Below are 57,671 nucleotides of genomic sequence, written 5' to 3'. Positions count from 1 at the left end.
TAAGCTCAACAATTTCCTTAGTCCAACATAAACCAGCTCGCACATGTTGATATTTATTAGCAGTCATGGCAACACCATTGGCACTACCACATATTAAAATACCAAAATCTGCCTTTTTATTTTCTATATCCTGTGCCACAGGGTGTACAAAGTCTGGATAATCTACACTATCATTTGCATCTGTACCATAGTTGTTAACAGTATAATCTTTAGCTTCTAAATATGCTTTAATAGCGAATTTATAATCTGTTCCAGCGTGATCGTTTCCTATAGAAATTGTCATGATTTTATTGTCTTGTTGTTATAGGCTATAAAGGTACTAACTATATATTAAAAAACATTCATGTCATATAAAAGAGATCAGACCACTTCATTATCAGAACCAAGAAAAAAGACTTAATTTTAATCAATTGACAAACAGAATTACCAAGATATCGTTAAAGCATATTAAAAGTATCTCACTATAAAAGCTTTAAAAATATAATTATAGTTCAAACTAAAACACTATTTAGTAAATTAACCATAACTAATAATGTGTGTTATTATATTCATTACTTGTTAATAAGTGTTGATTACTTTCTAAAAGAAAAATATTGATAATCCATTTATTTTTTCAATGAAAAATCAACATCACTTTACCAAAAATTTAATCCATTTTTTTTAGCAATGTTATGAGACTTAAAAATGATAGATGTGAACACAAAAAATAAATATAGTTATTACTGAAAGTTGTTAGTTTGAGTTGTTAACAAGTGTGGATATAAAATTTAAAATCATTAAAAATGAACCTATTAAAATAAATTCAATTGTTAATTAACTATTAATAGAACGTAAATTAATTATTATCAAAATAAAATCTGAAAAAGTTATCCTTGCTATTAACATGCTATAATAACCACCATTTATTTTTTAAATTTTAAAAAGAAAATAGTATTATACTATATAATGTGGATAACTCTAAAATTAAATAATTTTACTTTTGTTTTTTAAACTTCTAATAAAGATTTATCTTTTAACGGACTCTAATTAATCTTTGTTTTTGCTTAGTATATTTAGTTCTTTAAATGGTATTAGGCTTGCTATAGGTGCTTCTTTTTTTATAGTGGTATAATTCCATTACTTTTTAAATTGATGCTCTGTAATATCTTTAAATGCTTTTAGCTGAGTGTGTAGCTTAAATTTAACTAAAGTTGTTTTCTAATGGCCTAATCTTTTGCAATTTTGAATGCAATCGAGACCTATTTGAAAAATATGACTTTCTTTAATTCTCTACTGTGATCATCCTAACATTATTTATTAAAGCATTGATAATAAATAAAAATTGATCTTACTCTAAATATTTTAAATTCAGTTAGTCGTAAAAAGTTATTTGGATCCATAAAATTTAGAACTCTTTAAATATTTTCCTCTATTATTTTTTTAGTCGATTTAAAAACCTTCTCAAAGATCTTTTGTACTTGGGAGCTACCTACAGAACGTTATTATCTAAAAGTTTTTATCAATAGATAAAATGAGTAGTGGTATAATTGATTTTTATAAGAAAAAACTTACTTATTTTATGTTAATTAATTTTAATTGGTCGAAATGAACTTTTAGATTCTTCAGTCGTGCCTGCCTGTTTACCGACAGGCAGGCTTCTGAATGACATGGCGACTTTGTATTGTATAGATGGGTGTCATCCCGAGGCAACGAGGGATCACATTGATTATCAACAGATTCTTCACTTCGTTCAGAATGACAAAAATATCTTTATGCATGATTACGGACATTCAGTAACGAAATATATTTTTAAAGTTAAGTCTTATAAATCACTTCTCACTTTATTTATTAAAAATAAAAAATCCCAGCCAAAGCCAGGATTTAATAAGTTATATATTTAGTTAAACCTATTTTTTATAAGCTTCGTTTAAAGCATCTAAAATAGTTTGTGTTAAATCATTCTCTTCTGTTCCATAAAGAACAGAAGCTGCACCATCGCTAGTTCCTAAAATATAAGTATAGCCATTGGCTTTTCCATAATCTTTAACAAAATCTTTCACTTTAACAATTAATGAATCTATTTCAGTTTGGAAGTTTTGAGTTAACTGTTGTTGTTCAAATTGCATTTGTTGTTGAAGTACCTGTTGTTTTTGTTGCAAACCTCCCATTAATTCCTGTTGTTTTCTTTGTGAAGATTTTTTAGCGGTAATTTGTGCTTGCTGAACTTCCAATTGAAAAGCTTGACCTATACTATCTGCTTTCTTTTTAAAGGCTTCATCCTTTGTTTTGAATTTTGCTTCTAAATCTTTTTTCTCTAGATAATCATTTATTACAACACCGTTGTCTATGAATCCGATTTTTTTTTCTTTTTGACAAGAAGTAAAAACCAAGCTTACTAATAATACATAAAGTATATTTTTCATTTTATTGTTTTTTAAAATCTGAACAAAAATAACAAAGTAGCTCAATATTTAAATCAATTCTGTATTGAATTTAATATATAATAAAACTTTATAATAAAAAGTATTATAAATAGTTAATATCTATTACGAATTAAGCGATTTAAAGCGATTTAAGCGATCTTAAATAATCTTACTGGTATTTATTTGTTTTATATAGTAATAATTAAATGAGGTTTCTTAAAATGAATTTTAGTTATTTTTTATAATATAAATTAAAGAAGAGCCCTCTTTCGACTTGATAGCTTTTAAATTTGATAGCAATCCAATCCAAAATCCTTTAATAGGATTCATTTTTCCATGCTTATATTTTTCTGAAAGCAAACTCACATAAAAGGCATCAAAAAGCATTGGTTTTATTTTTATGACTTCCATAGTAACTTTAGAAACTAATTTAGAAATAGACTTTTTATTAAAATGCCAAAGATGTCTTGGTACATCATAAGCGGCCCAAAATTCTTTATAATATTTTGCATCGTAGCTTTTATAATTAGGAACAGCAATTATTAAAGTACCATTTGGTTTTAATAATTTTTTAAAAATAGTTATATGATCTTCTAAATTTGGTAAATGTTCCAATACATGCCAAAGAGTAATAACATCAAAACTTGCTGGGTCAAATTTTAAAAGTTGTTCAATTTTAAAAACAGCATCATTGGTTTTTTTATTTGCAATATTTCGAGCTTGCTTATTAGGTTCAATTCCATAAACTTTCCAATTGTTTTGTTTTGCGGTTTGTAAAAAATCGCCTGTACCGCATCCAATATCTAAAAGATTTTTTTCTTTATAAGAAAAAGAATTGATTAACTTCAGTTTCTTTTTTAAAGAGATCCTCCTAATGAAATGATACACTTTTTCAAATAAATTTCTTTGGGTATCTGTATGTGAAATATAATCTTCACTTTTATAATAATCCGGTAATTTTTCTAAAGATGGTTGTGGTGTTGTTTCTAGAAAACCATACTTGTTATTTTTAATTAATTCAAATTTTTCACCAGAAACCGAATGATCTTTTAGAGTTAAATATGGAGTTTTTTTTTTCATGGAAATAGATTATGAAGTTAAAAGCGAATAGCAAAAATTAAATTTTTTATTAAACGTTCCACGTGGAACACTTAAAAATTACCTACCCATATAAACCAATAATACAGAAATATCGTTAGGAGAAACACCACTAATTCTTGATGCTTGCGATACCGTAGTTGGTTGTATTTTTTTTAATTTTTCACGTGCTTCAAAGCTCATGGACTTTATTTGGGAATAGTCAAAATTCTCAGGAATTTTTACATATTCTAACCTACTTAATTTATCAGCATTGTTTTTTTCTTTTGCTATATACCCAGAATATTTTACTTGAATTTCTGTCTGTTCTATCACTTCATTATCTAGATTGTTATCCTGTATATATTTTTCAACATCCTTAAATTTTCGAACATCATCAATCGTGATATTTGGTCTGGAAAAGATCTTAAACATCTTATCAGATTGTTTAACCAAAGCAGATCCTTTAGATTCTAAAACTGGATTTGCTTCTTCTGGTTTTACACTTGTTTTAGAAAAGAATTCTACGAATTTCTCAGCATCATTGTGTTTTTGTTCCATCCTTTTTAAACGTTTTTCGCTAGCTAATCCAATTTTAAAACCTTTAGGAGTTAATCTTAAATCCGCATTATCCTGACGCAATAAGGTTCTGTATTCTGCTCTCGATGTAAACATTCTATAAGGCTCTTCTGTGCCTTTTGTAATTAAATCGTCTATTAAAACACCTATGTAAGCCTCATCTCTTTTAAGAGTAAATGCTTCTTTTTCCTGAACCTTTAGACATGCATTTATACCAGCTATCAATCCTTGAGAGGCTGCTTCTTCATAACCTGTAGTTCCATTAATCTGACCTGCAAAATATAAACCTTCAACAAGCTTGGTTTCTAAAGTATGTTTTAATTGTGTAGGTGGAAAATAATCGTATTCGATAGCATAGCCTGGTCTAAAGAATTTTACATTTTCAAAACCAACTACAGATCGCAATGCTTTAAATTGGACGTCTTCCGGGAGTGATGTTGAGAAGCCATTTACATAAACTTCGCAAGTGTTCCAACCTTCGGGTTCTATAAATAATTGATGCCTGTCCTTATCTGCAAAACGATTAATCTTATCTTCAATAGAGGGACAATAACGCGGTCCCAAACTTTTAATCCTACCATTAAACATTGGAGATCTGTCAAAGCCTTCACGAAGTAGATCATGTACCTCAAGACTGGTGTAAGTCATATGGCAAGAACGTTGGTTTTGTAATGGCTTTGTTATGTCTAAATATGAAAACTTTTCTGGATTATTATCTCCGGGCTGTTCTATCATTTTAGAATAATCTAAACTTCGTCCATCCACTCTTGGTGGGGTTCCTGTTTTCATTCTACCAGAATCAAAACCTAAATCCACCAATTGTTCCGTAATACCAGTTGCTGCTTTTTCCCCTGCTCTACCGCCACCAAAATTCTTATCTCCTATATGAATTAATCCATTTAAAAAAGTACCATTTGTTAAGATAACGGACTTTGCTTTTATTTCTATTCCTAATGATGTTTTTACGCCTGTTACTTTCCCTTTTTTTACTATTAAACCAGATACCATTTCTTGATAAAAATCAAGATTTGGTGTTCCCTCCAAAAGCAGTCGCCAATCTTCAGCAAAACGCATACGGTCACTTTGTACCCTTGGGCTCCACATAGCGGGACCTTTAGATTTGTTAAGCATTTTAAACTGTATGGCAGAGGTATCGGAAACGATGCCACTATAACCACCAAGCGCATCAATCTCCCTTACAATTTGTCCTTTTGCAATACCACCCATGGCAGGATTGCAAGACATCTGAGCAATGTTTTGAAGGCTCATGGTAACAAGCAATGTTTTGCTACCAATATTTGCAGCCGCGGCAGCTGCTTCACTTCCTGCATGCCCTGCTCCAACAACTATAACATCATACACTTCGTTAAACATAATTTTTGGTTTTAAAAATACGTATGTTCCACGTGGAACATATAAATAATTTGAATTTGCAAATATACGTTGTTTCTTGAAAATTAAAGTTTTTGTATTCCTACTTTACCTGTAGTTTTACCATAGGTTAATAGGTTCCTATCCTTTAATTTTTAATTTAGAAGTAGTTTAAACCACTTCCTAGAAAGAAAGATGGGTTCTAAACCAATTGCTTTAAATAATGGTTTTCTTTGTCTCGCATGACTTTAGCATCAGAATCTGTTTTGTCTTTATAACCACAGTAATGAAGTATACCATGTATGATAACACGGTTTAGTTCTTCTTCAAAAGAAACAGAGAAATCCTTGGCATTGTCCTTGACCCTTTCTATAGAAATAAAAATATCTCCCTGTATTAATTTCCCCATAGAATAATCGAAGCTAATAATGTCTGTTAATGTATCATGATCTAAAAATTCTACATTCAATTTATGAAGGTATTCATCATCACAAAACACATAATTTATTTCTTCTAATTTATATCCTTCTTCAGAAATTGTACTTATCACCCAGTTGGAAATAGCGTCTTCATTTTTTAAAGAAAAATTGGTTTCGTAATTGAAGTTAATCATTATTCTGCTTAAAATATTCTTGCACTTTCTTTTTATAAACTTGTTGCAAAGGTAAAGCTTGTCTGTTTAATATTTCGGTAGTTTTAAAATATTGTTTTGCAGTAGGGATTTGATTATTGGTATTATTGTTAAAATGGTTTTTATTCGTTTCAGATTCTCTTTTATTATCCTCACCTTGCTGAAAAGTAGCATTTTCCAATTTTAATAATTGATGTTTTAAATGCATCATTTTTTGAAGTGTTTGATTCGTGAATCCTTTGTTTAATAAATCCAATTCTATGTCTTCCATCTTTCTTAACAAAGCATCTCCGTTCCCCCCTTTACCCTTTCCTTCTTTGGCCAATCTTTCTTCTAATGCTTTTCGTAATTGTTGTTGTTGTTGGTATATTTCATATAATAAACCATTCATGTCTTCATTGGTTCCTTCTCCTTCATTTTGTTGATTCCCATTTTTTTCTTCACCTTGCTTACCTCCTTTGTTTTCCTTTTCACCTTTGTTTCCTTTTTTGTCTTCTCCATTTTCACCTGCTTTCTCCCCCTTGCCCTCTTGTTCTTTAGGACTTCCTTTTTCGCCTTTTTTCATACCTTCCTCCATCATTTTATTGAGTTCTTCCTGACTCATAATAATATCCGGTAATTGCATGTCTCCTTGTCCGCCTTTACCAGGGGACATACTCAAATTCTCTTGCATGTTATCTAAAACATCACTTAAAAAATTAGCCAAATTATTTGCTGCTGTAACAGCGAACTGTTGATTTGAAACGCCTTGATATAATTGGTTTTCGGCTAATAGATTTAAGGCTTTATCAATATTGTAATAGACCTCTGTAATTTCTTTATTGACTTTTTCCGAGAGTTTAGGCTGACGAAGCGATAATGAAAATAGGCTGTCATCTATATGCTCAAAATGTTCTTTTAAATTGTTTTGCTTACGTAAATAAGATGCAAATTTATTGTGATTTACATCGATACTTTTAAATTGGTTCATGACCGCTTCCTGATCAAAAGAAAACAATACCAGATTGTCTAAAATCTGTCTAAGCATATCAACATCTTCCTGCATTTGCTCACCACCACCTGCTTGCATCACACTTTGCATTTGTTGACTCATTTTTTTCATTTTTTGAGCTGCTTTCTTTTGACTCTTCTGGGCGTTCTTTAAATTCTGATTTTGTTGTTCTTCTGGTTTACCTTCTTCTTCTTTTTCACCTGTTTGCTCCTGTTCTTTTTTATCTAATTCCTTAGAAGCATTTTCCTGTTCCTTTTTAATGGCATCTTCTTCTAATTTATCCTGTGGTATATCAATGGGTTTTTTTAAAGCTTTGCTATCCTTCTTTAAATCTTCCAATTGTTTAGAGAATTTATCAAATTCCTTATTAAGCGTTTCTTGTTTGTCTTTAGTGTTTTTTTCTTCAGATGTGTTGGATAATTTTTCTTGTTCGTCTGCAAGTTTTTTTAAGTCATCCCCGAGTTTTTTTAATTTGTTTTCAACATAAAAACGCTTGGTTAGTTCCAATAACTGCTCTAAACTTCGTTTTTTGTTTTTATTTTGTTTAGCGAGCTGCTCGAGCTTTTCGGTTATTGCATCTTCTTGGTTGATTTTTTCCAGAAGTTTTTTTAACTCATCCAGCACCTTTTCATCTTTTTTGAGCTGTTCTTCGTTTTCTTTTAAACGTTCTTTTAAATCTTCTTTAAAGGAGTCTTCCTTTAAATCCTCCTTTTTAAATTCTTCTAAGTTATTTTTTAGTTTTTTGTTAAAGTTTTTCATCATGTCGTCTTGTTGTTTCTGACGTTTGAAAAATGATTCTAACTTTTTCTTATCGTTAAAATTTAAATTCGTTTTTTCTTTTTGGGTCTTAGTTAGCTCTTGTAACTTTTTATCCTGCTCATCAAACTTCTCTAAAGATTTATTTAAATTTTTAATGGTTTCACTTTGTTCTTCTAAATTCTTTAGTGTCTCTTCTTCTTTAGTACGTTTTCTATAAGTAAACACATGACTTTTTACAGCTTTATATTTGTTAATTACATCATTATCAAAAACTTGAAAGTATAATTCATAGGGTATCCCAGCTTTTATTTTTAAATTATTAGGGAAAGCACTTATAAATTCTGCAATATTGGAATTAGAAATGGGAATGGTTTCAAATTGCTTATTTTTTTCATCATCAGATGGATAGTATACGAGTTGTAGCTTACTAAAACCATAATCGTCACTTACCTGTCCGTAAAAGTATAAGGTTTGCAAATCCAAACTATCGGTTTCTACTTTTAAGTCGATCTCTGGATATTCATCTTTAACAACACCAATGTTAAATGCTAAATTTTCGTAATTCTGAAGGTTTTTATTGCTGGTACTCAAGCTATAATCTAAATGATTATAAACGTGCTTAGACGCTTCAAAAACATTCGGTTTGTTAGAAGAAAAATCAATAGTATCATGAGCATATAAATAAACATGATCTGTCGCTTTTGTTTTTAACTTCCAAATCACATGGGTGCCTTCTGGAACCAATGCATTCCCCGTACTTTTAATAGTTTCATCTTTCTTTTTGGTATAGCTGGGATAATCCAGAACCATTTCGAAACTCAATAGGGACGGGACTTCAACAATTTTAATTTCATAAGGTTTAGACCTTACTTCGTTAGCCGACAATTCAAAATTAGTATCTGTTTTGAGTTGGGAAAACACATATTCAAATTCCCCCGCTCCTTTTTGCTGCAAAAAATATGTTTCGTTATTGTAAGTTATTTGGGCACTTTCCGGAGTGAGTTCCCCTGCTGTTTTTACAATAAGTTTAAAGTCTTTATTCTCAATAGCATTTAAATCATCATTTACTACAAAAAACTGAAATGGCGCTGGTGGCTCGTAAGCCGTTTTGTAATGAACAACGCGCTCATAACTATCACTAAACCAACTAAAATTACCTGTTAAAAAAGTAAGCAATAGGATTAAAACCGGAATAGCGGCATATTTTAAATATCCTACATTTTTTTTAAGGTTAACAGCTAATTTAAAGGGAATGGGATTAAGCTCTAATGATTTCTGTTCAATGCTCGCTAAAAGTAATTCCGACTGCGATCTGTTTTGATGTAGTTGAAGGACATTTAACAATTTATCGTTTACTTCTGGAAAATGCTGCCCTATAATTCTTGAGGCATCTTCATAATTAATGCCTTTTTGAAGCTTGAATAATTTAGCTAAAGGTGTTGCAATGAATTTAAAAATTAAAACAATTTCTACAATAATGAACAACCAAAACAAAATGGTTCTAGCCAAAGTGCTTAACCATAGAACATGCTCGATGAACAATGTGAATAAAAGGTATAATAAGCCTATGGCAAAAAACAAAATAGCGCCTTTAATCAGTTCATTTGTGTAGTAGCGTTTAATAAATGCCTCTAACTTGTTTTGTATGTTTTTAAAGTTACTGTTCATGGTCAGGATGCTTGATGTCTGGGACCTACAAATTCGATTTTTTTTTTAAATAAAGTATTTAAAAGTTAATATAACGACTTACTAAACTACGATTTTTTTAGTATAGAGTTTATAATTAAGTGTTAATTGTTAAGTTATACCGATTTCAATAGGGTCATTATTAAAAATCTTTATGTCTGGTATTTTCTATTATAGCTTATCTGTATCTTTGCAAACAAATTTATAGAATATGACCAAAAACGTTCGCGTGCGTTTTGCACCTAGCCCAACAGGCCCCTTACATATAGGAGGTGTTCGCACCGCTTTATTCAACTATTTATTTGCAAAAAAGCATCAAGGAACTTTTGTTCTTAGAATAGAAGATACCGACCAGACCAGATATGTTGAGGGTGCAGAAAAGTACATTGTTGATGCGTTTAATTGGTGCGGTATCCCTTTTGATGAAGGGCCTACTTTTACTGTGGCCGGTACCAATTCCAAAAACGAAACATTTGGTCCTTACAGGCAAAGTGAACGAAAGCATTTATATAAACAATATGCTGATGAATTGATTGCATCGGGCCATGCTTATTATGCTTTTGATACTGCCGAAACATTAGATTTTCATAGGAAAGATCATGAAGCTAAAGGCAAAACGTTTATCTATAATTGGCATAATCGTTTAAAATTGGATAATTCTTTATCGCTTGGCGCGGAAGACGTTAAATCGAGATTAGATGCCGGTGATGCGTATGTGATCCGATTTAAATCCCCGCAGGACGAAACACTTCATTTAACAGATATTATTCGTGGTGATATTAAAATAGACACCAATATTTTAGACGATAAGGTATTGTTTAAGAGCGATGGGATGCCAACCTACCATTTAGCGAATATTGTGGACGACCATTTAATGGAAATAACACATGTTATTCGCGGTGAGGAATGGTTACCATCTTTAGCATTGCACTATCAATTATACAAGGCTTTTGGCTGGGAGGTTCCAGAATTTGCACATTTGCCGTTAATTTTAAAACCAACAGGAAAAGGAAAATTAAGCAAGCGCGATGGGGATAAGTTGGGCTTTCCTGTATTTCCTTTAGAATGGAAAGACCCTAAAAGCAACGAGATTTCAAAAGGTTATAAAGAAGCTGGGTATTTTCCTGAAGCTATGGTGAATTTCTTGGCTTTTTTAGGTTGGAACCCAGGAACCGAACAGGAAATTTTTAGCTTGGATGAACTTATCGAAGCCTTCGATTTGAGCCGTGTTAATAAATCGGGAGCTCGTTTTGACCCTGAAAAGATCAAGTGGTTTAACCATCATTATATGCAAGAACAAAACAATAATGATTTAGCTAAGTGGTTTAAATCCATTGTTGATGAAAAGTTAAATGTCATTCAGAGTACTTCGACTACGCTCAGTACAGGCTATAGCGAAGAATCTAATAATAAGATGCCTCCCAATGTTCATAATGATATAGATGTGAATTATATTTCTATGGTCATTGGACTCATAAAAGAACGTGCGACGTTCATCTCAGATTTTTGGGACTTAAGTCATTTCTTTTTTCAAGCGCCAAAGGCCTATGATGAAAAAGCATCAAAAAAGGCTTTTAAGGAAGGCACAAAAGAACTTATGCAGGAATTGGTATCAATTATTGATACCATAGAGGATTTTTCAGTAGAAAACCTTCAAACTAAAATTAAAGGCTGGATTACGGACAAAGAAATTGGCTTTGGTAAAGTGATGATGCCTTTGCGTTTAGCATTAGTTGGCGCTTTACAAGGTCCGGATGTGTTTGATATTATGTATATGATTGGGAAAGTAGAAAGTGTTAAACGGATTGAAGCTGCCATAGCTTCTTTATAAGTTTTTAATTTCTGCGAAGGCAGGAATCTACTTTTATGATTTCAATTTATGAGATTCCTGCCTTCGCAGGAATGACAAATCTAAAACAAAACAATCGCCCCTAAAACCAACATGGTTTGATGTCCTTTAAAACGGGCATCGCCTCCACTGGTATCTAAATTTTGATTTTCAAGTTTTTTCAAAATATTGGTGAAACCATAAAGATATTGTGCCTTGATTTTTAAGTTTTTTATACCTACCGAAGCACCTACGGCGCCATTTAAATTAAATGGGGAAATATTGGTAATAGCTTCTGCAGATAAATTGGTGTAATTATTTATATAATAACCTTCTTGCGCTTTATTTTTAAATTCCAACCTACTATTGTATTGCAGCATGGGGCCCAAGTCTATAGTAACATAATCAGGAATTATTTTTATATGACCTAAAAGTGCTATTTGAGCAGCAAACATTTTATATTCAACAAATGCTTCTTCGGTACTGGCTATAGCAGGTCTTCCTAAAATTTCAATATTGCTTTCAGATAATTGCATACCAAAACTCATATGGTACCATCGATGAGGGAGGTTGACCGTTGCCAATAACCCCCCTAAAAACCCATCCCCTTGTTTGGTAACAAAGTTATTGGTTGTCATATCAAATTTGGTAATACCACCGTTAATTCCAAAACCATTGGAAATTCTATAATGTCCTTTTTGTGCAAAATTTGTTGTAACAAAACAGATAGCTATAGCTACTAATAAGATAAGTTGTTTTTTCATAATTATTTATAGGGATAAGTGTGTAAATATAACTTAAATTAGTCATTCGATATTTTCTAACATTTTATACAAATACCATGAGTTATTTCTTTATTCCCATTATCGTATTCGGATTAATAATATTAATCTCGTCATTCTTTATTGTAAAACAACAAACCGCGGCTATTATAGAACGCTTCGGTAGGTTTCAATCTATTCGCCAATCAGGCTTACAGTTAAAAATTCCTTTGGTGGATAGAATTGCAGGCAGATTAAGTTTAAAAATTCAACAACTAGATGTTATTGTGGAAACAAAAACTAAAGATGATGTATTTGTACGTTTAAAAGTATCTGTGCAATATAAAGTCATTAGAAACAAGGTTGAAGATGCTTTTTATAAATTGGATTACCCCCATGATCAGATTACAAGTTATGTGTTTGATGTGGTACGTGCAGAAGTACCAAAAATGATTTTAGATGATGTTTTCTTAAAAAAAGATGATATTGCTATCGCTGTAAAATCTGAATTGAATGATGCTATGCAAGATTACGGTTATGATATTATTAAAACACTTGTAACGGATATCGATCCAGATGCCCAGGTAAAAGCGGCCATGAATAGAATTAATGCTGCAGATAGAGAAAAAACAGCTGCACAATACGAAGGCGATGCTGCTCGTATTTTAATTGTTGAAAAAGCAAAAGCAGAAGCAGAAAGCAAGCGTTTGCAAGGTCAAGGTATTGCAGATCAACGTCGTGAAATTGCTCGTGGTTTAGAAGAGTCTGTTGAAGTTCTTAATAAAGTTGGTATTAACTCGCAAGAAGCATCAGCACTTATAGTAGTAACACAACATTATGATACCTTACAAGCTATAGGGCAAGAGACCAATAGTAACTTAATTTTATTACCTAATTCACCACAGGCAGGAAGCCAAATGTTAAATGATATGGTCGCAAGCTTTACCGCTAGCAATCAAATAGGAGAAGCTATGAAAAATGCTAAAAAAGATAAGAACAAAGATGAATAAAATAACTTCAACTGTTTTAATGCTGCTACTGTTTTGTAGTAGCATTTCTTTTGCCCAGTCTACAGAAGTATTAAAAGCATCGGCTTTAAGAGATGCTAAAAGTATATGTCAAGCCACTTTAAAAATGAATTTTGATAAGGCTTTAGATTATAGTCACCCAGGTTTTTTAAAAATGATGGGTGGGAAAGAAAAGGCGATTGAATTATTAAACTCAACGTTTAATACGATGAAAGAAAGCGGTTTTATTTTTGAAAAATCTGATGTTTTAGGAGTTTCCGATGTTGTTTTAGAAGATGATGAATATCGCTGTTATGTTGAAGCTTTCAATCAAGTGATTATGGATGGAAAGCGGATTAAAACTAAAAGCTACTTATTTGGAATTTATAATGCTGAAACAAAATTATGGTGTTTTATTGATATTAAGCAATTAAAAAATGAAGCTATGATGAATCAAGTACTTCCAAATTTTAAAACAAGTTTGAAGATTCCGGATGACGAAATGACTACCGAAGACCTTTGATATATAGAGGGTGTCTAAAAAGTAAGTTCGATGTCATATTGAGCTTGTCGAAATATTTTTAACTTACTGATAATCAATATCGGTTTCGACAGGCTCAACCTGACAAATCAAATTATAAAGACTTTTTAGACACCCTCATTCTTTAAAAGGATGTCGCTCTTCCCAGTCTTGTTTAGGGTTCATTAAACCAAACACTTGTTTTAAAACAGCATTTATAAAGCCGTTGGTGTGTTTCATATATACCGCCATAGCTTCAGGTTTAGCCCCTACAGAGCTTTTAATCTCCATAGCTGTTCTAGCATACACAATAGAAGAAAACGCATTATCAATGCCGTATTTAGCCATGTCATATAACATATTTAAATACAATTGATTTGAATATTGGTGTTTGGCATCATAACCTAAAAAATAAGTTTCCAAATTCTTATTGTTTAATATTAGAGAAAAGAAACCAACGAGTTCATCTTTTAGATAATACCCAAAAACGCTGAAATTTTCTTTTAAATAGAACTTTAGACTATAAAAATGATCTTCTGGTAACAAAAAGGTATTAAACTTTGCATTTTTAGAAACGTTCAAATAAAAGCCATGTAGTTTGTTCGAATTACTTTTAATAGTTTCTAAGTCTAATTCATGGCAGGTAATAACACCTAATTTCGTTTTTGCTCGCTTATATCGTGTTCGATATTTCTTGGTCATACTAGCCAGATAATCATCAATAACCTTCCACTCTGGTCGTATTTTCATAATCATGTTTGGCTGTACTAAAACTTTGTATAATTTATGTGAACTAAAAAAAGAGGCTTCAGCGTGAATAGCATCATCAAGAAAATAATCCTTAAACATAATAGCACGGATTTTCTTGTTTTGCTTTTCCTTTATGTCTTTTTTAATAATCTGTAAGGCATTAAAAACACATTCTAAATATGTAAATTGAGATATGCTCTCCTTGTTAAAAAATACACCATGCTGCCCCGTATGGGTTAAGTTTCCAACAACTAATATGTTTCCTTTAAGAATCTTTGAAATGATATTTTGAAAAAATTCCTTCAAACAGGACACCTGTGTTTTCCTAAACATATCTTTTAGGTACAATTGCACGCGCTGAATGATAGCTACACCAACCAGTAGGTCTTCTTTAAAAACGCCAACATAAAAGAGCTGTATATTGTCTGGAGATGCTTCCTCTAAAGCTTTTAAATAGTCAACTTGTAAAAAGATATCGTGTTTTACAAAAGCATCCCAACCTTTAGGGAGGGTGTTCGCAGAATGATAAATATGAGCTGTTTTATTCAATAGGAATAATAAGAGAGACTGAAAAATTACAATTTTCAGTCTCTAGATATGTTAAAACTTTACAAAATGATTATTTCCAGCCACAAATAATAGCTCCCATAACGCCTAAAGTTACAATCCAATAACCGCTATTAATAAAAATATATTTAGCGCCTTTACGTTCAAACAAAGCATTTGTGCCTATAATGGGGAGCGCAATAAAAACACCAGCTATAACACCATGAAGAGCACCATGTTTAAAGGTTCTGAAAGCATCACCATAGTCGTTCATGAAAGCTTCATAAGATGGTAATGCAACAGATGGGTCGCCACCAACTAAGCTAAAAGCTCCCATTTGATGAATAACAATACCAGGAAGTGCCATTGCCAATAAGAAAGCGAATAATAATGCTAAACCAAAAATCTTAGCCATATTTCCGCCTTTTACTTGTTCTTCTGTCATGCCTGCTGCTTGCATCCAAGCATTACCAAACACTTTTGGGTTGTACCAAATAAATCCGACAACTAATGCCGAAACTGCAGCAACAATGATTGCTGGAAAGTTTAATAAATCCATAATATTTTAGTTATAGTTATAATATAAATATATATAAAATTATAACATCAATATTGTTTTTTAATGTTTTATAAATTTCAAAACCATTAGTGTCCGATTAAAGACGTAAGACCGCTTCGCTATTAGAACCAAGAACAAAGACATGATTGTAACTAACAGACAAACAGGTACACCATTATTGTTTTACTTCCAGAAACCTAAATATTTCTTGATAGATTTAACTAGTATTAAAAGCAAGGAATCTAATCAGTAATGCTTTTACAAATACTATTATAGATGGGCTTTAAATTATAGTCTATAGTTTTAATCGGACAACAATATTTCAAAACATATTATGAATAGACTCAGCCTCAAATACTAACAGCTCATTTTTGTCCTCCAGAGCTTTAGTAATAAACTCGTTTATAGCATCGTTTTTGGTTTGTCCGTTTTTTAACAAGACCCCTAAACTAAGTATTACTGCAATTCTGGTTCCCACTTTTTTAACTGCCGTATTAAATAACGGTTGCAGCTCTTCGTAAGCCACATTTTTAGCAAGTTCCTGAATCTCTGCCTTTATTTTTTGCTGCTTTAATTCTGGTAAATTGGTATATTTTTTTCCTAGTTGCTGGATAATATCAATCGCTTTTCGTTTTGATTGTTGCGGTTTGTTATTTTGTTGATTTGAATTATTTTGCACAGGCTCCTTTTTGGCCTTGGCCCAAGAATCACGTAATCCAACTGTTTTATTAAATATGATGTTTTCTGAAGTAGCATCATTATCCACATTAAAATAGCCCAAACGTTGAAACTGAAACCGATCTCCTATCTTAGCGTTTTTTAAACTTGGCTCAACAAAAGCTTCAATAACTTTTAACGAATGAGGATTTATAAAATCCATAAAATCTTTGTCTTGGTGACTATCTGGCGCTTCGTCCATAAACAAACGATCATATTCTCTAACTTCCACTTTTATGGCGTGCTTAATAGATACCCAATGCAATGTTCCTTTTACTTTTTTAGAGGTGTCTTCTGAATAGGTACAATGAATTTCTGTAATGTTTCCGTGCGTATCTTTTTTAACATCTTCTGCCTTAATTATATAAGCATTTTTAAGACGCACCTCTCCTCCTAATTTTAACCTAAAAAACTTATGACCGGCTTCTTCTTTAAAATCGTCTTTTTCAATATACAATTCACGGGAAAAAGGTACTTTTCTAAATCCGGCATTTTCATCTTCTTGATTGTTCTCTGCTTCTAACCATTCCTCTTTATCTTCAGGATAATTTGTAATAACCAGTTTTACGGGGTCCAAAACACCCATGACCCTTGGTGCCGTTTTATTCAAATCTTCGCGAATACAGAATTCCAAAAGAGATACATCAATCACATTATCACGTTTTGCAACACCAACCGTTTCCACAAATTTTCTAATGGCATTGGGCGTATAGCCGCGACGGCGCAAACCTGAAATGGTTGGCATGCGTGGGTCGTCCCAGCCACTTACCACACCATCGTTAACCAATTGAAGCAGCTTACGCTTGCTCATAATGGTGTAACTTAAGTTTAAACGAGCAAATTCACGCTGTTTTGGCCTTACGAGCGTATGATCTATAATCTGATCTAAAAACCAATCGTAAAGTTCTCTATGGGGCTTAAACTCTAAAGAACATAACGAATGCGATATTTGTTCTATATAATCGCTTTCACCATGTGTCCAATCGTACATCGGATAAAGGCACCAGTCGTTAGCTGTTCTATGGTGATGCTTTTTCAAAATACGATACATGATGGGGTCTCGCATAAGCATGTTAGGATGCTGCATATCTATTTTAGCACGAAGTATATGCGAACCTTCTTCGAATTCGCCATTTTTCATACGTTCAAATAAATCTAAATTTTCAGTGACGCTCCTATCTCTAAAAGGGCCATCAACTCCTGGTTGTGTCGGGGTTCCCTTTTGTTCTGCCATAGCTTCACTAGACTGTGAATCTACATAGGCTTTTCCTTCTTTTATAAGAACAATGGCCCAATCGTAAAGTTGTTGAAAGTAATCTGAAGAAAATAATTCTTTATCCCATTTATAACCTAACCAGGCAACATCTTCTTTAATGGCATCTACATATTCCTGTTCTTCTTTTGCTGGATTTGTATCATCAAAACGAAGGTTAACAGGGGCCTTATATTTTTCGCCTAGACCAAAGCTGATACCGATGGCTTTTGTATGACCGATATGTAGGTAACCGTTTGGTTCTGGAGGGAATCTAAAACGCAATTTGTCTTTAGACATGCCATTAGATAAATCCTCTTCTATAATTTGCTCAATAAAATTGAGTGACTTTCTTTCTTCAGACATTTTTTCTGATTTTTTCAACTAAATAAGCCTCAAAATTACGGAAATTCGAGTTATTTTAGCCCAATACTAAAAACATTTGGATATTCTTAGTATAATATATTTAAGAAGCGTAACAAACTTTTAATGAGATAGACTTATAAATTGTCTATTATACCAAATGAATTTTAAAATGATTGGTAATAAATTTGATTTATATTTTCTTTAGATGTGATAAAAAACATATGCATAGCCTAGTTATGGATATGTTTTTTATTGAAATATAAAGGGAATAGAAACGGATTTAACCAGTTATTTTGAAGTTTATTTGGTATTATTAACTTCTTAAATATTTAAAGCATGCAAAATTTAAATTATGAGTGTCCAAAATGTCATAATAAAACTTATAAATTAGGTCAAATGAGGGCAACAGGTGGCACATTTTCTAAAATTTTTGATATACAAAATCAGAAATTTACTTCTGTAACATGCGAACGCTGTACTTACACAGAATTTTACAAAACTAAAACTAGCGGATTGAGTAACGTTTTTGATTTCTTTACAAATTAATGGGGGTTATAAAAGTTGAAAACATTAGGGTATTTGCCTATCATGGTTGTCTTAAAGAAGAAACTAAAATAGGAAGTGATTATCGTGTCGATCTGGAGGTTAAAGCCGATTTACAAACTTCGGCAAAGACAGATAAGTTATCTAATACGGTCGATTATGTATTTTTAAATAGAATTATAAAGGAAGAGATGCAAATCTCTTCTCATTTACTTGAAACAGTAGCTAGGCGTATACTTGATAGAATCTTTAATGAAGATAAATTGGTAAAAAAAGCGACGGTTTGGGTAAGCAAATTAAACCCACCTATTGGCGGGGATGTTCAAAGGGTAACGATAAAAATGACCGATAAGCGTAAAAAGTAATTTAAAGTGAGAAGAAGTTATATTTTTTTTTACATTTGTAACCTCGTTCCCAGAACATCGGGAACGACCGTTTAAAAGGCTTATCAAAATAAGTTTTTTGATAGATTTTTTTCAAATTGGCGTCGTGGCCGAGTGGCTAGGCAGAGGTCTGCAAAACCTTCTACAGCGGTTCGAATCCGCTCGACGCCTCCAGAACCTTCAAGTTTTTCTTGAAGGTTTTTTTATGATAGATCTTTAGAAAAAATTAATTGGCATGGCGCAAAACCTTCTCTCTGGGTTTGCAGTTCGAATCCGCTCGACGCCTCAAAAAAAACTTCTGGATTATTTATTCCGGGAGTTTTTCTTTTATAGGGCTTATTTGTTCTAACTTCTCTTTGTTTTTTTCGTAAGTCTCAGGAAAGAAACCTTGAACAAATAATAAAATGCCAAAACCTAAAATAACAATAGCTATTATTTTTTTGGTTTTAAAAATAAGTCGAGGCGTTAATTTTGCTTTTAATCTTTTAGCCACTAAAATTTTAAAGATATCTGTAACAAAATATGATATAATCATGGTCACTATAAAAATGATGGCGCCATTTTTTGAGGTTGTTAATGTATCTCCCAATACCATAAAACCTAGCCAACCGATTAATACACCAATATTTATAAAATTAAGTAAGAAGCCTTTTATAAAAAGTTTGCCGTAGTCTTTTTGAATTTCAACCTTGTGATATTCTTTAACAATAGCTCTAAAGGATTTAGATGTTTTTATGAAGGAAATAATGCCATAAACAATTAACAAAACACCTCCAAAAATTATAAAACTTGGGTCATTACTAACTTTTCCCCTGAGGTTATTGGTACTATAAAAAGCAATAATGATAAAAATGATATCGGCAAATACAACACCCAAATCGAATATTAAAGCGCTTCTAAAACCTTTTGTTGCACTTGTTTCCAAAAGCACAAAAAATACGGGACCAATTGTAAAGGCTAGTATGATTCCAAAAGGAATGGCGGTTAAGATATCATCAAGCATAGTAAAGTTAAGGTTTACACAAAGTAAAGAAATATTTTATAACTATTTAATAACAGATTACATAGAATTTATTGAAATGCTATGCCATAAAAAAAGAGTGTGCCTATCTCTAAACACACTCTTTTTTTATGGCATAGGTATATACCGGTTCTGATTTAAATTTATTCATTAAAACATATTTAAGATGCTAAAATATAGGCAAAAGAATCTATTACTTTAAATTAAAGAGGCGGTTTCTGTTTTTCATAATATAACGATCTGCAAATTTTAAATTTTCGTCTTTATCCCATAAGCCCCAATAGGCTCCTACATCACCTTCAACACCTGCTTTCCAAGACTCATCAAATGATGAAAAGTAAAAGATGTCTATATCGTCTGTTTTAGACCATCGTTGCGTGTTAATAAAATACTTTATAGCATTTTCAAAGGATGGTAAAGCGCCATGCAGCCCTTCTCCTAAGCTAGGCCATCCTGTTTCGGTAATGATTACTTTTTTACCATTTGCAGCTTTCATGGCCTGATGGAACATGTCTTTCATATAGATTAAAGAATACGCTATGTGGCACCCTTCCCAATACGGATAACAATTTGCCAATATAACATCGCATGCTTCGGTTATTTTTGGGCGTTGGGCAAACTCATAATAAGCATCAACATATCCTACAGGCGTATTTGGAAGCGCCTCTTTTACCTGATACATAAAATTTAACAGGGCTTCTTCTGTTAAATCGCCTCTATACATGACTTCATTACCAACAGCCGCTATATCTACCAGCCCTTCTTGAGCTAACTTAATAAGACCATCAATTTCTTTCTTGTTAATGTCTTGATTATCTCCTAACCAAGCCCCGACCAAGGTTTTAATACCATATTCTTTTGCAATACGAGGAATGTTTTCGTTACCATCTGTACATGAAAAAGAACGAATCCACTTGGTGTAAGGTCTAATAATTTTAATTCGCCTACGAATTTGCGCTTCCGTTATTTGAGAGCCTGGCTCCTGGCTTTCTTCATAGGGACTAAAACACAGCCCATGCATACCATTATTTAATATGCGACTGAATACATTTTGTAGTCCTTTGGTTGTTTTATTATCAAGATCGACTCCTGCTAATGCCATTAATTTTCCTGCTCTGCCTGACATATCTTTCTAATTTTTAATATGTTACTTATTCTTTCTTTTATTAAACTGGCTTTATGTATTGGAGTAGGTTTTCCAATGAATAAAATGGGTTAAAGTTCTCCTCGGCGTTCGATCAACGTTGTTTTTATTTCTCTTGCGCGGTCTTCATTAAGACTATATTTCCACATGACCCAAATGGCCAATGATGCCGTTACCACTGGAATTACTATGTCTGCGATACGCAAACTGGTCATCGTTTCTGCTGTTTGTACTGCTGCTTTTCCATCAAAACCTACTAGTTTTAATACAAGTCCACTTAACACCAAGGCCAATGCTTGCCCCAGTTTTACCATCCACCAATAAACAGCCCCAAACGTGCCTTCTTTTCTAGGCATCCCATTTTCTAATTCATCTAGGTCGCATACATCTGCAGTCATACTCATCATTAATGTAAATAACCCTCCTAAACCAAATGCCATAAAAGGGATTGGCATAAAGATTAGCCAGGGATTGCCAGGATCGAATCCCCACCATTTAAGAATATACCCTATAATAGAAATGGCTGTAGAAATAATAAATGCATTTCTCTTCCCCATTTTATTTGAAATCCAGGTAATAATTGGAATGACTGAAAATGCCGTAATTACTGCGGTGACCGTAGAAAACCAAGCCGGCCAGTTTCCGGCCAACTCGAAGCTCCCGTCGAACATATAATAAACAATGATAAAGAAGCTGAAAGAGGCTACCAACTGAAACCCGTTGAAAACCAAAAATGTAGCACCACAAAGCTTCATGAAGGGCTTGTTTTTAGAAACTTGTACAATGGCTTTAAAAAGGTCTTTTAAATTAGAGAACATGGTTTTAAGTGTAATTTCTTTTCTGTTCTCCATATGGGACGCATCGATACCTTTACAGAAAATAGCAGGTAATATTCCTAAAACAACACAAATGGCACCAACAATGACAGAAAGTTGACGCACTCCAATGGCTTGTGTATCGAAAATATTTTTGTCCGCAATAAGCACCCAAAACCAAGGGACTACCATCCAGGCAATTTGTGCGATTGTTTGAGAGGAAGCCATTAAACGGGTACGCTCATTATAATCGGAAGTCATTTCGTAGCCCAGTCCAACTAATGGTGTGGCAAACATGGTATTTCCAATTAAAAAGACCATTGATAAAATAAGGAAATACCAAAAATTGAACATCTGTGAATTCTCGGGATCAAGCTGCCATAATACGGCAAACAAAATACCGCTTAAAATGGCTCCTGTAAAAATATAAGGTCTCCGCCGCCCCCACTTTGATTTGGTGTTGTCTGAAATGAAGCCCATAATAGGATCGGTAATGGCATCGAAAATTCTTGGAAGCCCTCCTAACAAACCAGCCAAAAAAGGGTCCATTCCGAAAGCTGTTAGTAAGAAGAACATAAAAATGGCCAATGCACCGGGCAACAAATTAAGAACAAAATGTCCTGCACCAAAAGCGGCTTTTTGCCCTAATGGTACTATATCTTTTGGTTTGGTTTTATAGTGCGCCATGCTTTTTATGTTTTATTGGTTAATAATTTCTGCGGTATTCGCTCTTTAAGGCTTCAAATGTTAATTTCTTGTTTCTATCTATATCGACGATGCCCCAGTATTCTTCGTTTGGTGTCCCATCATAAGGAACACCACTGCTGTTTGGAGCCCATCCTCCAACATCTTGTGTGTTCGGGCTTCCTGCTTTCCACCAACCATCTGTAAATGAAAAGATGGCAAGACCGGAGCAGATCTCTCGATTATTAAAAACAGCATTTACAATATTGGTATTGGCATGAGCCTGAGCTTTCTCATTAATGCCTTGTTCGTAACCATTTTTAGGGATTGCCATATAACTGTCGCTGCCCGCTTCAGATAGGTACATAGGCTTTGAACTTATTGCTGCCCATTCGGGAAAGATATCTGAAGGGTTATCCCATCGATAGACATTTATTCCCCATACATCAATATTTGAGCACATTGAAAGGGCTAAGGGGTCGGGTAACTCACCATGTGCTGTAGTTACTGGGTGGGAAGGATCATTTCGATGAATGCGTTCGGCTGCATCGTTCAATGCGGCATACCAATTTTTAATATCGCCTTTAAACCATTCTGGATGATAATTATATTCGTTTCCTAATTCCCAAAACAATATGGCTTCATGGTTTTTGTATTTGTTAACATAATTGATAAACGTTCCATAAAGGATATCATAATTTCCATTTTGATTATATCCAAAACCAATAATAACTTTTAATCCTGCTTTGTGTATTTCATCTAAAATAGCTTTATCATCAATAGGAGCGTAAACCCTGATCGTGTTTATACCAGCTTCTACCATGAGCGCTAGATCTTTGGTTAAATTGCTAAAATCTCTTGCATCGCTGCCTTTTGGAACTGGATGGTAACAAATACCCTTAATTAAGTAAGGGGTATGGTCTATAAGAATCTGACGTTCTAAAATAGAGATCGTTTTAACATCGACATTGTTTTTACATGAAACAAAGATGATCGTTATAATTATTAATATGTTTTTATTAAATACCTGCATAGACATTAATGATTAATGTGATATCGTTTCATGCACCATTGGTGGTACTAATACCTCTTTCATGAGAGCTTCTATCTCTCCGTTATATGTTTTTGTTATTTCTTGTCCGTCTCTGGTCAAGCCATTAAAAATGCCTTTGTCTACCAAATCCCATAAGGCATATTTAGCTTGCCCCTGTAAGTTTATAAGACCAAAATGGTTTTCAGAGCCTTTCTTGTTTCTGTGATCTTTCCATTGTTCATTGAAAGCTTCAAAGTAAAAACACGAAATTTTTGCTTCGTTTGTCCATTCCCGCATAAGTTGATAATAACGTCCTGCTTTGTATTCGTCTGCGGCTCTCGAACTGTTTGCGCCGTAGTGTCCGTTTGAAACGGTTGCCCAACCTGTTTCACCTATATGAATGGGTTTGTTAACCCCCAGGCTTTTCATGTATTTTGATACCTCTTGGTATTGATTAACAGCAAATGTTTTGGCTCGAAGCATAGCAGCTTCAATTTTTTCGATATCCGATAGTGCCATGTCATTTTCCGGGACGACCCAAAATGAAGGATGGTAATAAGAGTTATGCATAGGATATGTATGCATAGAAATATAATCTACGGCCTTAATTAAATTTTCCAGATCTGGGGTATGATAACCAGGGTCGCCACCGCCCCATGATGAAAAATCGTCTGAGCTCGTAATCCATAAATCTTTTGAAAGTTCCCCCGATTTTTTTAATGCTTGTAGATGATTGACCCATTTTAGAATAATATGAGGGCGTACAAAATAGCTGGTAGCCCATCGCACCATGGCTTCGTTACCTACGGCAATAATTTTTACAATATTCGGGTAAGCTTTGGCCAAAGCAACTGCTCTATCTATCTCGGCCGTATTGGCTTTGCTTTCTGCTTCATGATTTGGCGTTTCTGTCCAGGCATTTTCACAATCAATCCAAGCGCCCAGCATCACATACATTTCGAAGTTTGAATCTTCTTTCTTTAGTTGGCTTATCGCTTTTAACAAATTTGGAGCCTGTTGTAATTGTACATTGTAAGTACGCAATATTTTTATGCCCATGGCAGCCAAAAGCTTCATGTCTTCTTTTAGCTCTGGGATGGTAGGTTGAATATCACGAGATGCTTGGCGGTAACCACCATAGGAAATGGCTAAATATTCGGCGTTACCTAAAATATCGGCAGCTTTTATAGTCATTTTTTCTTTGGGGTTTTCATTACATCCAATCATAGCAATCAAAATAGATAGTGTTAATATTGTTTTTAAGCTTGTTTTCATTATGATATCTCATATTTTTATTGAAACTACAATTTGTAACACTGCTCCCGTTCTTTGAAAAATATGTTTGCTCGTAGCTGGATCAAGGCATAGCTCTTTTAGTTTTAGATGTCTGTTGTTTTCAAAAACCACATGGATGCCGTTTTTGTCTGATATCTTATAAATAATCGGAACTTGGCAGTATGTAAAGCAAAGGGTGTTTGCTTCTAATTGAATTTCCTTAGCTCTTTTTTTAATACCTGTGTACCTGAAAACTTTCGATGTTTTTAAAAATTCTTCTTTACGTAGCAAACGTGGATTAAATGAGATACAAGCGTTATTTACAAAAACACCTAATTCTCCTAGCCTACACAGTACGTCTTCTTTTACCTGACCGGTCATGCCTGGTTGTTGTGCTCCTTTTCCTGCTGGGGTATGTGAATAGGGGTCTGTTGGGAAAGCACCATATAACTCTGGTGACTTATGTACACCGATGCCTGCTTGAATTTCATAGTAATGGTCTAACAGTTTTCCTATTAGCTCGTCATTTTCATTATTATTAATGGCCGACAAACAATTTTCCTGAACAGCTAATAATAATTTAGATACCATGTGCCAATAAATAGACCCCAGACCTTCATATCCAAAGAAGGTCCCTGAGCGTCCTGTAAAGGCTTTGTGGTTAAAAACAGTTTCAAAAGTATCCAGTAACAGTTGGCTGTCTTTTACGACTAAATCTTGATAGGTCTTGGGTAAATGAACCAGAGCTTCTTTTAAACGATTGGCATTGTTAAAATGGCTATTAAAGTGGTAGTTTCCTAAAATGTCCTTTTCAATGATTTGTGTATTATTATCTTTAACCAATTGTCTTAATAAAGCTGATTGCTCAACTTTATTGGCAGGAATGTTGTTCTTTTTATCAAATCTTGGTAATTCTTTATTTGGATATAAGATATAGCTGTATTGGTCTTTTCTAAATAATGGGCTGCTTTTTAAGCTGTCTAATAATTCTAATGCTTCAGAAGGGGATAAATAACCCGAGCTTAAAGCAGCAACCTGACCTTCGAGCATTTCTGGTAAATATGATATGGATACCTCTTGTTCGTTTTCAACGGTCATTAAATTATAGGCGTGGTATAGACCATCTAAACGTTTATTTGCTTTAATACTATGTTCTAAATACGATTTTGTAATGCTGAAAAATTCTAAGAGTTCTGTTTTATTAATGTTGGATTTTTTACCAGAGAAGCCATTTTTATAAATAGCTAGTCTATAGGTGCTTCCTGCGTTTCCTAAACCATCTAATATTGTTTTTCTATCTTGATTGGATATGGCGTCTTTTAAGATACTTTTATTAGAAAAGAGTGTTATAAATACTTGTTTGAAAAAGGTCTTTAATTCCTTTGAGATTTCAACCTCATACAAATTGGATTTTAATATGATGTCTTCGAAGAAATTTAAAAAACGTTGTAAATAATAGAGGGTTACCATAGACACGCCGTTGCCTACAAGTGCATTATTTGCATCATTCCACTCGGGTCTTTGGGTATTCAACCAAATACCGCCTTCTGGAATAAAATTAGAGACTTTAGCAAGTACTGTGGCTAATAACTTTTCAATTAAGTTTACGTTGTAAATAGTAGCGTTCTTATCTGTGATCAAAGCACCATCGGCTCCTAATTCTTCTTTCTTTTTATTAATAAGGTCATGTAATTTGTGATCGAAATCAACGGTGTCTTTAGGGTTTACTAAGAGGTCTTTGTAGCTTTTAATTTTATAGGGAACATGGGCATAAACAAAAACACTTTGATTAAAACGTTTCTCTAATTGGTTGGGATAGTGGTTCTCTATAAATTCTAAAAATTTTAAAAGGTATATGATTTGGTGATCGCCCCAATACCCAATATATGACCACGGGTCGTTTTCTTCCATGACCTCCCAATCGAAACCGTCTTTAGTAACCCGATACGGATTGTAACCTTCAAATGTCGTCGCATTTAAAAACTTATGAATCATGCTTTCAATAAACTCGGGGTATGCATGTGCCAGGGCTTCCCAGTTTTGAAAAATGTCTCGCCAGTTCCCCTCGTAGTCGAGGATTTTGGATCCGTCAATTTCATTTCTGGTATTAATAGAAAACTTATTCCAGGGCCTGCTGGGGTCCCCATGTCTTCTACTAAACTTTAATGGTAAATATTCAAAACAAAGCCTTTTAAATTCTTGGCTTTGAGTTTCTTCGGCAAAATCTTTTATATCATTTAAGGAGAATAAGTCTGGCAGTGCATTTAAAGTTGTTTGCTTTTTATTGAATAGATCTTTGTTAGCTTTTGAAATGTATGTTATAAAATCTTGTTTTTCTATGTTATAGTTGTTATCGAAAACCCCTCCTCTCATGATATTAAAAAGGGTATTTGAAAAATGCCTGTTGTTGGTCAATGGGTCTGCGGTTAGTTGTAAACCATCGGAAGTTCCTGTTAGCTTAATTAAATGTTTGGTGCCTGCATCAATGTCTTTTTGTACTATTTCATTAATATTTGGAAAGTTTTTAATGCTTTCGGTTATTTTAATAACCCCAGAAATAGTTTGGTTTACATTGGCAACAAACATCCAATTTTTATCAGATTGCGGTTTCAATTCCAAATGGGATGAAATAAAATAAGCGCCTTTTTCTGCTTTAATATCTACTTCTTGGTTAATGGGCAAGCCTTTTCTAAAGAGATCTAATTGTAATGATGATATTAAATAGGTCGGCTTTTCTATGCCGGTAGACCAGACGATGTTTGATTTTAAAGCCTCACTAGGCTCTGCTTTATCAACAATAACAGCGCTTAGTGCATAAATACCCAAACCAACATGGGGGTTTAATTCACTTTTCTTATAGGCATCGACTAAATTACTTCTGGTATTTTGTAAATCTTCGGGAACACTGCTGGGTAGTATATTTTGCAGCCCATCTAGAAATGTGAGTTTTATAACAGCATTTGAATTATTTATTAATGTCGATTTTTTTACAAAACCAAATTGGTTACTTGAATTCCATTGATATCTGAATGTGAGCGCTAAATCCTCATTAACCTCTTCAAAAATAACTTTATTCCCATAACTGTTTTTATACAGATTTCGTTGTGTTTTATAAAGCCCCATTTGCCTATTGGAGAAAGGCTCCCATATATGCGTTTTAGTATTTAAATGAACCTGGAAAATTGTTTTGCTTCCGGTAATATCTGCCGATTCTGTTATTTTATCATCTGTATAATAAGGGAACAATGAAGCATCAGAATCTTTTCTTCCTGCTGTTAAGCCCCCATTACTTGAAATAAACATCCAATGGTTAGAATCACTAACTATGCTCATAAAAAAAGGACGCATGGCATCACTGTTCGTGATTTTATAATAGGTTTCGTTATCTAAATTTATGAGTTCCCCCTTTATGTTATGAGCCTCTGTTTGAGGCTTTTTATCATCTATATAAATAGTACTGTTCATGTATCTTTTTTAAATTATACAACGATCATTTTGGTTAGCGCATTAACCCTTTTTAGGAATGACCAAGGTTTGTAATGATTGTGCATTTATGGATATTTCTTTAACCTTATTATTTAAAGAAATTGTTATATATTTTTCTTCTGTTTCTTGATTTAATATGACCACAGCGATGGAACCGTCCGGGTTTTGAGCAGCTGTTACCATGAGAGCGTTGTCCGGGTTTTCAAAGCCTATTCTTTTTGCTTCCGGTCTTATAAACTTGCTAAAATGTACTAACGTATAGTAGATGGGCGTAAAATAAATTTCATCTTTTTCTGGGTCTACTATAACTGGTGCCACACACCAATTTTTAAACCAATTTGGCCCCCCTTGTTTATCTAAAACCATATTCCAGTCTACCCAACCATCGACCCAATTGTTCAGGCATCCTATAATATCTCTAGCATAGCGATATACGGGAACATATTTGGGGTGTAAATGTTTTTGATCTTCTGGAGCCCAATCCCAGCCCCAATCTGTTGCTTCTTTGCTCCAATACCAGGCATCATCTTGCCATTTAGGAATCTCGGAATCTACACAAGCTTCTGTTTGAATTAAGTATTTATCGGGTGCTTTTTCATGAGCATATTGTAGTGCTTCGGGAAAATAATCATAAGTGCTTTCATACCAATGCACAGCTGTTCCGGCATAATATTTAGAGGATGCCTTGTCTTTATACATAACATCTACCCATTCTTTTAAACCTTCCCTGTTTTGGTCATAACCAAGAATTTTTATATTATCCTTTCCATCAGCTTCCAATTTTGGCCCTAAATAATTTTGAACAAAATGGGTCATTTCGTCGGGAGTAAAATGCATGCTTTCCCAGTTATTACCATTTCCATGGGGTTCGTTCTCAACCGTAAAACCCCATATATCAATACCTTCAGCTTTGTAGGCCTCTAAATATTTTGAAAAGAATAAGGCCCATGTCTCGTAATATTTTGGTAAAAGCTTACCGCCAACCCAATGCTTATTATCTTTCATCCAAGGCGGTGCGGTCCATGGAGATGCAAAGATTTTAAAGCCATCTTTTGAAATTGCCATAGCATCTTTAATCATAGGGATGAGGTCTTCTTTATCTTCTTGAATAGAAAAATGTTCTAAAGTGGTATCATCTTCCACAGGCGCATAGGAATAATTGCTCAAGGAAAAATCACAAGAATTCATGTGTGTTCTTGTTAGCGAATATTTAGCGCCTTCATTTCCAAAATAAGCTTCCAGAATTTTATTTCTGTTTTCTTTACTAAGCCTGTTTAACAGGTAAGCCGATGATTCTGTAAAAGCGCCGCCAAACCCTGTTATGGTTTGAAACGTTGTTTCTGGGAACAAGGTTATTACGGTTCTTTTGTCGTTAGGGGTAAATGCATTGATTTTATCCATTTTATGACCACTGGAAGAGGTTTCATAAACATCCATAAGTAATTGCCCATCATTTTTATTAAAGCTTAACATCAGTAAAAAAAGAAATATGTATAAAAAGTATGTTGATACTTTCATCTCCAAAAAAGGTATTAGCGTTCGTTTTTGTCAAATTTTAAAAATTAAAAAGAGGCTGCCAGAAAAATGAAATATATGCTATATTGAATTCTTCGATTTCTCTCAACACTGGTTCTGTCTAAATATTTATCTCTCTCAACGACAAATAATTAACATAAGTTCTGACAAAGTCAGAAGTACCGAATCCAACAAAGTGAATTACAATGATATTCTGGCAGCTTCTTTTTATTTTTAATTATATTTTATTGGTAGACCCTCACATAGTCTATTTCCATAGTATCTTCTGTAAACATCGGATCTATAGTCCCTCCTAAAGTTCCTCCCATAGCTACATTTAGTATTAAGAAGAAATCTGCATTGAATGGCAATGTTTCATTATTATCTAATTCAAAATAGGGTTCGTTGTCAATGAGTATGTATATTTTATCGGCAGACCAGTCTACTGAATATACATGGAACTCACTTGAGACATCCGAGAGGGATGTACTTTCACCAAAACTGGCATTGTTATTACCAGAGTCTAACCAATGGAGTGTTCCTAATACATTGTTTTTATCATCTCCTCTTTGCTCCATGATATCTATTTCTCCAGATTGTGGCCATCCTACCGACGGGAAGTTTGATCCAAGCATCCAAATAGCGGGCCAGGTACCTTGAGCCGATGGTAGTTTTGCCCTTACATCAACCCTACCATAAGTAAACTTTTGTAAACCTTGGGATTTTATTCTTGCAGAGGTATAACCACCTCCGCCGTCGGTTTTAGCAGTGATTTTAAGGAACCCTCCTTCTACAATAACATTTTCGGTGTCACTTGTATAGCTTTGAACTTCATTATTTCCCCAACCATTTGTTCCAGTACCAAGATCGTAAGTCCAATTAGTAGGATCGGGTGCGCCATCGGTATCAAATCCATCTTCCCAAACCAAATTGGTAAAGGTCGTCTCAAACTCATTGGTTGCGCCTTCTTCTTCTGTAGTTAAAGTAAACCACCAGTCGAATTCATTGTTTCCATCCGTAGTTCTTAATATCATTTCTGTAGCAGATCGACTAAATATTTCATATTTATGATTTCCTCCAGTATAATAGCCTACAAAGGCTGTTCCTGTTAAAGAAATGGTTTCTACACCACCTGGCGCCCCTAAACTCCATTGTTCTGAATAGTCACTAAATGGATAGTTTAGTATATCGGCGCCATCAACAGTTCCACCACCGGGGCCGCCTAATTCGTTGATCAATGGGTCGCGCCCAAAGACCGTTCCCGAAGTGTCCATTGTCGGGTCATCATTTGTACTATCTGTAATGTGGGTAAACGTACCATCGGCGTTAAACACATAGCGATCATCATACATCCCTACGGCTGCTTTATCGAAAGGCTCGGCGGAAAACCATTCTCCCGGAGTAGTACCTCCTACGGGACCTAATCCAAAATGAGGTTTAGACTCTGCTTTTATTCGCCATGTTTTTTCGGAGCCACCGTGTAGCATTTCGATTAAATCTGCTGGTGGGTCGTAAAGGGACAGGACTTCAACTTGAACTGTTTTACTTGAAGAGGCACCTCCGGTTCCGAATGCTATGATGGTTACAGAATAGGTGTTTAATCCTAGTACTGAAAAATCATAAGATTGCTTACCTCCTCGTGCGGACGTTGTATTATTGTTGTACACGTATTGATACGAAATGGCATTATCTGCAGAAGCAGTAAAATTTACAGTACCACTACCATCTCCATTTGGATTGCTTGCATCAGCTCCAACAATATCAATTGCAACTTGAATATTTGAAGGCGCAATAATGTCTCCTGCAGCAATGTCATCTTCTTGACAGCCTGTAAAAATGAGAGCCAGTATTATTAAAATTCTGTAGCTATATTTAAATTTTTTCATGTTTCTGTTTTTTAATTTATATCAATATCATCTATGTAAATGGTATAGTTTGACGATCCGTCACCTGTGGTTCCATTATCCATAATCAATACCAGATTGTACCAATCTATAGCGGTATCAATGCCTGAAAAATCGAAGGTTAAATCTTCCCATTGGTTTGCTACGGTAGTCGTAGCCGTGATTTCGGCAGTAGACGCTACGTCTGGCCACGGTACGGCATCTTCAAACTTAGCCAATAGGTTTAATCCTGTCCTTGGAGACCATACTTTTACAGTTAATGTTGTTCCGCCATCAAAAGAGAATGGTTCGGGTACTGTTATTTTAGAGCCCGCCCAAACTTGCCCGGCTCCTTTTATCATTTCTGCGACCATACTGGAAGGGTTTCCATTAGTATCTGGATTTGCTATAACTGAAATGCCACCGCCATCAAAACTACTTAAGGTAAATTTTGGCTCGAAATCTAGCATGGGATCTGTGGAAACAGCATCTAAGTAAATAGTATAGTTTGACGATCCGTCGCCTACGGTTCCATTATCCATAATCAATACCAGGTTGTACCAATCTATAGCGGTATCAATGCCTGAAAAATCGAAAGTTAAATCTTCCCATTGGTTTGCTACGGTAGTCGTAGCCGTAATTTCGGCAGTAGATGCTACATCTGGCCACGGTACGGCATCTTCAAATTTTGCCAGTAAGTTTAGGCCAGCTCTTGGCGACCAAACTTTTATGGTAACGGTTGTTGAATTATCAAAATTGAAAGGTTCGGGAACTGTTATTTTAGAGCCCGCCCAAACTTGTCCGGCACCCTTTATCATTTCTGCAACTGTAGTTGAAGGATTTCCGCTGGTATCTGGGTTTGCTATAAGGGAAATGCCACCGCCATCAAATGAACTTAGCTCGTAAGGCGTTTCAAAATTTATTGGTGTAACATGGTTACCACCGCCACTGGTTGGAGGCTTTTGTTGTTTGATGTTATCTATAAAGAAGGTCCAACCTGAACTGCCATCGCCCACCGTTCCAAAATCAAAGAACAATACTATTTTTTGATAGTCTTGAGAAAGATCGATGGCACTTACATCGAATACAACTTCTTCCCAGGCACTGTTTCCAACGGTTGTGATTTCTTTTTCAAAGAAGATATTCTGATCGGTAAGATTTTCAAGTTTTAAGGTCATTTTTCCTCCGGGTCTTGGAGACCAAACATTCATTTTAATGAATTGTTTTGTGCTTAGATCAATAGGAGTAGATGTTGTTATAACGTTCCCTGCCCACGTTTCGCCGGCACCTTTAATAATTTGTGCCACTTTTGCAGAACCGTTAACCTCGTCTATTTGTGGATTCTCTACAACCGATACGGTCGCGCCTCCAAAATCTCCTAAAACAGTGGAGTCAAAAATTTCAAAGTCAATAGGTAGTTCTGTTGGTGTTGTGATTGTAACCACTTGAGTCGTTTCTAAGGTTTCTGAACCACCACTTAAGGCTACGACTTTTATGGTATAATCGCCTACACTAGGGTATTCAAAACTTACCGTTCCGTCTATGGCCAATGGTGTGGGTTCTTCATCGACATTGGATGTATCAAAGAAGACATTGAAAGACGCTGCATAATTGGCTGTAGCAGATACATCTATTATAAATGGATTAGAAGCATTTATAGTTGCTGTAACTTCCAAGTTTTCAGGTGCTCTAAACGAAACGACCAATGGTTGGGTCACTGTACTTTTTAAACCGGTAATTCCGATAGCTTCCAGAGTTACTGTATAAGTCCCTTCTGGATAGGTATGATCGATGGTTTCTCCTTGTTTAAGGTTAACGGGTTCTGTGGTATCATCGCCCAATGTGATATTATAGGAAACGGCACCCTCTGAATTAGGTGTAATAGTAACCAACCCACTATTGTCTTGACTTATTTGAAAAAGTGCAGAAACGTTTGTTGGAGCTACCACATTATCAAGAAAGTTTAAATCATTATCATCTTCGGCACAACCAATAAGGAAGACCAAAGTAAAACTCATTATATATTTTAATGCTTTCATAATTTTCGATTTTTATTTTAGTATCCTGGGTTTTGTGCCCAAATATTTCCTGCTAACTGTATCTCTATGGAGGGAATGGGAAACACTTCGTGTTTTCCGGCAACAAAGCCATCAATTTCTTGGGCTGCTCTTCCTGTTCTTACTAAATCGAAGAAACGGTGACCTTCTCCAACAAGTTCTACGCGACGTTCATGATAAATAGCATTCGTTAAATTGGCTCCTGTTGTGTTTACATCTGGTAACATAGCTCGTGTACGTACTCTATTCAGGTAACCTTGAGCTCTTGTATCGCTTATGCCGCCCCTATTTAAGGCTTCTGCTGCCATGAGCAGTACGTCTGCGAAACGAATAGCGCGATAGTTATTAGGGTTTGTAAGATTGGCATCTCCTATATTGGAATCACCTTTGCGGGCGATGTATTTTCTATTATAATATCCTGTATGTTCATAACCAACGGCAAAGGTTGCATTCTCAGCTGTTGCCCAGGCATCAATATCCAGAATGGCTGTTTCTAGTCTATTGTCTCCTGCTTCAAATGCATCTACAACTTCTTGAGTGGGTACATTAAAGCTAAAGCCAGATTCGAACACTGGACCATTGTAATTACGAATACCATTAAACCCTACAGCAACATTTCCTTCACTACATTGTAAGCATTCAAAATCAGCGCCCTCTTTATCGGTGTATTGTACTTCGAAAACGGATTCTATATTATTTTCATTATCATTTTCAAACATGGTGCTATAATCTGCCAGCAGATCGTAAGGGCCATTATTTATAACATCTTCGAGTATGGTAGCTGCGTCTGAAAATTTATCTTGAAATAAATACACTTTACCTAAAAGTGATTGTGCGGCTCCTTTTGTAACTCTACCAGTTTGGCTTTGTGTATAAGGTAAATTAGCAGCAGCAAAAATTAAATCTTCCTCAATTAAAGCATAAACCTCTGCTTTAGGGGTTCTATCGATACTAAATTGTTCTCCGAATTGAATGCGCTTGTCAATAGCTAAAGGGATATCCCCGAACCATTTTACCAATTCAAAATTGTAATAGGCTCTTAAAAACCGAGCTTGTCCCAACACATTATTTTTATTTGGAAAATCTGTTTTGTCTTGAAATTCTAAAATAAAATTAGCTCTGTTTACGGCGCCATACATCCAATTCCAGATATCTCTAAGGTTGGCATTAACGGGGGTATGAATCATGTCATCTATTTCCTGAAAGCCAATAACATCGGTGGCACTTTCTCCGCCACAAAGTGTATTGTCTGAAGCTATTTCCCCAAGCATAACATTGACATACGTGGACTGCAACCCATCATAAGCTGCAATCAATGCATCTTGATAATCTGCTTCTGTGTTAAAGAACGTTTCTGAGTTTACATCTTGCGAATCTACATTTACAAAATCATCACTACATGATGTTATAAGTAAAAGGATGATTAGTATTTTATTGATTTTTAAATTTTTCATAACACGTAATTAAAATTTTAAGTTAACGCCTAATAAAAAGGTACTTGCAGTAGGATAAAATCCTTGATCTATACCGCCTCCAATGGGATCGCCCGTTGAAGTTGTTGGGTCGTACCCAGTATATTCTGTAAGCGTAAATAAATTGCTTGCAGAGATATATAGTCTTACCTTTTCCAGTTTAGAGTTCTCGAGTGCTTTTTGAGAAAAAGTATAACCTAATTGTACATTTTGAAGACGAATAAACGAGCCGTCCTCTACAAAATAATCAGAAAATAAACCATTGGAATTTGCTCCTGTGGTTACCCTAGGGTCTGTATTGGTACTTCCTTCTCCTGTCCATCTGTTTAAGAAATAGATACTTCTATTTGTTAGGTTTTGATTCCGTTCGTAGTTACGTACAATCTCATTCCCTACAGATGCGAATGCATAAGCTGAAAAATCGAAGTTTTTGTAATCTATGGATAGATTAAGGCCCATGGTCGCATCGGGAATTGGGTCTCCTAGATTCGTTTTATCATCATCATCGATCTTCCCATCGTCATTTGTGTCTACAAATATTAAATCACCTGGTTGTACGGCACTATTAATTGTCGGGCTTGAATCAACTTCTGCTTGGTTTTGAAAAATACCATTGGTTCTGTAACCTCTAAAATAGCCAATTGGGAAACCAGCTTCCATTCTTGAAGGGGGATCTTGGCCAACACCAAAAGAACCTCCAGTTAAAAATCCGCCATCTGAGCTAACTTCAAGTACATTATTTTCTATGGTTGTCACGTTGTATTTGATACTGAATTTAAAATGATCATTAAAATTCTCGGTATAGCCAATTGCAAATTCGAAACCTTTGTTTTCAACGGTTCCTGCGTTAATTGTTGGAGCATCAGATCCAGGGGCATATCCACCAAGAATACCGGAAACTTGTGGTTTTACTAATAAGTCTTCTGTCGTCTTTTTAAAGTAATCTGCTGTAATATCAATTTTGTTATCCCAAAAACGCATATCTAAACCGACATCCCAGGTCTTTTGCTTTTCCCATCTAATTTCAGGATTAGCGATAGCTCCTGCTCCTAATCCTGGAGCTAATTCATTATCAAAAACATACGTACCATCACCTCTGCTTAAAAGGGAAATAAATCCAAAATCGTCAATTCTATCATTACCTAAAACACCATAAGATCCTCTTAGTTTCAGGAAGTTGATTGTTTTACTGTCCTCAAGAAAACTTTCGTCTGATGCGATCCACCCAACCGATCCAGATGGAAAATACCCAAATTTATTTTTTGGCCCGAACTTAGTAGAACCATCTCGACGAATAACGGCGGAGATTAAATATTTGCCTTTAAAATTATATTGTAGCCTGGAAAAATAGGATAAAAGCCTGGCGTCAAAAATGTCATTTCTTCCCTCAAGAACAAATCGGTCTTCAACCTCTGATGCCTGATCGATATTAGCATTTATGATGCTATTGTCAATAATATTAAAGCCTTTTTTACCCGTGTACTCTCCAGTTGTTTTAAATACAGACGTACCTAGTACAAAATTAACATCGTGCACATCTTTAAAGGTGTTTTCGTATTTAATGAAAGCATCAAACGTGTAGTCCCTGAAGTAATCTAAATCTTCAACAACCTCATTTTTATCAATATTAAAGACTTTACCACTTCCGAAAAACGCAACGGGTCTAAATATTTTATTTCTTACTTCGGAATAATTAAATTGAATATTGGATTGTACCGTAAAATGTTCTAAGAAGTTATAAGATAATGTTAAGTTACCACTTAGTTTGTCGATTTTACTTCTATCGAATGTATTGGCCATTTGTGCAATGGGGTTAATAACTTCGTTGCCTAAACCCTCAGCAATAGTAAAATCGCCATTTGCATCCTTAACGGGTAAGTTTGGCGCCATGTTTAAGGCGTTAAAAAGTACCGACCCTAAAGCATTTTCACTAAGATTTCTTTTCTTAGTATGAAAATAAGTTAGACCTGCAGATAGTTTAAAGTTTTCTAAAAAATCTAAATTATAGCTACCACGTTGTGTAAAACGTGTAAAGTTGGACTGGTTACCACCAACGATACCATCTTGGGTTAAAAATGACCCACTAACGGCGTAAGATGATTTTTCTTTACCGCCTCTAAAGGTGATGGAATGATTAAAGATAGGAGCACTTTCGAACACCTCGTCTTGCCAATCTACACCAATGCCTAAAGTGCTTAGGTCTGTGAAAGGCGGTGTGCTTCCACCGGCAGCATAGGCTTCGTTTACAAGAATACCATATTCTGTGGCATTTAAAACAGGTATTTTCCTTGTTGTTTGTTGAAAACCGGCATAAGCTGAATATTCTATTGATAAAGGGGTGTTTTTTATACCTGTTTTGGTCGTAATAAGAATGACCCCATTTGCAGCTCTTACACCGTAGATACCTGCAGTAGCATCTTTTAGTACATTTAAACTGGCAATATCGTTTGGGTTAATGACGCTTAAGTCTTCTATGACGTTTCCGTCTACTAATATTAATGGACGGCTGTCACCATTTGTGGAAACCCCTCTAATACTAATTGTAGAGTCACCTCCAGGTGACCCCGAATTAGAAGAAATGTTAACACCGGCTACTTGACCTTGTAGAGCTTGTTCCACCCGCGTGGGTTTTAAAGCTTCTATGGTTTCACTGGAAACAACACTTACTGCACCCGTTAATTCTTTCTTTTTCTGAGCGCCATATCCAATAACGACAATTTCGTCTAATTTAGCGAGGTCTTCTAACAGTTGTACGGTTATTTTTTTATTGTCGGATATAATAACTTCCTGAGTGATGTAACCGATATAACTAATTGTAAGTACAGAACCAATTTTTACATCAGTTATGGCGAAGTTACCGTCAAAATCTGTTACGGTTCCTTTACTGGTATCTTTCACGATTATATTAGCCCCCGGAATAGGAAAACCAGTATCATCTTGAACAGTTCCACTAACATCTACATTCTGCGCACTTGTAAACGCGATAGAAAATAGAGTTAGAATTTTAAAGAGATTATGTCTCATTTGAGTTTAGTTTTTAAGTTTATATAAAACTAATCATAGTCTTTGTTGTATCCTTGTTTTAAACCTCAACAAAAAACATACATCATAAAATAATTTGTGGTTTATTGATAAAACCTCAATTTTTACTAGCTTTTTTTAAGAAATTCATTTTTATAAAAAAGTTTTGAAAAAGAGCTAAAACACATCAATGTTGTGGTATTGTATAGGTTAAAAAACAAAATGTTGTGTACCTATATTTCTAAAATGTAGTCCGTCAAGCTAGATTCATGCGGCAAATTCATTTTTTTGCGCAACCTATAACGTTTAACTTCTACACTTCTAATCGATATGTTAAGCAAGGGAGCAATTTCTTTTGATGATAAATTGAGTCTTAGGTAAGCACATAATCTCAAATCGTTTGAAGTAAGAGCAGGGTGTTCCTGTTTAATTTTTTTAAGAAAATCTTTATCGGCATTATTAAAAGCCTCTTCAAAGACATGCCAATCATCCGTATTATTTAAGTTTCTATCAATAATCTTAATAACATGTTTTATACTATTAACATTATCAATGTTTTGTAGTTCCTTTTTTATACTATTCAAAAATTCGTTCTTTTTAATTAAACTCATGGTTGAAATACCCAATTCACGATTTTTGTTATTAATATCCTGTCTTAATTTTTCATTATTAAAACGCATGAACTGTTGTTTGTTTTCTAACTCTTTTAGTTCCAGTTCTCGTGTGGTTTTTTGTAACAAGGCCTCTCTTTGTTTTTTGTAGTAACGCCTATAAATATGGTGCATCATAAATGAAAACAATAAAACTAAAAACGCATATGCTGATATCATTGCATTTGAAAGATGCCAAGGTCTTTCTATATTAAAGCTATAAGAGGCGACATTTTTAGTGATGACATTGCCCACTCTTGCCCTAACATTAAAAACATAATCGCCATAAGGTAAATTTTCGAACAGGGTATTAGGCTTAGGAGACCAATCACTCCAATTTGGATACATACCTTTTAATTGGTATTGATATTCTGTATCAAGATATTTGTCAAATTCTACAACACTAAATGTGAACTTTATATTGTTATCTTTATTTTTAAAGCTTTCGGTTATATTTTTGTTTACAATTTCTGGGCTTTTAGTGATACTGTACTTTGTTATCTGATTAATTGAAATATCATAAGATTTATGAGATACCTTATCCAAGTCTATAACAATAAAACCTGTTGAGGTCCCTATTAAATACCGTTGATTATCGAGATGGGATATATTTTCGTAACCTGTTAACCCTCTGGGTAATGACTTAGAAAAGGGGATTTTATTAAGCTTTGGACTATTGCTTAATTTGCCTGGTGATATGTAATTTAAATCTCTTTTGGAAAAGGACCATAAGGTATTTGTTTTTTTATTAAAACCAAGCCTGCCTGATGTATACTCATCTTTTGTAAATAAGGCGCTTAAAATGGTATCTTTTACAAATTTACCAACATCTGCACGATACTTTAACACCCCTTCTTGATAGGCATATAATAGATCATTATTATATTTAATAATGCCAGAGTTTAATTCTTTGCCAAGACCGGGGACTTTTTCAATACTTATAACTTTCGTAAAATTATGGTTCACATCAATTTTAAAAACGCCTTTATATTCATGACTAACAAAAACCTGATCATTATAAAGTTCAAAAAATTTGCTTGAGAGATCGAACCCTTCTATTTTATTTTTAAGTACCCATACATTATTGACTTTTTGAATAATGTATAGGCCATCATAATTGCCCTGTAATAATAAATCTGTTTTATTATCTATTGATTTTATATGCCAGGTACCTTGTTGTATCCCTTTAATTTTTTCTCCTTTACCATTGTTTATAATGGATGTTCCTGTATCATGACCACAAAACAAGGTATTGTCTATTGTTGTTAAGAACCAAACAGCTTCTTGAATCCCTTCAACGAGTTTAAAATCATCTTTTCTTCCCAGAGGCTTATAAAACAAGCCCTGATTGGTACCTAAATATAAGTTGCCATTGAAAATGGAAGAGGTGTATACGGTTCCTATTTTCCCTTCTTCATCCGTGTAAATGCTAAAAGGTGATTTAAGATTCACACAGTTGATTCCGTTTTCTAAAGCCAACCAGATATTATTTTCGGTATCTTCAAAAACACAGTGAACGGTATTGTTGCCTAATCCATGACTGGTATCTATATTATAATCTATATGGCCGTCTGCGGTCAAGTGCAATATTCCATCAGACCGAGTTCCTAATATAAAGCTTTTGTCTTTTAACTGAATGCTACGAAATACACTTACTTCTGATAGCTTTTGGTTTGCAGGGATATGCCATTTGGAAAGGATGCCGTTATCTAAAATATAAAAACCGTTATTTTCTGTTTCTATTAGAAGGTTGTCGTTTTTGTTAAAAACATTAACCAGCCTGTTTTCTTTAAGAACGATATGATCGGAAACCAGTTTTGAGGTACCATGCTCAATCTTGTAAATGCCATCTTTGGTCTTCTGATAATATATAGTTTCATCAACTTTAAATATTTTGTAGATAATAGTTTCAGAATCAATGATACTATAGGAGTTATTTGTTTTGTTGTAAATGTAAATTCTCTTTAAAGATTGAAATAGTATATATTCATCTATACTTATGATGTTCCAGAATTCTTCGTCTTCTAAAAAATCTACATTTAACTTTTTAGATAGCGATGTATAGTACAGCAACCCAAATTCGTTTCTTTGCCAATAGCCAAACTCTCTGTTGCTACCGGTATATATTAAACTATCTATAACGTTAACTGATCTTATAATGGTTTCATTAGGCGATAGATATAATTGCCAATTAGCACCATTAAATTCAAGTAGCCCCTTATTATTGGCTACATATATATAATTTTCTTTAGATTGGGAAATGGACCAATTTTGAGTTTCTGCACCATAGTCTTTAGGAGAAAAAATTTTAATAGGGGGGTGCTCTTGTGCATATAGAAAGCTACACACCCAAAAAAACATACTAAAAATTAAAAAATAAAATAGTCTCAAAAGATATTAGTTGTTGTATCACTAATATACTAAAATTAGGGTTTGTAAGAGTTATTGTATGGTTTTTGTATGGGTATACAAAACATAGTTTAACAAGAAACCCGCTACTGGAGCGGGTTCTTTATGTCAATTTTTTTTTTTAGTTTGTTTAATCCATACGTTTTATTCTACCGCCTAATACTTTACTCTCATCTACACGTTCCGGATTACCATAAATAAATACATTGCCTCCTGCCCTTATTTTGGCATTTACTAGGGTTTTAGCACGAACATGTGCTTCTCCTGCAATTCGCACCGAAACATCTGTGAATTCTGTTTTAAGATCTTCTCCTTCATAAACACCTCCTGTGTAAATGGATATATCTTGATGTTTAGCTATTCCTGAAGTTTGAATATTAGCACCTGTAACCGATCTGATGTTTGCATATTTTACATCTAGTTTTGCCTCTATTTTCCCGCCTTCTTGTGCGTTTAAATCTATTTCAAATTGCTTGATAGTATCCTTGGAAAAGACCCTTGCTCCTTCATTAACATCAATAATATCCAATGCCGTATAGTATAATTGCACCTTTGTTTCATTGCCATCGAAAGCTTCTTCAAGTTTCATTTTAATTTTTAACGTTCCATTTTTATTATTTACAAGAACATCTTCATTATTTTTTCCTGAAATAATGACTTTATCATGATCGGATTTAATGAGTTCAAGGTCAATTAAATCGTATACTTTTAAGTTCGTAAACTCTCCAATGGACTTTTCTATTGGTTTTTGTGCTATAGCTATTGTAGAAACTAAGATTGTTAAAAGGACTATGAGACGTTTCATCTGTTTATAATTATTTGTTTTTATCGGTTTATATGTAGCTTCCATTATAATCATTCCCTTAAGTATGGACTTTTCGTTATGGAAGTTTCATGTGTGGAATTTTTATGTCTTTATGATTTAAACGTAAAGTTATCAATAATTATTCCTTTTTTAAATTGGGATTAAATAATTTTTACTGCAGTTCCGGTAATAGATACTATAATTAAACCCGAAGTTGGATTTGTTTCTACATCAATACTAATCCCAACAACGGCATTAGCTTTTATATTAAGGGCATTTTTTTTGAGTTTTTGAAAGGCTTCTTCTTTAGCCTCGTCAACTTTTTTTTCATAAGATTCATAGTACTTATTCATATTAAAAGAAAAAGTTGCTTTGGGCATGTTTACGTTTACACCAGTAACAATACCTAAATAATCCTGTATGGTATGTCCTTCTATTGAATTTGTTGTCGTTAAAACCATAAATTATTTTTCTTTAAGTGCGTTCATTACTATTCGATTTCTTTTTTACCAACTAAATCAAAGTCCAAATGTTTTTTAACTAGATCTGCGTTTTTAACTTTTACAATAACCTCGTCTCCAAGTTGATACATCGTTTTAGTGTTTCTGCCCACTATGGCATATTGGTCTTGATCGAATGCGTAATGATCATCCTTCATATCCCGAACACTTACCATGCCTTCACATTTATTGGAAATGACTTCAACATAAATGCCCCAATCGGTTACACCAGAAATAACACCTACAAATGCTTCATTTTTATGATCTTGCATAAATTTAATCTGCATATATTTTATAGAATCTCGCTCTGCCTTAGTGGCAAGGTTTTCCATAGCACTTGAATGGTTGCATTTCTCTTCATAGGCTTCTTCGCTTACAGATTTTCCTCCATCTAGGTAATGTTGTAATAAACGATGTGCCATGACATCTGGATACCGACGAATGGGCGATGTGAAATGGCTATAATAATCGAATGCCAAGCCATAATGACCAATATTGTGGGTGGTATATTCGGCTTTGCTCATACTTCTTATGGTTAAGGTGTCCACAAGGTTTTGCTCTTTTTTACCATGAACTTCCTTGAGAAGGTTATTAAGTGATGCCGATGTTGTTTTTCTGTCCTTAAAATTAAGCTTATAACCGAATTTTGATACAATACCTTGTAAACTGGCTAGTTTACTATCGTCCGGTTCGTCGTGTACACGATACACAAACGTCTTTTTCGGGTCTTTTTTACCAATAAACTCTGATACTTTTCGATTTGCTAAGAGCATAAACTCTTCAATAAGTTTGTTGGCTTCTTTACTGGTTTTAAAAAATACGCCTACTGGATTACTTTCCTGATCTAAATGAAACTTTACTTCTACTTTATCGAAAGAAATGGCACCAGACCTCATACGTTTTTGGCGCATAATTTTAGCGAGTTTATCCATTTTTAAAATGGCAAAGGCTATCTCTTTAGGTGTTTGATATGTTTTTCCTGTAAGAGAAACTTCTTTTGGTATCGTATTGTTAATCTCGTCAATGTTGTGGATTCCTGCCTTCGCAGGAATGACAAGATCCATGTTGTTCTCTATGATAGCCTGTGCTTCTTCATAAGCATACCGTGCATCACTATAAGTGACCGTGCGACCATACCATTCGTTTTTAATTTCACATTTATCATTCATTTGAAACACCGCAGAGAAGGTATATTTTTCTTCATGTGGACGTAATGAACATGCTTTATTCGATAACACTTCGGGAAGCATAGGTACGACCCTGTCTACTAAATAAACAGAGGTAGCACGCTCATAAGCTTCATCGTCTAAAATAGTACCTTCCTGTAAATAATGGGATACATCTGCAATATGAATACCTATTTCATATAAGCCATTATCCAATATTTCAAAAGACAGTGCATCATCAAAATCTTTTGCGTCTTTAGGGTCAATAGTAAAGGTTAGGTCTTTACGCATATCCCTACGTTTGGAAATCTCCTCGGCTGTAATAGAGGTATCTAGGCCATTAGCAAAAGCTTCTACTTCTTGTGGAAATTCATGAGGCAAGCCGTATTCAGCCAGAATGGAATGAATTTCTGTATTATGATCCCCTGGCTTGCCAAGTACCTGAATTACTTTTCCATAAGGAGAATCGGCATTTTCGGGCCAATCTTCTAGCTTAACCAATACTTTATCACCATCTTGGGCTTTAAAGGTTTTATTGATGGGTACAAAAATATCTTTGTACATTTTTGTACTGTCTGCAATTACAAAAGCGTAATTACTATGTATTTGAATCACACCAACATAGTCGCTTTTTTCACGTTTTATAATGTTGGTTATTTCGCCTTCCAGTTTTCCTCTTTTTCTACGTTTGTATACATAGAATTCTACTTCGTCGCCATTTAATGCTTTATTAATATTATTGGATGCTATAAAAACATCGTCATCAAAATCGTCACAAATAATATAACCGGATCCTCTAGCTGATAAATCTAAAATACCTGTATGATACTCTGCATTGATTACGGCTTTAAATTTACCCCGATCTACTTGTATAATCTCTTGTTTAGCAGTAAGTTTTGCTAAAGTTTTTATAATTTGATTTCTGCTACTGGCATCATTAACACCAAGTTTTGCAGCAATTTGTTTGTAGTTGAATGATTGGTTTCTGTCTTTTTTTAAAATACTTAGAATAGTATTTGTTAAATTGGAAATTCCTTTTTTCGATTTCCTTTTTTTCTTTCTTGTCATTTATAATTTAATTCATGGTCATTTCCTAAAGATATATAGGAATTAGTTATTTTAAACTTAATAAGTAGTGAAGTTATTAGCATTAAGTTTTATGCAAAGTTACATTTAAAATATTTAATCGTATTTTTTTTATGTTAAGCTATGAAAAAGAAAAGGGATTCCACATAAATAACACCCTTTTTTAAATGAACTCATCTTGACTTTATGAGTTTAACCGAAATCGAAGATTCATGAACTCCGATTTATGATAATAAGAGTTAAGAGAACTAAAATGAGATAAAATTTGTCCAGATGAGGCACTTTTAGGAAGGCATAGCATTGCTACGGTTAAGAAAAGTAACTTCTATAAACGAGGTTTCATTACGAAGATTTCTTATGAAGCAAACGCGTAAGCTTGATGGACAGGTCGGTTAAGATAATTTTAGAATTACCATTACGTTCAATATGATAAATAGCATCTTGAAGCTCATCGTTAATTTCCAAAATATTGTTTCCATGTATATAAGGCGCAAAGTTTTCTAATTTAAATTTTGGCGCTTTAGTCTCTAAATAAACCAAATCTGTAGCATTGTAATTTAGAAGTAAAGCTTGTCTAAAAAAATCCAAGCAGAAATGTAAAAATTGCTTTTGTGTTTCCCGTCCTGTTTTGGCTATATCTTCACTCCACGAAATAAGATCGTGTATGGCTGCCTTATTCCCTTTCGCTTTAAAAGCACTTCGAATCCAGAAAATAAACCATTCTTCAAACTGCAAATCTTCAGAATCTTGATAAACCAAGTCACAAGCTTTATTATAATTTCCATTAGATTGATGTGCTATTTTAGTTGCAATAGGTAGCTCTATGTTATAATTTTTAACCAAAGCATCTTTTATAACATTTTCTGCCAAGGGTGGAAAATGTAGAACTTGGCAACGGGATCTAATAGTATTGATTAGCTGCTCTTCGTCTTCAGCAATAAGAATAAAAATGGTTTTGTTTGGAGGCTCTTCAATAAGTTTTAAAAGTTTGTTGGCACAAGCTGTGTTCATCTTTTCTGCCATCCATATAAGCATCACTTTATAACCGCCTTCGTAAGATTTTAAAGTTAAGGATTTTACAATATCATGTGCTTCATCTACACCTATTTGCCCTTGTTTATTATCAACACCAAGCAATTTATACCAATCAAAAAGGTTTCCGTAAGGCTGTTCTTTTAATAATTGACGCCACTCTTCAAGATAATGACTAGAAACAGGGTGACTTTTTGCTTTGTTGCTAGTCGTTACAGGAAAAGCAAAATGTAAATCGGGATGTGATATGTTTTTAAACTTTAGGTTGCAGGCTTCATTTCCAGTGGTGTTTTTCCCATCAGTATTCGAGCATAGAATATATTGAGCATAGGCTAAAGCCATTGGTAATGTACCACAGCCCTCCTTTCCAACAAATAACTGTGCATGTGGAATTCTACCATTGTCAACACTTTGTGTTAAATGATTTTTAATGTGATCCTGACCTAAAACGTCTTCAAAAAGCATAAAACAAACCTACACATTTTTTATTAGATGTTAAAGCACGGAAACGATAAGTAATACAGGTTCTGATTTAAAATTGCTCAAAAACACACACAGCCATTTTTTACATGTTTTCTATTTCATATAAGCACACTATAATTCAAATTATTTAAGGCTCATTTCACTTGCCAATTGGTATGAAACCTCTATTATGAAAAAAAAATAAAGAAAATTATTTTAGAAAGCATTAAAGAGCTTGTTTTGCTTACAAACTCTGGATTTTCAACAAAAGGGTAAAGAAATAATCGATTTATTAATAATCTTCACAAGCTATATCGTTTTCGTGAAAAAACAGGTTTTTTAGCTGTTTTTAATTAGTTACATTTGTGTGTCAAATAGTTGGGGAAACACAAAATAAATAGGAACGAAATATGTATGTTTCGTATTGAACTCATCTTGACACAAATATTACATTTGATAATAAAAAAATAATAAAAACGAACCAATGAAAACGCTCAACGATTTTAATTTTGAAAATAAAAAAGCACTAATTCGTGTAGACTTTAATGTGCCTTTAAATGAAAATTTTGAAGTAACGGATGCCACACGGATTGTATCTGCAAAACCAACGATCATTAAAATTTTAGAAGATGGCGGAAGCTGTATTTTAATGTCGCATTTAGGACGGCCAAAAGGCTTTCAAGAAGCCTTTTCTTTAGGGCATATTGCAGAAAAAGTCGAAGATATTTTAGGCGTTGAAGTGAAATTCGTAAAAGATTGTGTAGGTGCTGAAGTGGAAGCAGCAGCAGCGAGCTTAGAACCAGGGCAGGTTTTACTACTGGAAAATTTACGTTATTATGAAGAAGAAACTGCTGGAGACAAAGAGTTCGCAGAACAACTGTCCAAATTAGGGGATATTTATGTAAACGATGCTTTTGGCACAGCGCATAGGGCACATGCTTCTACAACTATTGTAGCACAGTTTTTTCCAGAGAACAAATGTTTTGGAAGTTTATTGGCACAAGAGATAGAAAGCATTGAAAAAGTTATGAAAACTGGAGAAAAACCAGTTTTAGCCATACTTGGCGGAGCAAAAGTATCATCTAAAATCACAATAATAGAAAACATTTTAGACAAAGTAGACCATTTAATTATTGGAGGTGGTATGGCTTTTACTTTTATTAAGGCACAAGGCGGGAAAATTGGTAACTCTATTTGTGAAGATGATAAAATGCCATTGGCTTTAAAGATCTTAGAACAGGCAAAAGAGAAAAACGTGCAAGTACATATTCCTGTAGATGTGATTGCTGCCGATGATTTTAGTAATGATGCCAACACACAAACCTTGGATATAAATGCCATCCCTGACGGTTGGGAAGGTGTTGATGCAGGCCCAAAATCGAGAGCCCAGTTTCATGACATCGTTATGCAATCTAAAACCATACTTTGGAACGGTCCGTTAGGTGTTTTCGAAATGGAAAGCTTTGCCGGCGGGACTATAGAACTGGGGAATTCTATTGCCGAAGCAACTAAAAAGGGCGCATTTTCATTAGTTGGAGGTGGTGATTCTGTTGCAGCAGTGAAACAATTTGGATTCGAAAACAAAGTAAGTTATGTAAGTACGGGAGGTGGTGCCATGCTTGAAAGCTTAGAAGGTAAAACATTACCAGGAATAGCTGCCATTTTAGAATAATATCAAATGGGTTTTAAAATAGTGTGTGTGCGATAGAAATGAATTATTAGTGTTATTTTAAAGTTTATTTGATATAATATATTCAATTAAGCTTTCAGGTCAATAAAAATTCTTCAAAGTAAAGCTTTGAGGTTGTCTTTGAAATGGCGCTTCCCGTAATATGGAAACCTGAAATAAAAAGCTTCTTTAATAAATATATAATATGCTTTTAATCAATTGGTTAGTGTGGTTTTTTCAAGAAATTTTTTATTTCGCTTAAAAAATACGATTTTAGCCATAATATCTTTCAATAATCAACTGAATAGATTTTATGGCTTTTCGTTTTCTTACAATTATAGTACTCCTAAATATTGGGACTTCTTTTTCACAGGATAAACAGACTGTTGCTTCACAAAAAGAAGTGATTAAAGACTCTTTAATTGATGGGAAATCCCGCTTAGTTAAACCTATTAAAGCGGAAACAGATAGTACTTCGATAAAAAACCTTAAAGATAATGAGCTAGCTGCTAAATTAGACGAAAAATGGTTTGAAGAGCTGTATAGTAATACCTTGTTCGATACCATATACAAATCTGTTACAGAGCTGGATTTTGAAGCTGTTGATTATCCCGAGCTCCCTACCGATACGTTAAAAGCACGTTTAAAAGAATTAGACGCCAGAACACCTTTTAATGTGGCATATAATCCCGCATTGGAAAGTGTTATTAAATCATATTTAAAACATAGAAGAAAGTCCATTCAAAAACTAATAACGTTGAGTGCTTTTTATTTTCCTATGTTCGAACGCGAGCTGGATAATCACGAAATCCCTTTAGAAATAAAATATTTGGCTATTGTTGAATCTGCGCTAAAACCAAGAGCCAAGTCCAGAGTTGGTGCCACCGGTCTGTGGCAGTTTATGTTTGGTACAGGGAAAATGTATGGATTGGATGTTAGTAGCTATGTTGATGAGCGTAGCGACCCTATTAAATCTACAGAGGCAGCTTCAAAATATTTATCGAAGCTTTATGAAATTTTTGGAGACTGGGATTTAGCTTTAGCAGCATATAATTCGGGACCGGGAAATGTGACAAAAGCCATAAGGCGTTCGGGCGGTTATCAGAATTATTGGAATATAAGACATAATTTACCACGTGAAACAGCAGGATACTTGCCAGCATTTTTGGCCAATATGTATATTTTTGAGTATGCAAAAGAACATGGCTTTAAACAATATAAACCAGAGGTGGCTTATTTTGAAACAGATACCATAAGAGTAAAGCATATGATTACCCTAGATCAAGTTTCGGAAGTTACAGGTACACCTATTGAAAAACTTCAGTTTTTAAATCCGTCATACAAATTAGATATCATACCCATTATTAAAGGCGAAAATTATGTTTTAAGATTACCTATAGATGTTATAGGGGATTTTGTTAATAATGAAGAGAAAATTTATGCGTTTGCCAAAGCAGAATTCGATAGACGGGAAAAACCGTTGCCTCAATTTTTTAACGCGACGGATAGAGTGCGATATAAAGTAAGATCGGGAGATTATTTAGGGAAAATTTCCAGAAGATATGGGGTTCGGGTTAGTGATATAAAAAAGTGGAATGGCTTAAGAAGTAATAATTTAAGAATAGGGCAACGTCTCACTATTTACCCCAGAAAACCTTATGTTGCTCCACCGACTTCTGTAAAAAAACCGACAAAAGTGAAGCCTATTTCTGGGGATGTCGTTACCTATGTTGTTGAAAATGGAGACTCTTTATGGAGTATTTCACAAAAATTTCCTGGAGTTTCTGTTCAAAATATTAAAGATTGGAATGGTATTAGTGGTAATAAATTGAAACCTGGAATGAAACTTAAAATATCAAAGGGGTAATTTAAATGACTTCAATTCCAAAAATCAAAAACTATTATAAAATAAGTCGTAATAAATAAAGTTGGCACCAACCAAAATAATTATTGGTGAACGACACCTGCCTATCAGTAGGTGATCGGGCCTATAAAAACAATAAATATAAACACATGAAACATATTCTTTTTTTAGCATCGTTATTATTCGTTTTTTCTTGTGGAGATAAAAAGGCTTCAAATGAAAAATTTCTTTTAGATTCTTCGGGTAATATAAACAACATTTCTGTTGTTGTGACTAACGAACTATGGAGCGGCAGTATTGGAGAAGCTATAAGAACGGTACTTGCTAAACCTATTTATGGTCTACCCCAGGACGAACCTACATTCACTATTAACCAAATACCCCCAGCTGTTTTTTCTGGCTTTGTAACTAAAAACAGAACCATTTTAAAAATAGAAATGAACAAAGAACCTGGTATTGAAGTTTTAAAAGACGTGTATGCTAAACCCCAGAAGGTTATAGTGGTCTCTGGTAAAACAAAACAAGACATTATTGATTTGATTACTCAAGATAAGGTGAGAATAATTGAAACTTTTAGGAATGAAGAGATTGCCGAAAGGCAACGTCAAATGGGCAAATCGCTTCATAGCTTTACTTCAATTAGAGAAAAATTAGGATTAACAATTCGATTTCCGTCTATTTACCATGTTGTTAAAGAGACTGATAATTTCTTCTGGTTTAGAAAAGACATTACAACAGGACATTCACATTTAATGATTTACGAATTGCCTTTTGAAGCTTTAAAAAGAAATGATAGTACAGTAATTCAAATAATAAAAATTAGAGATTCCATTGGGGAGGCTTATATTAAAGGAAGATTAGATGGGGTAGTAAATGCTAATGGAGATACAGTTAATTCTTTTATGATAACAGAAGGTGCTTATGCACCTTTTCATGGTGAAACAATTTTAGATAATAAACCTGCTTTTGAAACTAAAGGCCTTTGGGAGCTAACCAATGACTTTATGGGAGGACCATTTATTAATTATACTATTGAAGATAAAGTAAACGAACGATGGGTTGGTATTGAAGGATTTATATTTGCACCATCTGTAGAGAAACGAAACTATATGCTGGAGTTAGAGGCCATTATTAAGTCAGTTAAAATTGATTAAATAATAAGAAGTATCGATCTGGGATGCTGCTGAAAACCGGGGATTAGCTTACCACGACAAAGGCGTGGTTCAACGATCTGTTTTGAATGCTTTGCTTCGCAACTTTTCCCACGTAATAAGTGCGGACTGATTAATCTGTCGGTAGTCAAGATTTCAATCCTGTAAAAGTTTGGTGATTTTGTGCTCAAGCTTAGCCCAAGACTACGTAACCATAAGGTGGTAGATTTGTGCAAATCCGTGTAATTCGTGTCTTTTTAAGAATGTATCCACGTGGTAGCGTAATAAGGAGCTTTTTTATTTGAAAAGTAAATGACTACTCTTTTTTATCTTCTTTTTCCTCTTCTTTGCTAGCGTCTTTAAACTCTTTAATACCACTACCCAATCCACGCATTAATTCTGGAATTTTTTTTCCGCCAAACAATAGCAAAACAGCAAGTACGATCAATGCTATTTGCCAAGGTCCAATTGCTAATGGTAACATATATAAACTCATAATAATAATTTTATGGTGTAAAGTTAATAATTAATGTTTAATAATATCGTTTTAAGTGTAACTTTAGTATGAACTCATTTAGACTTTTTCAATTTGCTAAAAAATTGCTGTTTTCAAATTTGTTTTGTCTTTTTTTCCTTCCGTAGCTCTGCTATGCAACTCAAAAAAATCTTCAACAAATTTGAAAACTTCTAATTTTCGCTTAAATCCAAAAAGTCTAAATAAGTTCTAAGACAAAATAGGTCTTGTAATAATTTTATTTAATTTTGTTTTTAATGAAGTGGTTTAAACTTTTTATAATTGGCTGCAAAATGTCCTTTCCTGTCTACCGTCGGGCAGGTATCCCTTTTCACATTTTGTCTTTTTATGACTCTCTAGCGATATTTCGGCTTCGCTCAGTACAAGTGCTATGCAGTTCAAAAAAACCTTTACTTGGGAGTAGACTACTTCGTGCGAGCGGGAGTATTAAACTAAAAGGTCCTACTGGGAAAACGGGATTAGCCTGTCATGACAAAGGCACGGTTAAACTACCAAGTTTGAAAACATGGCTTTGTAACTCTTCAAAACCGAGTTTTCCTGCCACGCAACAAGCGTGGATGAGTAAAATCACTATTTTTCACTTCAGTCAAAAAACATATGCCCAGCTTGGCTGAGTAGCTTAAATCACTTCAATGGAAGAAAATAAGAAACCTAAAAAGATAAAACGAAAATTATTAGATAAGTACCGCTTGGTAGTACTTAATGAGGATACGTTCGAAGAGCGTATATCCTTTAAGCTAACACGACTCAATGTTTTTGTTTTAAGCTCCTTGATAGCGGTGTTTTTAATAACTTTAACATATATAATAATAGCGTTTACGCCACTTAGGGAATATATTCCTGGGTATTCGTCGACCGCTTTAAAAAAGCAGGCTACAGATTTAAATTACAAAACAGATTCTTTGCAACAGGTTATTGCTATGAACGAACTGTATTATACCTCTATAAAGAAAGTGTTAAAGGGCGATGTAAGTGCCAGTGATTTTAATAAAGATTCTATTATTGAAGCTGTTAGGACAGAAGCAAGTGAAGTCGATTTTGCTCCTATATTGGAAGATTCTATTTTAAGGGAGAAAGTGGATAAAGAAGATAAGTATAATTTGTTTGAGTCTGCGACCTCTTCAACTAACTTTGTGTTATTTCCACCAGCAAATGGAACGATAAGCGAACCATATAATTTAAAAGAAAAACATTATGCCGTCGATATAGTATTAGCGAAAGACACCCCTATTAAAGCGACAGCAGATGGGATTGTGATTTTTGCAGAATGGACAGCTAGTACAGGATATGTTATTATTATAGAACATAGTTATGGGTTAATTTCTGTTTATAAGCACAATGCAGCTCTCACAAAAATACAAGGTGATTTGGTTAAAGCAGGAGAAGTTATTGCGACGGCAGGAAATACGGGAGAGCTATCCACAGGCCCTCATTTACATTTCGAGCTTTGGAACGATGGTTACCCAATTAACCCAACAAATTTTATAGATTTTAAATGAAAAAGGTCCTTAGCAGTCAGTTGCAGTATTCAGTCCACAAAAGAGACTTTACAAACCTAGTGGAATATACTTTACCTTCCGTCTAAAATATAAACAAGAGCATGTTATCATTAAAATCTGTATTAGCAAAACCGTTTGCGAAGCGTGTTTATAAAAGCATTCAAAAGTGGGCTTCTGCCCCTGTTGAAACCCAGGAAGAAGTGTTTCATAATTTAATATCAAAAGCAGCTAACACGGCCTTTGGTAAAGATCACGATTTTATAAGTATAAATACCTATGCCGATTTTGTTAAAAGCGTTCCCATTAGGGATTATGAAGCGCTTAAACCGTATGTAGAAAAAGTAGTGGCAGGAGAAGAGAACATCCTTTGGCCCGGAAAACCCACTTATTTTGCTAAAACATCCGGGACGACTTCGGGGTCAAAATACATTCCTATTACCAAAGAAAGTATGCCTGCCCATGTTGAGGCCGCTAGAAATGCCATTTTAATGTATATTCATGAAACTGGAAACAGTAAGTTTGTAGATGGAAAGATGATTTTTCTTCAGGGAAGCCCTATTCTAAATGAACAAAATGGCATTCAGTTAGGTCGACTTTCGGGTATTGTAGCACATTATGTGCCTAAATATCTTCAAAAAAACAGGCTCCCTTCCTGGGAAACCAATTGTATTGAAGATTGGGAAACAAAAGTGGATGCCATCGTTGAAGAAACGTTACCTGAAAATATGACCGTTATTTCCGGTATCCCTTCTTGGGTGCAAATGTATTTTGAAAAACTTCAGCAAAAAACAGGCAAAAAAGTAGGTGATATTTTTAAGAATTTCAACCTCTTCATTTTTGGAGGTGTTAATTATGAGCCTTATAGAACTAAATTTGAAAACTTAATAGGGAGAAGTGTCGATAGTATAGAACTATATCCTGCCAGTGAAGGTTTTTTTGCATTTCAAGATACCCAAAAAGAAAAAGGAATGTTGCTACAGTTGAACTCGGGGATCTTTTATGAGTTTGTTAAGGCAGACGAATTCTTTGATGAAAACCCCGAAAGGATCACCATAAAAGATGTTGAAATTGGCATCAATTACGTAATGATTATTTCTACCAATGCAGGTCTTTGGGCATATAATATAGGAGATACGGTTGAGTTCACTTCAACAAAACCTTATCGGGTTATAGTTTCTGGGCGCATAAAACATTTTATTTCTGCTTTCGGGGAGCATGTTATAGGTAAAGAAGTGGAACAAGCGATGCAAGAAGCGCTTTTAAACTCAAGTATCAGTGTGTCGGAGTTTACGGTGGCACCTCAAATAAACCCCAAACAAGGATTGCCATATCATGAATGGTTTATAGAATTTGAGAACGACCCTGAGGATGTTTTAGGTTTAGCAAAAAAAATCGATACATCACTTCAAAAACAAAATTCATATTATTTCGATTTAATAGATGGAAAAGTATTGCAGCCCCTTAAAATAACTAAGGTTAAAAAAGGTGGTTTTCAGGATTATATGAAGTCTATTGGGAAGTTGGGCGGACAAAATAAGTTGCCAAGATTATCGAATGATAGAAAAATAGTTGAAAGGTTTTCTCATAAAAATTTAATCAAATAGTACTATCTTTGGCGAGAATAAAAAATTTCTTGAAAATCGACCCTGCCTTGCCGGCAGGCAGGTATTCCTGAGGTAAGCCATAAGAGGTGTTTAGTTAGGTTTACGAAATTTTTTATTTTACCTCACCCAGAACTCCAAAAAAGGCAGTTCTGGTCTCTCCAAAGGAGAGATGAATAGGAAACCCCGACCCAAGGATCGGAGCATTTTTAGATTAAAAACACGATGACCAATAGTAAAAAACATCATTCCAGAACAAGGGCTCAAGAAAGTTCGAATGCCATTGAGAGGATGTACATTACCATGCGTCATTTATTCAATAGAGGGTTTTATAAACCCATGGGTATTTCTGGTGAGACCTTACGACAGGCATTATTGCTTTTACGTCCGGAAATATACGGTTCTGTAGGAGAAGAAAAAGCCGAATTGGAAGGATTGCTTTATGTGATAGATAGACTTCCTGCTGGCATTGAAGAATGCACTTTTATTAATTTAACAAGTGATGAAGGTTATGCAAATTCCCATTTCAAGCCCATCATCCCAGAAAAAAGACGACGTAATTGCTATAGAATTGATGCTGAACAAATGAATATCGAGATTACTCGGGGACGATCGGAAATCTATGATATTTTAACACATCTTACATTTCTTTTTATTGAATCACATAAAATAAGCAATCGCGTTTTAATTGATGAAGATGGCGCGACCACAAGAGATTGGATAAAGCTCGAGAAAGCCGTTTTATCAAAAAAGAAACTAACGCAAGATGAGCGTGAAGTTGCCATAACGCATATAGCTAATATTTTAGGCAGAACGTTTAATGAGTTAAGAACTGTTTATAACAAGTTTGCGACGTCTTCACAACCCGAAAGATTACTTCATATAGTCTATTGGTTAGGTAAATTAGCTATAGAAGAACATATACACAATAATAAAAGAACCGTTACATTTAGTCCCGTTTTAAGAGAACGTATTGGGCATCATATACACGGAGAAATTTGGGCAGACACCATAAAAGAGGTCTTGTTTAAAAATGATTTATTAGAAAGACCCATCCACATCATAAGTGCTAATATGCATAGTGTTATGAATACGCTTTTTGTATCGAGCATATTAAAACCAACAGCCCCTAAAAAGGATATTTTTGAAGTGTATGAGTCTTTAAGTAAAAAAGAAAACGAAGGGCTTCGAAATAAAATAAATAAGGAGGCGTTACATCGAGGGATGATTTATATAAAGGATGCGTCTGGAGCTAATATCGATGTTCAAATTTTTGATACGAGTAAAATAGACGTTTCTAAAACAGGCATTGAAATCGGTGAAAAAGTATTAAAGGAAGACAAGCCTGTTATATTGGTCATGGATTATGCTTTTGGAGAACAAGCATATGAGACCATTGATGAGCTGCTAAAGCCATATAAAACAAAAGGAAAGAAAACACATTTAAATGTAGAATCGGTATCGATTATGGGAAAAGCAGGCATTTTAGAAGGTGGTAAAGGTGATATTATGATCCCTTCGGCACATATTTTTGAAGGGACTGCCGATAATTATCCTTTTGCAAATGAATTAAAAAAGGAAGATTTAGAAGGGCAAGGTGTGGATATTTATGAAGGGGCTATGATTACTGTTTTAGGGACCTCATTACAAAATAAGGATATTTTGAAATTCTTTTATAACTCAACCTGGCGAGTGATAGGGCTGGAAATGGAAGGCGCCCATTATCAAAAAGCGATTCAAGCAGCTTCTAAAGTTAGGGGGAGTATTAGCCCTAATGTAAAAGTAAGGTATGCTTATTATGCCAGTGATAACCCTTTAGAAACAGGAGCTACATTGGCTTCAGGAGGCTTGGGGACTTCGGGAGTAAGACCAACCTATTTAATAACAAGAACCATATTAAAACAAATACTTAATTAACACATTATAATTATGAGTAAAGATTTGCCGCAACCACAGCAATCAGAAGAAGTAGACTTAGGGCAATTATTTAAGCTAATAGGGAATGCTTTCGACAAACTATTTCGTTTTATAGGAAGTATCTTTAACAAACTTTTTTTAGCATTTGTGTGGTTAATATTTTTTGTAAAGAAACATGTTTTAAAACTAGTCATTGCAGGTGTTGTAGGTGTTGTTTTAGGAATCGTATTAGAGAAAACATCAGAACCTGTTTATAAGTCTTATATAACAGTAAAACAGAATTACGATACAGGAGAGAATCTATATAATGCGATAAGTTATTATAATGATCTAGTTAAACAAAAAGATACAAGTACTTTAGGAAATGTTTTAGGTGTCAAATCAAATGAAGCAGCGTCTATTTTAGATTTTGAAATAGAATCTGTTATTAGTGAAAACCAAAAACTTAAAGAGTTTGATAACTATCTTCAAACCCTTGATACCACATTAGCAAAAACAGTAGAATATAAAACCTATTTAAGAAACTTAAAAGACTATAGCCATCAATATCAACAGATAACGATTAAAGCCAAGGAGCGAAATAATTTTAAAACAGTTTTTAATCGCATCATTGATAATATTAATTCAAACACTTATTTTAAGAGAGAGCAGACAAAGGACTTAGGTGAGTTAAAAGAGCAAGCCGTTGCAATTTCAAAGTCATTGGTTAAATCGGATACTTTATTAGCTGTCTATCAAAAAGCGATCGTAAAATCAGCAGAAAACAATAACGATTTTCAAGCTAAAATTACGATAGATAATAAAGGAAATGAAAGTTCGACCAAAGAGTTTGAGCTTTATACTAAAGATATAGAATTAAGACAAGAATTAGTTGAAATTGAAAGAGAAATAGCAGACAAAGAACATATTATAGAGATTACGTCCAGTAAACAAGATAGTGGTACGATAGATGATAAAAAGGAGTTTTTTGGTACATTGGTTAGCCCTAAGATATTTTATGCGCTTATATTAACTATGCTAACATTTATAGTTTTGTTAGGGTTGAATTTTGTTAAGTTTTTAGAACGTTTTAACGATAAATTATAATAAATGAATATTTTAATAACTGGGGGTGCAGGTTTTATAGGATCTAACTTTATTGTTTATTTTCTTAAACACCACCCGCTTGTTAAAATAATAAATATAGATAAA

General features: G+C 34.2%; 40 protein-coding genes and 1 tRNA gene (2 of these 41 cut by a window edge). 14 read left to right on the top strand and 27 right to left on the bottom strand.

Annotation, left to right across the window (positions count from 1 at the left end; translation table 11 throughout):
• From rpiB to PQO00_RS08145, 6 genes are all read right to left on the bottom strand, one after another.
• Positions 1-283, bottom strand: partial view of a ribose 5-phosphate isomerase B gene (gene rpiB / locus PQO00_RS08170; protein ID WP_274184351.1) — the 5' portion only. It extends 152 nt beyond the left edge of the window; 283 of the gene's 435 nt are visible here — the first part of the coding sequence; its start codon is at positions 281-283; the stop codon falls past the left edge of the window.
• A gap of 1,603 nt (positions 284-1,886) precedes the next feature.
• A complete protein-coding gene (locus PQO00_RS08165) occupies positions 1,887-2,402 on the bottom strand; it encodes an OmpH family outer membrane protein (protein WP_274184350.1) in 516 nt (171 codons plus the stop codon).
• A 228-nt stretch (positions 2,403-2,630) separates the two neighbouring features.
• Entirely contained in the window at positions 2,631-3,482 is an 852-nt protein-coding gene (locus tag PQO00_RS08160; RefSeq protein WP_274184349.1) for a bifunctional 2-polyprenyl-6-hydroxyphenol methylase/3-demethylubiquinol 3-O-methyltransferase UbiG, read from the bottom strand.
• A 78-nt stretch (positions 3,483-3,560) separates the two neighbouring features.
• The gene (gene mnmG, locus PQO00_RS08155; RefSeq protein WP_274184348.1) at positions 3,561-5,432 is read right to left on the bottom strand and encodes a tRNA uridine-5-carboxymethylaminomethyl(34) synthesis enzyme MnmG; all 1,872 of its coding nucleotides are present in this window, start codon (positions 5,430-5,432) and stop codon (positions 3,561-3,563) included.
• Positions 5,433-5,631: 199 nt separating this feature from the next.
• On the bottom strand, positions 5,632-6,042 hold the full coding sequence (ybeY, locus tag PQO00_RS08150; RefSeq protein WP_274184347.1) for an rRNA maturation RNase YbeY: 411 nt from the start codon (positions 6,040-6,042) through the stop codon (positions 5,632-5,634).
• A complete protein-coding gene (locus tag PQO00_RS08145) occupies positions 6,035-9,478 on the bottom strand; it encodes a DUF4175 family protein (RefSeq protein WP_274184346.1) in 3,444 nt (1,147 codons plus the stop codon). Before PQO00_RS08145 ends, ybeY begins: the two co-directional genes overlap by 8 nt.
• Before the next feature lie 229 nt (positions 9,479-9,707).
• Here PQO00_RS08145 and gltX point away from each other — a divergent pair, with 229 nt between their 5' ends.
• The gene (gene gltX / locus PQO00_RS08140) at positions 9,708-11,327 is read left to right on the top strand and encodes a glutamate--tRNA ligase (RefSeq protein WP_274184345.1); all 1,620 of its coding nucleotides are present in this window, start codon (positions 9,708-9,710) and stop codon (positions 11,325-11,327) included.
• An 80-nt stretch (positions 11,328-11,407) separates the two neighbouring features.
• Here gltX and PQO00_RS08135 read toward each other — a convergent pair whose 3' ends face one another.
• On the bottom strand, positions 11,408-12,088 hold the full coding sequence (locus PQO00_RS08135; protein ID WP_274184344.1) for a hypothetical protein: 681 nt from the start codon (positions 12,086-12,088) through the stop codon (positions 11,408-11,410).
• A 77-nt stretch (positions 12,089-12,165) separates the two neighbouring features.
• Between PQO00_RS08135 and PQO00_RS08130 the strand changes: the two genes are divergently transcribed.
• Positions 12,166-13,095: an SPFH domain-containing protein gene (locus tag PQO00_RS08130; RefSeq protein WP_274184343.1), complete on the top strand. Its 930-nt coding sequence runs from the start codon at positions 12,166-12,168 to the stop codon at positions 13,093-13,095.
• Positions 13,088-13,615, top strand: a complete 528-nt coding sequence (locus tag PQO00_RS08125; protein WP_274184342.1) for a hypothetical protein — start codon at positions 13,088-13,090, stop codon at positions 13,613-13,615. Before PQO00_RS08130 ends, PQO00_RS08125 begins: the two co-directional genes overlap by 8 nt.
• A 135-nt stretch (positions 13,616-13,750) precedes the next feature.
• Here PQO00_RS08125 and PQO00_RS08120 read toward each other — a convergent pair whose 3' ends face one another.
• From PQO00_RS08120 to PQO00_RS08110, 3 genes are all read right to left on the bottom strand, one after another.
• The gene (locus PQO00_RS08120) at positions 13,751-14,911 is read right to left on the bottom strand and encodes a GNAT family N-acetyltransferase (RefSeq protein ID WP_274184341.1); all 1,161 of its coding nucleotides are present in this window, start codon (positions 14,909-14,911) and stop codon (positions 13,751-13,753) included.
• Positions 14,912-14,981: 70 nt separating this feature from the next.
• Complete coding sequence (locus PQO00_RS08115; protein ID WP_274184340.1) at positions 14,982-15,467, bottom strand: DUF1761 domain-containing protein; 486 nt, start codon at positions 15,465-15,467, stop codon at positions 14,982-14,984.
• A 322-nt stretch (positions 15,468-15,789) separates the two neighbouring features.
• Positions 15,790-17,802 (bottom strand): glutamine--tRNA ligase/YqeY domain fusion protein, encoded by a 2,013-nt coding sequence (locus PQO00_RS08110; RefSeq protein ID WP_274184339.1) that lies wholly within the window; start codon positions 17,800-17,802, stop codon positions 15,790-15,792.
• Positions 17,803-18,138: 336 nt separating this feature from the next.
• Here PQO00_RS08110 and PQO00_RS08105 point away from each other — a divergent pair, with 336 nt between their 5' ends.
• From PQO00_RS08105 to PQO00_RS08095, 3 genes are all read left to right on the top strand, one after another.
• The gene (locus PQO00_RS08105) at positions 18,139-18,348 is read left to right on the top strand and encodes a zinc ribbon domain-containing protein (RefSeq protein ID WP_274184338.1); all 210 of its coding nucleotides are present in this window, start codon (positions 18,139-18,141) and stop codon (positions 18,346-18,348) included.
• Entirely contained in the window at positions 18,348-18,710 is a 363-nt protein-coding gene (folB, locus tag PQO00_RS08100) for a dihydroneopterin aldolase (RefSeq protein WP_274184337.1), read from the top strand. The genes PQO00_RS08105 and folB overlap by 1 nt, the downstream gene beginning before the upstream one ends.
• A gap of 118 nt (positions 18,711-18,828) precedes the next feature.
• Positions 18,829-18,902 (top strand) — tRNA-Cys (locus tag PQO00_RS08095).
• A gap of 133 nt (positions 18,903-19,035) precedes the next feature.
• Here PQO00_RS08095 and PQO00_RS08090 read toward each other — a convergent pair.
• The 16 genes from PQO00_RS08090 to PQO00_RS08015 all read right to left on the bottom strand — a co-directional run bounded on the left by PQO00_RS08090 (position 19,036) and on the right by PQO00_RS08015 (position 46,247).
• Complete coding sequence (locus PQO00_RS08090; protein WP_274184336.1) at positions 19,036-19,731, bottom strand: LysE family translocator; 696 nt, start codon at positions 19,729-19,731, stop codon at positions 19,036-19,038.
• A 211-nt stretch (positions 19,732-19,942) separates the two neighbouring features.
• Positions 19,943-20,875 (bottom strand): glycosyl hydrolase family 17 protein, encoded by a 933-nt coding sequence (locus PQO00_RS08085; protein ID WP_274184335.1) that lies wholly within the window; start codon positions 20,873-20,875, stop codon positions 19,943-19,945.
• Between the two features lie 89 nt (positions 20,876-20,964).
• Positions 20,965-22,395 carry an MFS transporter gene (locus PQO00_RS08080; RefSeq protein WP_274184334.1) on the bottom strand — a complete coding sequence of 477 codons (1,431 nt, stop codon included), beginning with the start codon at positions 22,393-22,395 and terminating at the stop codon, positions 20,965-20,967.
• Positions 22,396-22,414: 19 nt separating this feature from the next.
• Entirely contained in the window at positions 22,415-23,425 is a 1,011-nt protein-coding gene (locus tag PQO00_RS08075; RefSeq protein ID WP_274184333.1) for a glycoside hydrolase family 2 TIM barrel-domain containing protein, read from the bottom strand.
• Positions 23,426-23,437: 12 nt separating this feature from the next.
• Positions 23,438-24,700 (bottom strand): glycosyl hydrolase family 17 protein, encoded by a 1,263-nt coding sequence (locus PQO00_RS08070; protein WP_274184332.1) that lies wholly within the window; start codon positions 24,698-24,700, stop codon positions 23,438-23,440.
• Positions 24,701-24,709: 9 nt separating this feature from the next.
• The gene (locus PQO00_RS08065) at positions 24,710-28,165 is read right to left on the bottom strand and encodes a hypothetical protein (RefSeq protein WP_274184331.1); all 3,456 of its coding nucleotides are present in this window, start codon (positions 28,163-28,165) and stop codon (positions 24,710-24,712) included.
• Positions 28,166-28,207: 42 nt separating this feature from the next.
• Entirely contained in the window at positions 28,208-29,704 is a 1,497-nt protein-coding gene (locus PQO00_RS08060) for a glycoside hydrolase family 30 protein (protein WP_274184330.1), read from the bottom strand.
• Between the two features lie 242 nt (positions 29,705-29,946).
• Positions 29,947-31,587 carry a glycoside hydrolase family 16 protein gene (locus tag PQO00_RS08055; RefSeq protein WP_274184329.1) on the bottom strand — a complete coding sequence of 547 codons (1,641 nt, stop codon included), beginning with the start codon at positions 31,585-31,587 and terminating at the stop codon, positions 29,947-29,949.
• An 11-nt stretch (positions 31,588-31,598) separates the two neighbouring features.
• Entirely contained in the window at positions 31,599-33,623 is a 2,025-nt protein-coding gene (locus tag PQO00_RS08050) for a hypothetical protein (RefSeq protein ID WP_274184328.1), read from the bottom strand.
• A gap of 17 nt (positions 33,624-33,640) precedes the next feature.
• A complete protein-coding gene (locus PQO00_RS08045) occupies positions 33,641-35,095 on the bottom strand; it encodes a RagB/SusD family nutrient uptake outer membrane protein (RefSeq protein ID WP_274184327.1) in 1,455 nt (484 codons plus the stop codon).
• A gap of 9 nt (positions 35,096-35,104) precedes the next feature.
• Positions 35,105-38,137, bottom strand: coding sequence for a TonB-dependent receptor (locus tag PQO00_RS08040; protein ID WP_274184326.1), 3,033 nt, complete (start codon positions 38,135-38,137; stop codon positions 35,105-35,107).
• A 230-nt stretch (positions 38,138-38,367) separates the two neighbouring features.
• Entirely contained in the window at positions 38,368-41,145 is a 2,778-nt protein-coding gene (locus tag PQO00_RS08035; protein WP_274184325.1) for a triple tyrosine motif-containing protein, read from the bottom strand.
• Between the two features lie 178 nt (positions 41,146-41,323).
• Entirely contained in the window at positions 41,324-41,998 is a 675-nt protein-coding gene (locus PQO00_RS08030) for a head GIN domain-containing protein (protein WP_274184324.1), read from the bottom strand.
• 161 nt (positions 41,999-42,159) lie between these two features.
• A complete protein-coding gene (locus PQO00_RS08025) occupies positions 42,160-42,459 on the bottom strand; it encodes a YbjQ family protein (RefSeq protein ID WP_274184323.1) in 300 nt (99 codons plus the stop codon).
• A gap of 29 nt (positions 42,460-42,488) precedes the next feature.
• Positions 42,489-44,732 (bottom strand): ribonuclease R family protein, encoded by a 2,244-nt coding sequence (locus PQO00_RS08020; protein ID WP_274184322.1) that lies wholly within the window; start codon positions 44,730-44,732, stop codon positions 42,489-42,491.
• 360 nt (positions 44,733-45,092) lie between these two features.
• Positions 45,093-46,247: a DNA polymerase III subunit delta' gene (locus tag PQO00_RS08015; RefSeq protein ID WP_274184321.1), complete on the bottom strand. Its 1,155-nt coding sequence runs from the start codon at positions 46,245-46,247 to the stop codon at positions 45,093-45,095.
• Positions 46,248-46,728: 481 nt separating this feature from the next.
• On the opposite strand from PQO00_RS08015, the gene pgk reads away from it, so the two are divergent.
• The 3 genes from pgk to PQO00_RS08000 all read left to right on the top strand — a co-directional run bounded on the left by pgk (position 46,729) and on the right by PQO00_RS08000 (position 50,931).
• Positions 46,729-47,916 carry a phosphoglycerate kinase gene (pgk, locus tag PQO00_RS08010; protein WP_274184320.1) on the top strand — a complete coding sequence of 396 codons (1,188 nt, stop codon included), beginning with the start codon at positions 46,729-46,731 and terminating at the stop codon, positions 47,914-47,916.
• A gap of 310 nt (positions 47,917-48,226) precedes the next feature.
• Positions 48,227-49,780 (top strand): LysM peptidoglycan-binding domain-containing protein, encoded by a 1,554-nt coding sequence (locus PQO00_RS08005; protein ID WP_274184319.1) that lies wholly within the window; start codon positions 48,227-48,229, stop codon positions 49,778-49,780.
• Between the two features lie 146 nt (positions 49,781-49,926).
• On the top strand, positions 49,927-50,931 hold the full coding sequence (locus PQO00_RS08000; protein ID WP_274184318.1) for a DUF4837 family protein: 1,005 nt from the start codon (positions 49,927-49,929) through the stop codon (positions 50,929-50,931).
• Between the two features lie 313 nt (positions 50,932-51,244).
• Here PQO00_RS08000 and tatA read toward each other — a convergent pair whose 3' ends face one another.
• On the bottom strand, positions 51,245-51,424 hold the full coding sequence (gene tatA, locus PQO00_RS07995; protein WP_274184317.1) for a twin-arginine translocase TatA/TatE family subunit: 180 nt from the start codon (positions 51,422-51,424) through the stop codon (positions 51,245-51,247).
• A 671-nt stretch (positions 51,425-52,095) separates the two neighbouring features.
• Between tatA and PQO00_RS07990 the strand changes: the two genes are divergently transcribed.
• From PQO00_RS07990 to rfbB, 5 genes are all read left to right on the top strand, one after another.
• Positions 52,096-52,962: a M23 family metallopeptidase gene (locus PQO00_RS07990; protein WP_274184316.1), complete on the top strand. Its 867-nt coding sequence runs from the start codon at positions 52,096-52,098 to the stop codon at positions 52,960-52,962.
• Positions 52,963-53,063: 101 nt separating this feature from the next.
• Complete coding sequence (locus tag PQO00_RS07985; protein WP_274184315.1) at positions 53,064-54,566, top strand: GH3 auxin-responsive promoter family protein; 1,503 nt, start codon at positions 53,064-53,066, stop codon at positions 54,564-54,566.
• 222 nt (positions 54,567-54,788) lie between these two features.
• Complete coding sequence (locus PQO00_RS07980) at positions 54,789-56,480, top strand: hypothetical protein (protein WP_274184314.1); 1,692 nt, start codon at positions 54,789-54,791, stop codon at positions 56,478-56,480.
• Between the two features lie 12 nt (positions 56,481-56,492).
• Complete coding sequence (locus PQO00_RS07975; RefSeq protein ID WP_274184313.1) at positions 56,493-57,566, top strand: hypothetical protein; 1,074 nt, start codon at positions 56,493-56,495, stop codon at positions 57,564-57,566.
• Between the two features lie 3 nt (positions 57,567-57,569).
• On the top strand, positions 57,570-57,671 hold the 5' end (the start) of the coding sequence (rfbB, locus tag PQO00_RS07970) for a dTDP-glucose 4,6-dehydratase (protein ID WP_274184312.1). 906 nt of this gene lie beyond the right edge of the window; 102 of the gene's 1,008 nt are visible here — the first part of the coding sequence; the start codon lies at positions 57,570-57,572; its stop codon lies beyond the right edge, outside the window.

The organism is Flavivirga sp. 57AJ16 (genome assembly GCF_028736925.1).
Lineage (GTDB): Bacteria > Bacteroidota > Bacteroidia > Flavobacteriales > Flavobacteriaceae > Flavivirga.
Note: the sequence above shows the minus strand (reverse complement) of the source record. Positions and strands in the feature narration are given on the sequence as shown.

What these genes read in the sequence shown, in the direction of transcription:
- PQO00_RS08165 (WP_274184350.1), bottom strand. Translation starts at nt 2,402, where the DNA reads ATGAAAAATATACTTTATGTATTATTAGTAAGCTTGGTTTTTACTTCT.
- PQO00_RS08160 (WP_274184349.1), bottom strand. Translation starts at nt 3,482, where the DNA reads ATGAAAAAAAAAACTCCATATTTAACTCTAAAAGATCATTCGGTTTCT.
- mnmG (WP_274184348.1), bottom strand. Translation starts at nt 5,432, where the DNA reads ATGTTTAACGAAGTGTATGATGTTATAGTTGTTGGAGCAGGGCATGCA.
- ybeY (WP_274184347.1), bottom strand. Translation starts at nt 6,042, where the DNA reads ATGATTAACTTCAATTACGAAACCAATTTTTCTTTAAAAAATGAAGAC.
- PQO00_RS08145 (WP_274184346.1), bottom strand. Translation starts at nt 9,478, where the DNA reads ATGAACAGTAACTTTAAAAACATACAAAACAAGTTAGAGGCATTTATT.
- gltX (WP_274184345.1), top strand. Translation starts at nt 9,708, where the DNA reads ATGACCAAAAACGTTCGCGTGCGTTTTGCACCTAGCCCAACAGGCCCC.
- PQO00_RS08135 (WP_274184344.1), bottom strand. Translation starts at nt 12,088, where the DNA reads ATGAAAAAACAACTTATCTTATTAGTAGCTATAGCTATCTGTTTTGTT.
- PQO00_RS08130 (WP_274184343.1), top strand. Translation starts at nt 12,166, where the DNA reads ATGAGTTATTTCTTTATTCCCATTATCGTATTCGGATTAATAATATTA.
- PQO00_RS08125 (WP_274184342.1), top strand. Translation starts at nt 13,088, where the DNA reads ATGAATAAAATAACTTCAACTGTTTTAATGCTGCTACTGTTTTGTAGT.
- PQO00_RS08115 (WP_274184340.1), bottom strand. Translation starts at nt 15,467, where the DNA reads ATGGATTTATTAAACTTTCCAGCAATCATTGTTGCTGCAGTTTCGGCA.
- PQO00_RS08110 (WP_274184339.1), bottom strand. Translation starts at nt 17,802, where the DNA reads ATGTCTGAAGAAAGAAAGTCACTCAATTTTATTGAGCAAATTATAGAA.
- PQO00_RS08105 (WP_274184338.1), top strand. Translation starts at nt 18,139, where the DNA reads ATGCAAAATTTAAATTATGAGTGTCCAAAATGTCATAATAAAACTTAT.
- folB (WP_274184337.1), top strand. Translation starts at nt 18,348, where the DNA reads ATGGGGGTTATAAAAGTTGAAAACATTAGGGTATTTGCCTATCATGGT.
- PQO00_RS08090 (WP_274184336.1), bottom strand. Translation starts at nt 19,731, where the DNA reads ATGCTTGATGATATCTTAACCGCCATTCCTTTTGGAATCATACTAGCC.
- PQO00_RS08085 (WP_274184335.1), bottom strand. Translation starts at nt 20,875, where the DNA reads ATGTCAGGCAGAGCAGGAAAATTAATGGCATTAGCAGGAGTCGATCTT.
- PQO00_RS08080 (WP_274184334.1), bottom strand. Translation starts at nt 22,395, where the DNA reads ATGGCGCACTATAAAACCAAACCAAAAGATATAGTACCATTAGGGCAA.
- PQO00_RS08075 (WP_274184333.1), bottom strand. Translation starts at nt 23,425, where the DNA reads ATGCAGGTATTTAATAAAAACATATTAATAATTATAACGATCATCTTT.
- PQO00_RS08070 (WP_274184332.1), bottom strand. Translation starts at nt 24,700, where the DNA reads ATGAAAACAAGCTTAAAAACAATATTAACACTATCTATTTTGATTGCT.
- PQO00_RS08065 (WP_274184331.1), bottom strand. Translation starts at nt 28,165, where the DNA reads ATGAACAGTACTATTTATATAGATGATAAAAAGCCTCAAACAGAGGCT.
- PQO00_RS08060 (WP_274184330.1), bottom strand. Translation starts at nt 29,704, where the DNA reads ATGAAAGTATCAACATACTTTTTATACATATTTCTTTTTTTACTGATG.
- PQO00_RS08055 (WP_274184329.1), bottom strand. Translation starts at nt 31,587, where the DNA reads ATGAAAAAATTTAAATATAGCTACAGAATTTTAATAATACTGGCTCTC.
- PQO00_RS08050 (WP_274184328.1), bottom strand. Translation starts at nt 33,623, where the DNA reads ATGAAAGCATTAAAATATATAATGAGTTTTACTTTGGTCTTCCTTATT.
- PQO00_RS08045 (WP_274184327.1), bottom strand. Translation starts at nt 35,095, where the DNA reads ATGAAAAATTTAAAAATCAATAAAATACTAATCATCCTTTTACTTATA.
- PQO00_RS08040 (WP_274184326.1), bottom strand. Translation starts at nt 38,137, where the DNA reads ATGAGACATAATCTCTTTAAAATTCTAACTCTATTTTCTATCGCGTTT.
- PQO00_RS08035 (WP_274184325.1), bottom strand. Translation starts at nt 41,145, where the DNA reads ATGTTTTTTTGGGTGTGTAGCTTTCTATATGCACAAGAGCACCCCCCT.
- PQO00_RS08030 (WP_274184324.1), bottom strand. Translation starts at nt 41,998, where the DNA reads ATGAAACGTCTCATAGTCCTTTTAACAATCTTAGTTTCTACAATAGCT.
- PQO00_RS08025 (WP_274184323.1), bottom strand. Translation starts at nt 42,459, where the DNA reads ATGGTTTTAACGACAACAAATTCAATAGAAGGACATACCATACAGGAT.
- PQO00_RS08020 (WP_274184322.1), bottom strand. Translation starts at nt 44,732, where the DNA reads ATGACAAGAAAGAAAAAAAGGAAATCGAAAAAAGGAATTTCCAATTTA.
- PQO00_RS08015 (WP_274184321.1), bottom strand. Translation starts at nt 46,247, where the DNA reads ATGCTTTTTGAAGACGTTTTAGGTCAGGATCACATTAAAAATCATTTA.
- pgk (WP_274184320.1), top strand. Translation starts at nt 46,729, where the DNA reads ATGAAAACGCTCAACGATTTTAATTTTGAAAATAAAAAAGCACTAATT.
- PQO00_RS08005 (WP_274184319.1), top strand. Translation starts at nt 48,227, where the DNA reads ATGGCTTTTCGTTTTCTTACAATTATAGTACTCCTAAATATTGGGACT.
- PQO00_RS08000 (WP_274184318.1), top strand. Translation starts at nt 49,927, where the DNA reads ATGAAACATATTCTTTTTTTAGCATCGTTATTATTCGTTTTTTCTTGT.
- tatA (WP_274184317.1), bottom strand. Translation starts at nt 51,424, where the DNA reads ATGAGTTTATATATGTTACCATTAGCAATTGGACCTTGGCAAATAGCA.
- PQO00_RS07990 (WP_274184316.1), top strand. Translation starts at nt 52,096, where the DNA reads ATGGAAGAAAATAAGAAACCTAAAAAGATAAAACGAAAATTATTAGAT.
- PQO00_RS07985 (WP_274184315.1), top strand. Translation starts at nt 53,064, where the DNA reads ATGTTATCATTAAAATCTGTATTAGCAAAACCGTTTGCGAAGCGTGTT.
- PQO00_RS07980 (WP_274184314.1), top strand. Translation starts at nt 54,789, where the DNA reads ATGACCAATAGTAAAAAACATCATTCCAGAACAAGGGCTCAAGAAAGT.
- PQO00_RS07975 (WP_274184313.1), top strand. Translation starts at nt 56,493, where the DNA reads ATGAGTAAAGATTTGCCGCAACCACAGCAATCAGAAGAAGTAGACTTA.